Annotated in this window: 33 protein-coding genes and 1 pseudogene; 10 read left to right on the top strand and 24 right to left on the bottom strand. The window is 61.1% G+C overall.

Going from position 1 to position 41,969, the window contains the following annotated elements:
* Window positions 1-68 precede the first annotated feature (68 nt).
* The 15 genes from ACO6VD_RS04995 to ACO6VD_RS04925 all read right to left on the bottom strand — a co-directional run bounded on the left by ACO6VD_RS04995 (window position 69) and on the right by ACO6VD_RS04925 (window position 16,083).
* Window positions 69-398, bottom strand: coding sequence for a hypothetical protein (locus tag ACO6VD_RS04995; RefSeq protein WP_422417438.1), 330 nt, complete (start codon window positions 396-398; stop codon window positions 69-71).
* The gene (locus ACO6VD_RS04990) at window positions 395-1,318 is read right to left on the bottom strand and encodes an alpha/beta hydrolase (protein WP_422417436.1); all 924 of its coding nucleotides are present in this window, start codon (window positions 1,316-1,318) and stop codon (window positions 395-397) included. The genes ACO6VD_RS04995 and ACO6VD_RS04990 overlap by 4 nt, the downstream gene beginning before the upstream one ends.
* On the bottom strand, window positions 1,290-2,567 hold the full coding sequence (locus ACO6VD_RS04985; RefSeq protein ID WP_038614088.1) for a flavohemoglobin expression-modulating QEGLA motif protein: 1,278 nt from the start codon (window positions 2,565-2,567) through the stop codon (window positions 1,290-1,292). The genes ACO6VD_RS04990 and ACO6VD_RS04985 overlap by 29 nt, the downstream gene beginning before the upstream one ends.
* A 24-nt stretch (window positions 2,568-2,591) precedes the next feature.
* Window positions 2,592-3,137, bottom strand: coding sequence for a hypothetical protein (locus ACO6VD_RS04980; protein ID WP_422417434.1), 546 nt, complete (start codon window positions 3,135-3,137; stop codon window positions 2,592-2,594).
* A 28-nt stretch (window positions 3,138-3,165) separates the two neighbouring features.
* Complete coding sequence (locus tag ACO6VD_RS04975; protein ID WP_400170521.1) at window positions 3,166-3,870, bottom strand: TetR/AcrR family transcriptional regulator; 705 nt, start codon at window positions 3,868-3,870, stop codon at window positions 3,166-3,168.
* Between the two features lie 100 nt (window positions 3,871-3,970).
* On the bottom strand, window positions 3,971-5,473 hold the full coding sequence (gene lysS, locus ACO6VD_RS04970) for a lysine--tRNA ligase (RefSeq protein ID WP_274294379.1): 1,503 nt from the start codon (window positions 5,471-5,473) through the stop codon (window positions 3,971-3,973).
* Between the two features lie 71 nt (window positions 5,474-5,544).
* Window positions 5,545-6,640, bottom strand: a protein-coding gene (prfB, locus tag ACO6VD_RS04965; RefSeq protein WP_400170522.1) for a peptide chain release factor 2 whose coding sequence is annotated in 2 segments (ribosomal slippage) — window positions 5,545-6,567 and window positions 6,569-6,640 — 1,095 coding nt in all. Because the reading frame shifts where the segments join, the coding sequence is not laid out codon by codon here.
* A 143-nt stretch (window positions 6,641-6,783) separates the two neighbouring features.
* Window positions 6,784-7,788, bottom strand: a complete 1,005-nt coding sequence (locus tag ACO6VD_RS04960) for a diguanylate cyclase (RefSeq protein WP_422417432.1) — start codon at window positions 7,786-7,788, stop codon at window positions 6,784-6,786.
* Between the two features lie 51 nt (window positions 7,789-7,839).
* On the bottom strand, window positions 7,840-8,853 hold the full coding sequence (locus ACO6VD_RS04955) for a chemotaxis response regulator protein-glutamate methylesterase (protein ID WP_422417430.1): 1,014 nt from the start codon (window positions 8,851-8,853) through the stop codon (window positions 7,840-7,842).
* Window positions 8,850-11,135: a hybrid sensor histidine kinase/response regulator gene (locus ACO6VD_RS04950; RefSeq protein ID WP_422417428.1), complete on the bottom strand. Its 2,286-nt coding sequence runs from the start codon at window positions 11,133-11,135 to the stop codon at window positions 8,850-8,852. Before ACO6VD_RS04950 ends, ACO6VD_RS04955 begins: the two co-directional genes overlap by 4 nt.
* Window positions 11,132-11,794 carry a chemotaxis protein CheW gene (locus tag ACO6VD_RS04945; protein WP_422417427.1) on the bottom strand — a complete coding sequence of 221 codons (663 nt, stop codon included), beginning with the start codon at window positions 11,792-11,794 and terminating at the stop codon, window positions 11,132-11,134. The genes ACO6VD_RS04950 and ACO6VD_RS04945 overlap by 4 nt, the downstream gene beginning before the upstream one ends.
* The gene (locus ACO6VD_RS04940; protein ID WP_422417425.1) at window positions 11,791-13,062 is read right to left on the bottom strand and encodes a CheR family methyltransferase; all 1,272 of its coding nucleotides are present in this window, start codon (window positions 13,060-13,062) and stop codon (window positions 11,791-11,793) included. Before ACO6VD_RS04940 ends, ACO6VD_RS04945 begins: the two co-directional genes overlap by 4 nt.
* Window positions 13,059-13,595, bottom strand: a complete 537-nt coding sequence (locus ACO6VD_RS04935) for a chemotaxis protein CheW (protein ID WP_422417424.1) — start codon at window positions 13,593-13,595, stop codon at window positions 13,059-13,061. The genes ACO6VD_RS04940 and ACO6VD_RS04935 overlap by 4 nt, the downstream gene beginning before the upstream one ends.
* Window positions 13,596-13,602: 7 nt before the next feature.
* Window positions 13,603-15,225 (bottom strand): methyl-accepting chemotaxis protein, encoded by a 1,623-nt coding sequence (locus ACO6VD_RS04930; protein ID WP_400170530.1) that lies wholly within the window; start codon window positions 15,223-15,225, stop codon window positions 13,603-13,605.
* Between the two features lie 129 nt (window positions 15,226-15,354).
* The gene (locus ACO6VD_RS04925; protein WP_422417422.1) at window positions 15,355-16,083 is read right to left on the bottom strand and encodes a tellurite resistance TerB family protein; all 729 of its coding nucleotides are present in this window, start codon (window positions 16,081-16,083) and stop codon (window positions 15,355-15,357) included.
* A gap of 216 nt (window positions 16,084-16,299) precedes the next feature.
* Here ACO6VD_RS04925 and ydcS point away from each other — a divergent pair, with 216 nt between their 5' ends.
* From ydcS to ACO6VD_RS04895, 6 genes and pseudogenes are all read left to right on the top strand, one after another.
* Entirely contained in the window at window positions 16,300-17,451 is a 1,152-nt protein-coding gene (gene ydcS / locus ACO6VD_RS04920; protein WP_422417420.1) for a putative ABC transporter substrate-binding protein YdcS, read from the top strand.
* 85 nt (window positions 17,452-17,536) lie between these two features.
* Window positions 17,537-18,577: an ABC transporter ATP-binding protein gene (locus tag ACO6VD_RS04915; protein WP_422417418.1), complete on the top strand. Its 1,041-nt coding sequence runs from the start codon at window positions 17,537-17,539 to the stop codon at window positions 18,575-18,577.
* 1 nt (window position 18,578) lies between these two features.
* On the top strand, window positions 18,579-19,493 hold the full coding sequence (locus ACO6VD_RS04910) for an ABC transporter permease (RefSeq protein WP_422417416.1): 915 nt from the start codon (window positions 18,579-18,581) through the stop codon (window positions 19,491-19,493).
* The gene (locus ACO6VD_RS04905) at window positions 19,483-20,289 is read left to right on the top strand and encodes an ABC transporter permease (protein WP_400170535.1); all 807 of its coding nucleotides are present in this window, start codon (window positions 19,483-19,485) and stop codon (window positions 20,287-20,289) included. The genes ACO6VD_RS04910 and ACO6VD_RS04905 overlap by 11 nt, the downstream gene beginning before the upstream one ends.
* Before the next feature lie 19 nt (window positions 20,290-20,308).
* Window positions 20,309-21,733, top strand: a complete 1,425-nt coding sequence (locus ACO6VD_RS04900; protein WP_422417413.1) for a gamma-aminobutyraldehyde dehydrogenase — start codon at window positions 20,309-20,311, stop codon at window positions 21,731-21,733.
* A 13-nt stretch (window positions 21,734-21,746) separates the two neighbouring features.
* Window positions 21,747-23,603, top strand: a pseudogene (locus ACO6VD_RS04895) (NAD(P)-binding protein); the annotation flags it as partial.
* Window positions 23,604-23,716: 113 nt separating this feature from the next.
* Here the strand turns inward: ACO6VD_RS04895 and ACO6VD_RS04890 are convergent.
* The 3 genes from ACO6VD_RS04890 to ACO6VD_RS04880 all read right to left on the bottom strand — a co-directional run bounded on the left by ACO6VD_RS04890 (window position 23,717) and on the right by ACO6VD_RS04880 (window position 27,309).
* On the bottom strand, window positions 23,717-24,823 hold the full coding sequence (locus ACO6VD_RS04890; protein ID WP_422417411.1) for an NADH:flavin oxidoreductase/NADH oxidase: 1,107 nt from the start codon (window positions 24,821-24,823) through the stop codon (window positions 23,717-23,719).
* A 117-nt stretch (window positions 24,824-24,940) separates the two neighbouring features.
* Window positions 24,941-26,650 (bottom strand): single-stranded-DNA-specific exonuclease RecJ, encoded by a 1,710-nt coding sequence (recJ, locus tag ACO6VD_RS04885; RefSeq protein ID WP_422417408.1) that lies wholly within the window; start codon window positions 26,648-26,650, stop codon window positions 24,941-24,943.
* 116 nt (window positions 26,651-26,766) lie between these two features.
* The gene (locus ACO6VD_RS04880; RefSeq protein WP_400170540.1) at window positions 26,767-27,309 is read right to left on the bottom strand and encodes a YaeQ family protein; all 543 of its coding nucleotides are present in this window, start codon (window positions 27,307-27,309) and stop codon (window positions 26,767-26,769) included.
* Window positions 27,310-27,439: 130 nt separating this feature from the next.
* Here ACO6VD_RS04880 and ACO6VD_RS04875 point away from each other — a divergent pair, with 130 nt between their 5' ends.
* The 3 genes from ACO6VD_RS04875 to ACO6VD_RS04865 all read left to right on the top strand — a co-directional run bounded on the left by ACO6VD_RS04875 (window position 27,440) and on the right by ACO6VD_RS04865 (window position 30,432).
* Window positions 27,440-28,639, top strand: coding sequence for a CaiB/BaiF CoA transferase family protein (locus tag ACO6VD_RS04875; protein WP_422417406.1), 1,200 nt, complete (start codon window positions 27,440-27,442; stop codon window positions 28,637-28,639).
* 47 nt (window positions 28,640-28,686) lie between these two features.
* Complete coding sequence (locus tag ACO6VD_RS04870; RefSeq protein WP_422417404.1) at window positions 28,687-29,574, top strand: TIGR02285 family protein; 888 nt, start codon at window positions 28,687-28,689, stop codon at window positions 29,572-29,574.
* A 195-nt stretch (window positions 29,575-29,769) separates the two neighbouring features.
* Window positions 29,770-30,432: a response regulator gene (locus ACO6VD_RS04865; protein WP_422417402.1), complete on the top strand. Its 663-nt coding sequence runs from the start codon at window positions 29,770-29,772 to the stop codon at window positions 30,430-30,432.
* Window positions 30,433-30,439: 7 nt separating this feature from the next.
* Here the strand turns inward: ACO6VD_RS04865 and ACO6VD_RS04860 are convergent, their stop codons facing one another.
* The 6 genes from ACO6VD_RS04860 to xerD all read right to left on the bottom strand — a co-directional run bounded on the left by ACO6VD_RS04860 (window position 30,440) and on the right by xerD (window position 40,032).
* The gene (locus ACO6VD_RS04860) at window positions 30,440-31,597 is read right to left on the bottom strand and encodes an EAL domain-containing response regulator (RefSeq protein WP_422417400.1); all 1,158 of its coding nucleotides are present in this window, start codon (window positions 31,595-31,597) and stop codon (window positions 30,440-30,442) included.
* Between the two features lie 147 nt (window positions 31,598-31,744).
* Window positions 31,745-35,347: an ATP-binding protein gene (locus tag ACO6VD_RS04855; protein ID WP_422417398.1), complete on the bottom strand. Its 3,603-nt coding sequence runs from the start codon at window positions 35,345-35,347 to the stop codon at window positions 31,745-31,747.
* A gap of 89 nt (window positions 35,348-35,436) precedes the next feature.
* Entirely contained in the window at window positions 35,437-36,846 is a 1,410-nt protein-coding gene (gene thrC, locus ACO6VD_RS04850; RefSeq protein WP_422417396.1) for a threonine synthase, read from the bottom strand.
* Window positions 36,847-36,873: 27 nt separating this feature from the next.
* A complete protein-coding gene (locus tag ACO6VD_RS04845; RefSeq protein ID WP_400170547.1) occupies window positions 36,874-38,178 on the bottom strand; it encodes a homoserine dehydrogenase in 1,305 nt (434 codons plus the stop codon).
* Between the two features lie 77 nt (window positions 38,179-38,255).
* Window positions 38,256-38,990, bottom strand: a complete 735-nt coding sequence (gene dsbC, locus ACO6VD_RS04840; protein WP_422417394.1) for a bifunctional protein-disulfide isomerase/oxidoreductase DsbC — start codon at window positions 38,988-38,990, stop codon at window positions 38,256-38,258.
* A 145-nt stretch (window positions 38,991-39,135) separates the two neighbouring features.
* Window positions 39,136-40,032, bottom strand: coding sequence for a site-specific tyrosine recombinase XerD (gene xerD / locus ACO6VD_RS04835; RefSeq protein ID WP_422417392.1), 897 nt, complete (start codon window positions 40,030-40,032; stop codon window positions 39,136-39,138).
* Window positions 40,033-40,108: 76 nt separating this feature from the next.
* On the opposite strand from xerD, the gene ACO6VD_RS04830 reads away from it, so the two are divergent.
* Window positions 40,109-41,911, top strand: coding sequence for a cation:proton antiporter (locus tag ACO6VD_RS04830; RefSeq protein ID WP_422417389.1), 1,803 nt, complete (start codon window positions 40,109-40,111; stop codon window positions 41,909-41,911).
* Window positions 41,912-41,969: the final 58 nt, after the last annotated feature.

The following is a 41,969-nucleotide window of genomic DNA, read 5'->3' as shown; positions in this document are numbered from 1 at the left end:
GACCACTCACTCCGCCCACCCCCCCCCCAACACAGGTTCTTCCCCCCCCCCCCCCCCCCCCGATGCTGTTACTCCTGAACCTGCTGCGGTGTCTCTTCACCCAGGCAGCGAACGGCCTGCTTCTTGTTGTCCACCAGCACCCCGGTCAGGCCTTTCTGCGAGGTATCGAACAGCACCAGGACGCCATCGACACATTGGGCCACCTGGTTCGCCGGCTTCAGCGAGATCTTGTAATCCTCCCCCGGTATGGTCTTGAGCATGGTGAAATCAGACAGCAGCAGCGCATCTTCGGGTTTGGCAAAATGCAGATAGCCGTAATACCAGAGGGCGCCGACCGTACCGATGATGCTGCAGATACCGGTAATGATCAGCGGAATAGCGTTACGTTCTTCACTCATTGTGACGTCTCGTCAGGGTAATTGGGGACTTCGGCCAAACGCCGCAATCCATTGAAATGTTCCGGATCCTCGAGAAAGCGCAGCATCACCTGGCGCCAGGTGCGGTCGGCGAAAGTCTGCACATGGCCACCACGGGTCAGCTGCAACACCCTCGGTGGCGGTGCCGCCTGGTACAGCTGAATGCCGTTACTCAGCGGCACGATCGGGTCGTCGATACTGTGGAAAAACAACTTCGGCGTGGTTTTGAGTTGCGCAATCGAATTGATCGCGCTGTCACCATCGGGCACCAGCCACGACAGCGGTACCTGCAATGGCCAGGTCACCCACTGGTTGCTGAGGGCAAAGCGCCCGACCTGACGGTAGCTGGCCGGTACACCATCGAAGACCATGGCCTTGAAGCGCTTGGCCTGCTGCGGGTGTTGAGCCAGGTAGTGAATGGCCATGGCGCCACCCAGACTTTGCCCGAGCAGCACTTGCGGCTTGCCCTGCACTTCGGGCGCCTGGTCCAGCCAGTCCAGCGCTGCGGCAATGTCCTGATAGACCTCTGGCAATGCCGGTTTTCCCTGGGACAAGCCATAGCCCCGGTAGTCCAGCAACAGCACCTGATACCCCTGTTCAGGCAACCACCAGCTGCCGCCCAGATGCCAGGCCAGGTTGCCGCCGTTGCCATGCAGGTGCAGTACCGTGCCCTTCACATCTACACCAGCCTTGGCGGGCAACCACCAGCCGTGCAAGCGCGTGCCATCCGCCGCGGTGAGTGTTACATCACGGTACTCAAGCTTGGCCTTCTGCGGGGTGAACGGCTGCCCTGGCTCGGGGTAGAACAGCAGCGAACTGCAACCGCCCAGACTCAGCAACACCAGCAGCAGGCCAAGAAACCTGCGCCCTGCGTCAGAGAATATTCGAATAGTCGGCTTCAATCCGGTCCAGGCTCAGGTGGTTGAGGAAGTTGGAGAAACACATCCAGGCCGATAGCGCGTTGAGGTCGCGAAACTGCTCCGGCAGGTACTTGGGTGGTTCTACCAGGCCTTCATCGACCAGTTGGCGCAAGGTGCGCATGTCCTCAAGGGTGGTCTTGCCGCAGAACAGCAAGGGGATCTGTTCGAGCTTGCCCTTGCGCACGGCCAACTGAATATAGTTGTAAACCATGATGAAGCCCTTGAGGTAGGACAAGTCCTTGGTAAATGGCAAACCGTTGGGTACCGAACCACGGAACACCCGACTGGCATTGCCATAGCTCTCCGGCATGCCGAAGCCCTGGGCGCGGAAGAACTCATAGACCTGCATGAAGTCGGCGCCCTCCTCGACCATGTGAATGGCCCGGGTGCGGTTGGTCAGCTTGCGCAGGCGACTCGGGTAGGAGGCGAAAGCGATGACCTCCATGAGGATCGCCAGGCCTTCCTGGGTCACTGTCGACGAGGGTGGTCCCTTGGCCAGGAAGGTGCAGATCGGCTGGTTCAGGCCGTTGAGGGTGGTGCCCACATGCACCAGCCCCTCATGCACCTCCAGCGCCCGCACGTCGCGGCTGTTGAACATGGCGTCGGCGCGAATCTTGATGTAGTCGGCGCCCGCCGCCGCATCGGCGACAATGCCATCGGACTCGAACACCCGAATGGTGTCCTCGGCTTCGTTGAAGACCTTGTTCAGGCGGCCCTGAAGCATCTCCACGGCCTGCTTGGCGGTGAGGTTCTTCGGTTCGTCCTTGAGGTCACCACGGCCGTCGATGTTATTAAGATAATCGGAAAGCATCAGGCCCAGGTCGGCCAGGGTCGGATCACCGGCATGGAAGGCATCGGACGCCGCGCCGTACAGTTCCTGGGAGATCAGGCCAAAATCCTCGGTGCCGCGCGCCTCGAGCATGCGCACCACCATGCGATATTCCTTGCACATGCGCCGCATGATCTGCCCGACCGGGTTGAACTGGCCCAGCTGGCGGGTGATGTCGCGCTCGATATTCTGGAACTCGAGCTTCACCGCTCCGGAGTCGAACGACAACGGCCGACCCTGGTAGTAAGCACGATCAACCGCTGGTGGTTCCTTGCCCTTGGCCTTGAGAAAACCCTGGCGGATGCTGTCGTCCCACTTCACCGCATCGAGCACGCGAATGGGCGTTTGCGCCAGGACAATGCGATCAGACAGGGCACGTATCGTCTGCTGGTACTCGTCCACCCTACACTCCTTGAATTGACTCTATTACTTGCCGACCCGCTGGAACCGCGCCACTTCGATGAACAGGTCAGAGTTGGCCGGATCGTCCAGATAAGCCAGGACACGCTCGGCCGGGCTGTCGATCAGCACGCCGTCGCCGTGGTCCTGCGAGACCTCATAGGTGCGCCCGCTGAGCTCTTTCTTGTCCACGGCCTGGCTGACCTGTTCGACGTCGAGGTTGTACACCACCAGTTCCTTGCGATCGATGATTTCGAAGCCACCGATCAGGAAGTTGCCACCCAGGCGCTTGGGCACACCGGCCGAGAGATACCAGCGGTTGCCGTGCCGGGACACGGTGAAGACGTACTCATCGCGTTTTTTGTCCTTGCCGATGGCCACCGCCTTATACGCGTCACCGCCGCTACGGCTGATTTGCAGGGTCAGCGGTTCACCCCAGGCGTCCTTGCTGGTCCATTTGCCTAGCAGGGCCTTGGGCGCCGCCTCATTGGCCGGCATCGGCTCATTGAAGGTAACCAGACAACCGCCAAGCAGCAAGAACGACAGCGCCAACAGCAGACTTCTGGCTTTCATCGGGTTCTCCTTGAAATAGGGTCGCGTCTCACGCGGCGGCCAGTACCAGATGCAGGTACCGGGTAAGGATAGCGAGCATCTGCGCTTGCGCATCGGCGCGTGAGCCGTCGAGCAGGCCCTGATATTCCATCTGCTCGATAATCGCCGTCAACACCAGCGCATCCTGTTGTGGTTGGCGCGAGCCCACGACCTGGAGCAACTGGCAGGTGCCGCGCAACAGAATCTGCTCATGCAGCTTGACCAGTTCGGCCAGGCGGGGGCACAACAGCGCCTCCTGGCGAAAGGCCTGCTCGGCCATGAGAAAGTCACGCCGGTTATGCAACTGGCGCTGCACATAGTCGGCGGTCATCTTCGCCACCTCATCGGCCAGTCGTGCCCGCCACTGCGGGCTGCCATCGCCCTGGGAAAGCAGTTGGCGCAGTACCACCTCGGTGTGTTCCCAGAGTTTGGCCATGTAGGCCGCGCTGCGCTCCACGTACTGGGCGAAGGTATCGGTGAGCAGGTCTTCGATGTCTTTGAAGTAGTACGTGGTCGCCGACAGCGGCACTCCGGCTTCGGCCGCTACGGCGCGGTGTCGCACACCACGAACCCCCTCGCGAACGACAATGCGCATGGCAGCATCGAGAATGTCCTGGCGTCGCTGTTCGCTGCCCTGGCGGCTGGCCTTGCGGCCTTGATACTGAACGCTTTCGGCAACCGACGTGGCAACGCCAGCGGCACCTTGTTGAGCCATTGCAGGAGTCACTGCTGATCTACCCCATGAGTTGCAACCGATGGATGAATTTTCGCCAGGCATGAAAAAGCCGCCCCGGAAGGCGGCTTGTTCAGAACACTCAGGCCTGTGGACGCATGTGCGGGAACAGGATCACATCGCGAATCGATGGCGAGTTGGTCAGCAACATCACCAGACGGTCGATGCCGATACCTTCACCGGCGGTTGGCGGCATGCCGTATTCCAGCGCGCGAACGAAGTCGGCGTCGTAGTGCATGGCTTCGTCGTCGCCGGCGTCCTTGTCAGCCACCTGGGCCATGAAACGCTCGGCCTGGTCTTCTGCGTCATTGAGCTCGGAGTAGGCGTTGGCAATCTCGCGGCCACCGATGAACAGCTCGAAGCGGTCGGTGACGTTCGGGTTGTCGTCGTTGCGACGGGCCAGCGGCGAAACTTCGAACGGGTACTGGGTAATGAAGTGCGGCTGTTCCAGTTTGTGCTCGACCAGCTCTTCGAAAATCATCACCTGCAGCTTGCCCAGGCCTTCGAAACCGAGGACCTTGGCACCGGCTTTCTTGGCAATGGCGCGCGCCTTGTCGATGTCGTTGAGGTCGTCGGCAGTCAACTCAGGGTTGTACTTGAGGATCGAGTCGAATACCGACAGACGTACGAACGGCTCGCCGAAGTGGAACACCTTGTCGCCGTACGGCACGTCGGTGCTGCCCAGCACCAGCTGCGCCAGCTCGCGGAACAGTTCTTCGGTGAGGTCCATGTTGTCTTCGTAGTCAGCGTAGGCCTGGTAGAACTCGAGCATGGTGAACTCGGGGTTGTGCCGGGTCGAAACGCCTTCGTTACGGAAGTTGCGGTTGATCTCGAAGACTTTCTCGAAGCCACCTACAACCAGACGCTTGAGGTACAGCTCCGGCGCGATGCGCAGGAACATGGCCATGTCCAGGGCGTTGTGGTGGGTTTCGAACGGCTTGGCTGCGGCACCACCGGGGATGGTCTGCAGCATCGGCGTTTCCACTTCGAGGAAGTCACGCTTGATCAGGAAGTTGCGAATATGGTTGATCACCTGCGAACGCACGCGGAAGGTGTCGCGTACTTCTTCGTTGACCATCAGGTCGACGTAACGCTGGCGATAGCGCTGTTCGGTGTCGGTCAGGCCGTGGTGCTTGTCTGGCAGCGGGCGCAGCGACTTGGTCAGCAGGCGCACGTTGGTCATCTCGACGTACAGGTCACCCTTGCCGGAACGCGCCAGGGTACCTTCGGCGGCGATGATGTCGCCCAGGTCCCAGGTCTTGACCGCGGCCAGGGTTTCTTCCGGCAGGGTCTTGCGGTTGACGTAGACCTGGATGCGCCCGGTCATGTCCTGGATCACCATGAACGAGCCACGGTTGAGCATGATGCGCCCGGCAACCTTGACCGGAATCGCTGCAGCTTCCAGCTCTTCCTTGGTCTTGTCGACATACTGTTTCTGCAGGTCGTTGCAGTAGCTGTCACGGCGGAAGTCGTTGGGGAAGGCATTACCCTTGGCACGCTCGGCAGCAAGCTTTTCCTTGCGCAGCGCGATCAGGGTGTTTTCTTCCTGTTGCAGGTCTTGCGGGTCGAGTTTGAGGTCGCTCATGTCGTTACATTTTCCATCTGGGGTTCATTGCCCCCGCCCGCGGGCGAGGGTCTTGTAGCGGATCGGGAAACTTACAGCCCCTGCTTGAGGCTGGCTTCCAGGTATTCGTCGATATCGCCGTCGAGCACCTTGTCGCAGTCGCTGCGTTCAATGTTGGTGCGCAGGTCCTTGATCCGCGAAGCATCGAGCACGTACGAACGGATCTGGTGCCCCCAGCCGATGTCGGACTTGCTGTCTTCCAGGGCCTGGGACGCCGCGTTGCGCTTCTGCATTTCCAGCTCGTACAACTTGGCCCGCAGCATTTTCATCGCGGTGTCTTTGTTGGCGTGCTGGGAGCGTTCGTTCTGGCAGCTGACCACGGTGTTGGTGGGCACGTGAGTGATACGCACCGCCGAGTCGGTGGTGTTTACGTGCTGACCACCGGCGCCCGAGGAGCGGTAGGTGTCGATACGCAGGTCCGACGGGTTGATCTCGATTTCCACTTTGTCATCGATCTCGGGGGACACGAACACCGCCGAGAACGAGGTGTGGCGGCGGGCGCCGGAGTCGAACGGACTCTTGCGCACCAGGCGGTGCACGCCGATCTCGGTGCGCAGCCAGCCAAAGGCGTACTCGCCCTTGATGTGCACGGTCGCACCTTTGATACCGGCAACTTCGCCTTCGGACAGCTCCATGATGGTGGCGTCGAAGCCACGCTTGGCCGCCCAGCGCAGGTACATGCGCAGCAGGATGTTGGCCCAGTCCTGGGCTTCGGTACCACCAGAACCGGCCTGGATATCCAGGTAGGCGTTGTTCATGTCCATCTCGCCGCTGAACATGCGGCGGAATTCGAGCTTGGCCAGTGATTCTTCCAGGCCTTCGAGCATCTCGATGACATCGTTGACGGCGCTTTCGTCGCCCTCTTCAACGGCCATGTCGAGCAGCTCACGCGAATCGGCCAGACCACTGGACATTTCGTCCAGGGTCTCGACGATCTGTGCCAGCGCCGAGCGCTCACGGCCCAGTTCCTGGGCGTATTCAGGCTTGTTCCAGACGTTCGGGTCTTCGAGTTCGCGGTTTACTTCGATCAGGCGCTCATGCTTTTGATCGTAGTCAAAGATACCCCCGAATGGACTCGGAGCGCTCGGTCAGGTCCTTGATGGTGTTCAGGATCGGTTGGATTTCCATGGGCGGGCAGCTCTCGTGCGTAATCGGTAGAAAAGCCGGAGAGTATAACCGAGTCTGGAACCTGACGGCAGTCCGTCGGGCAGTTGTTGTAGGGAGCTTTTACCTGTGGGAGCGACGTTGCGACGACTCCCACAGGGCTTGTCTCAGTCCACGCCGACCTGGTTACGACCGTTGTTCTTCGCCAGATACAGGCCTTTGTCCGCCGCCGAGATCAGCTGCCGGCAATGACTGCCGATGCCCGGTGTCAGGGTGGCCAGGCCGATGCTCACGGTCAGACTGGAATTGGGCTGTGGCATATCGTGGGCAATGTTCATCGCCGCCACGCTCTGGCGCAGTTTTTCTGCCACCAGGCGTGCACCACCCGGCGAGGTGTTGGGCAGTACCAGGGCGAATTCCTCACCGCCGTAACGGGCCGGCAAGTCGCTGGGGCGGGCACAGGAGCCACGAATGGCCTCGGCGACCTTGCGCAACGCTTCATCGCCGGCCAGGTGACCGAAGGTGTCGTTGAACGCCTTGAAGTAATCGACATCGATCATCAACAGCGACAACTGCGCCTGCTCGCGCATTGCCCGGCGCCACTCCAGTTCCAGGTATTCATCGAAATGGCGGCGGTTCGACAACCCGGTCAGGCCATCGGAATTCATCAGGCGCTGCAGCACCAAATTGGTGTCGAGCAACTGCTGCTGGCTGACGCGCAAGGCACGGTAGGCCTCGTCGCGCTGCAACAGGGTCAGGTAGGAGCGCGAGTGATAGCGAATGCGCGCCACCAGCTCGATGTTGTCGGGCAGCTTGACCAGGTAGTCGTTGGCCCCCGCCGCAAAGGCTGCGCTCTTGACCAGCGGGTCTTCCTTGGTCGACAGGACGATGATCGGGATGTCCTGGGTCGCCGGGTTGTTGCGGTATTCACGCACCAGGGTCAGGCCGTCGAGCCCGGGCATGATCAGGTCCTGGAGGATCACCGTCGGTTTGATCCGCATCGCCTGCGCCACGGCCTGGTGAGGGTCGGCACAGAAGTGAAAATCGATGTTCTCTTCGTGCGCCAGCCCCCGACGCACCGCTTCGCCGATCATTGCCTGATCGTCGACCAGCAAGACCATGGCCGAATTTTCATTGGTGGCCGGGAAACCGCCGAGAGGTAAATCATTCATGCGCTGTCACCTGGTCACTGCCGGATAGCCGGCGTGGCACAATACATATCGTCATTTTGGAAAAATTTCCATCAATCGTGCAGCGATCCGCTCCAGGGGGCGAATCTCCATCGCGGCGTCTATTGCCGCCGCAGCCTTGGGCATACCGTACACGGCGCTGCTGTGTTGGTCCTGAGCAATGGTCAGGAAATTCTGCTGGCGCATCAATTTCAGGCCCTGGGCGCCATCGCGGCCCATGCCGGTCAGCAGTACGCCGACCGCGTCACCGCGCCAGTAGCGCGCCACGCTTTCAAAAAATACGTCAATCGAAGGTCGGTAGATTTCGTTTACCGGTTCGGCGGTGTACGCCAAGGTGCCATTCTTGAGCAAGCGGATGTGGTGGTTGGTACCGGCCAGCAACACCTGCCCTGGCTGCGGCGGCTCACCCTCGCAGGCCAGGCGCACGGGCAAGCCCGACGCGCTGCTGAGCCATTCAGCCATACCGGCCGCAAACACCTGGTCTACGTGCTGGACCAGGACAATGGCGGCGGGAAACGCCTGAGGCAAGCCCTTGAGCAGTATTTCCAGGGCAGCAGGACCACCAGCCGAGGAGCCGATGGCTACCAGACCCTGACGCTGTGCCGCTTCACGCAACGGTGCAGCCATCGGCCGCGGGGTATTATTGCGCTGCTGGCCAATCAACCAGCCGATGTTGAGGATCTTGCGCAGCAGCGGTGCGGCCGCTTCCTTGGGATCGCCAGCCCCCAGGGCCGGGGTATCGACCACGTCCAGCGCCCCATAGCCCATTGCCTCGAACACGCGATGGACGTTCTGCTGGCGGTCCACGGTGACAATCACGATGGCGCAGGGTGTCTCGGCCATGATCCGCCGGGTCGCCTCGACGCCATCCATGACCGGCATGATCAGATCCATCAGGATCAGGTCCGGGGTATTCCCGGCGCAAAATTTGACGGCCTCGGCACCGTTGCTGGCTACCCAGATCACCTGGTGTAGCGGTTCGAACGCCAACGCCCGGCGCAACGCCTCCACGGCCATAGGCATGTCGTTGACGATAGCGATCTTCATCCCTGGGCTCCCCCGATCAACTCGACCACGGCATCTAACAAGGCATCATCATGAAAACTGGCCTTTGCCAAATAGTAGTCGGCTCCAGCGTCCAGTCCACGACGGCGATCTTCTTCACGGTCCTTGTAGGAGACCACCATGACTGGCAACGATTGCAGACGGTTATCCCGTCGCAACAAGGTAACCAGCTCAATGCCGTCCATACGCGGCATGTCGATGTCAGTAATCAGCAAGTCGAAATCCTCGCTGCGCAAGGCGTTCCAACCATCCATGCCATCGACTGCAACAGCCACTTCATAACCACGATTGCTCAGCAGCTTGCGCTGCAGCTCGCGCACCGTCAGCGAGTCATCTACCACCAGGATGCGCTTGCGCGCCGCCTCGCGGGTGTTGCGCTGGCCGCGCTCGATTCGCTCCAGGCGTCCGGTACTCAACAGCTTGTCGACTGATCGCAGCAAGTCTTCAACGTCGATGATCAGTACCACGCTGCCATCATCAAGCAAAGCACCGGAAGAAATATCCTGGACCTTGCCCAGTCGAGCATCGAGCGGCATTACTACCAGCACACGTTCGCCGATCAGGCGCTCGACCGCGACACCGTAGAGCATGTCGCGCTCGCGGATGACGACCACCTTGATGGTGTGCGCATCCGTCTGGCTTGGCGGTCGATTGAGCAACTGGCTGGCCGCGACCAGGCCGATGTGCCGGCCTTCATGCCAGAAATGCTGACGGCCTTCGATCTGCACAATGGCTTCGGTCGGCAGCTCCAGGGTGCGTTCGATATGCGCCAGCGGGAAGGCATAGGCTTCGGCACCGACCTCGACAACCAGGCTGCGTACCACCGAAAGTGTCAGCGGCACTTCCAGATGAAAACAGCTGCCCTGCCCGCTGGTCTGGGTCAGCACGATGGATCCGCGCAGCTGGCGGACCATGTGCTGCACGGCGTCCAGGCCGACACCGCGCCCGGAAACCTCGGTGACCTCGTCGCGCAGACTGAAGCCGGGTAAAAACAGGAATGTCAGCAGCTCCGCTTCGCTCATCTGCGCCACGGTTTCAGCCGGTGACAGTTGGCGCTCGATAATGCTCTGGCGCAAACGCTGCAGATCAACGCCACCGCCATCATCGCTAAGTTCCAGCACCAGCAGCCCCGCTTGATGCGATGCACGTAAACGGATCTGCCCTTCCAGCGGCTTGCCAGCCAGCAACCTGCGCTCTGGCAACTCGATGCCATGGTCAACGGCGTTGCGTAACAAGTGGGTCAAAGGGGCTTCGAGCTTTTCCAGAACGTCACGATCGACCTGGGTCTTCTCGCCTTCGATCTCCAGGCGCACCTGCTTGCCCAGCGAGCGCCCCAGGTCACGCACCATCCGGCTCTGCCCGGTGAGTACATCGGCAAAAGGACGCATGCGACAGGCCAGGGCCGTGTCATACAGCAATTGCGCGCGTTGACTGGCCTGCCAGCCGAACTCATCAAGATCAGCGGCCTGTTGCAGGAGGATCTGCTGGGTTTCTGCCATCAACTGCTGGGCCTGAGCCAGGGACTCCTGGACTTCCAGGCTCTGGCCGCTGGCTTCCAGCTGGCTCTTGAGCCCGTCAAGGGCACGAATGCTTTGGCTGTGCATGCGCTTGAGGCGCTGCAAGGTGGCCAGGTAAGGCTTGAGCCGCTGGGTTTCAACCATCGACTTGCTCGACAGATCGAGCAGACTGTTCAAGCGCTCGGCGGTGACTCGCAAGATCCGCTCGCCGCCCTCAGCGGTGCGTTTTCCCTTGCGTTGTACCGGGGCCTCGGGTTCAGCATCAAGGAGTGTCGGCTCGATCACAGGCTCTGCCATCGACAGCAAAGGCTCAGATGGCACCATCGGTGTAACGGGTACGGCCGTCCTCGGCATGGCTGCCGGGTCCAGCAGACCGGCCATTTGCAGCAGAAACGCCTGCACCGCAGGTTCCAGCGACGCATCGCCAGGCGTGGCAATGCGCATCAGCAGGTCAGTACCTTGCAGCAAGGCGTCGATATGCTCGGCACGCAACAGCAGCCGCCCCTCCTGGGCACCGACCAGGCAATCTTCCATGACATGGGCGACGCTGACCCCGGCATCTACCCCGACAATCCGCGCGGCACCTTTAAGCGAGTGTGCTGCACGCATGCAGGCTTCAAGTTGGTCAGCCTGGGTTGGATTGCGCTCCAGCGCCAGCAGGCCGGCGCTCAACACCTGAGTCTGGGCTTCTGCCTCCAGACCGAACAATTCGAGCAACGACGCATCCCGCATTTGCTCTGGGGTCATGAAAGGCTCCGGTTCACAGCAGAAAGCACTTGTTCTTCATCCAACACCCGCACACTGCGTTCGCGCCATTGCAGCACCGCCGCGGTAAAGCGCGTCTCGCCCTGTTCGTGGACCAGACGCTCAGGGTCCAGACCGTGGATGCCGTCGACTTCATCCACACGCACCACCACCGAACCACCGGCGGCGGCAAGGATCAGCATGCGTGGCATGATCCGCGCCGAGGTGCTGCCATTGCCGGGCATTTCCAGGCCAAGCAGATCGGCCAGCGACAGACACGGCACCAGAGCCCCACGCACATTGGCGACGCCTTGCAGTACCCGCGAGCGCTGGTGCGGCAACGAGTGCACCGGCTGCAACGGTGCGACTTCGACCAGGCAGCGGGTCGCCAGCGCCAACCATTCCTCGCCCAGCCGGAACAGCAACATTGAGCGAGTAGCCCGCTGCTCTTGCACCTGCGCCTGTTCGTGAGCGTCCTGGGACAATGAATAACGGTCCAGCAAGCGCGTTGCGGCACTCGCATAAACAGCGCAATTGCGGCAATGAACATGTTCGGCCAGTAATGGGCAACTTTTATCACCGCGTACCCCGATACGGTTCCAGCAATCGTCGATGGCCGCAGCATCAGCAGCAACGACTTGCACGATTTCGCCTGAGATCATTGTTCAGACTCCCGTCCGGCTTGCCGTGCGGCGCGCTCCTGCAGGCGTCGGGCACCGGCAATATCGCCCTGGGACGCCAGCAATGCCGCCAGATGGGCCAAGGCTTCAGTGTGCTGTGGATCGAGATACAACGCCTTGCGGTAATGACTGAGCGCCTCGCCGGCATCGCCGGCGATATCACTGAGCAGCCCCAGCCAGTAGAACACCTGGGCGTGCGGCGGGTACTGTTGCAAGTAGCGCGTACAGGCCGCCTGGGCCTCGGCGCTGCTGCCGGCATTGGCCAGCCGGGCAATTTGCGCCAGCAAATCGGCACTGCTGTCTGGCGCCGGTGACTGAGCCGCGGCTGGCGGTGCAACAACCTTGAGTGTGCGTGCAGGCACGGGCGGCGGACGCGGCACAGTGCTGACAGGCGGCAAGATCGGCGTCGTTACCAGCGGTTTGCTGGTGTACATCGGTGCGGCTTCAACGGTTTCAGCCTGGCGCATATAGGCAAAGGACTGGGCGATACCCAGTGGGCGCATGCCCATCCGTGCCAGCAGGCTGCCTTCGGCCGGGCCGATGAACAACACGCCCTGCTCGTGGATCAGGCTCTTGAGCACTTCGAAAACCCGTTTCTGGGTCGGCACGTCGAAATAGATCAACAGATTGCGACAGAACACGAAGTCATAACTGCCCTGCCGGGCGCTCAATGCCGGATCGAGAACGTTGCCGACCTGGAGCTTGACCTGCTGGCGCACACGCTCATGCAATGCATGACCGTTGCCGGCCTCGTCGAAATGCCGCTGGCGGAACTCCAGCTGCGATCCGCGAAACGAATTGCGCCCATACAGCCCTTGCTCGGCACGGCTTATCGAGAGCGGGCTGATGTCCATACCGTCGACGCGAAACGCGTGTGCGCCAATACCGGCATCGAGCAGCGTCATGGCGATGGAGTAAGGCTCCTCACCGGTGGAGCACGGCAAACTGAGGATGCGCAACGGACGTGCGCCCGCCAGCTCTGCCAGACGCTTGCTGGCAAGACTGGCCAGCGCCGTGAAGGACTCCGGATAGCGAAAGAACCAGGTCTCGGGAACGATTACCGCCTCGATCAGCGCCTGTTGTTCGTCACTCGACTGCTGCAAGCGCAGCCAGTAGTCATCCAGGTCACAGGCATCCACGGCGGCGCAGCGCTGGCGTAATGCACGCTCGACCATCGGTGCGCCGACCGAGGCGACATCCAGACCGATGCGCTCCTGCAGGAAGCGGAAAAACCGCAGTTCGATACTCATCGCGGCGCTCCGTACTCACCCGACTGTTCCTCAGGCAAGGGATAGAGCAATGTGCGTACCGCGTCGCTGAGCAGGTCTTGCACACTGATACGCTGCACCAAACCCTGGGCATCTTCGCGCACAGGCCCCAGGTACGGCGCCTGCTGGTTGTCCAGTCCATAGGGCTGGAACTCCTCGGGCAGGCAGCGCAAGGTATCGGTGGCCTGTTCAAGAATCAGACCGAGTAGCAGCTCTGGCCGCAGCGGATCGGCCCGGTAGTGCACCAGCACCAGACGCGTACTGGTGCGCACCGGGGCGGCCATATCGAAACTCAAGGCACCGACGTCAATCACCGGCACCAACGCACCGCGATGCGCCAGGACCCCGGCAACCCAGGCCGGGGTATGGGCGATGGGTTTGAGGGGCAGACGCGGCAACACTTCGGCAACTTCGTGAGCGTCGAGGGCAAAGCGTTGCTCACCCATTCTGAACAACAGGTACAAGGTCCCGTGGGCGACCGTATTCTGGCTACGGTGAGGCTGAAGGTCGTTCATCGGCGGGTCAGACTTTGAACCGCGATACACCGCCACGCAGGCCGGTCGCTACCTGGCTCAACTCATCGATGGCAAAACTGGCCTGGCGCAGCGATTCCACGGTCTGGCTGCTGGCATCGCCCAGCTGCGCCAAGGCGTGATTGATCTGCTCGGCACCGGTGGCCTGGGCCTGCATCCCCTCATTGACCATCAGCACCCGCGGCGCCAGGGCCTGGACCTGATGGATGATCTGGCTCAGTTGCTCACCCACCTGCTGCACTTCGAACATGCCGCGGCGTACTTCTTCGGAGAACTTGTCCATCCCCATTACCCCGGCAGACACCGCCGACTGAATCTCGCGAACCATCTGCTCAATGTCATAGGTGGCCACAGCGGTCTGGTCAGCCAGGCGACGTACTTCGGTGGCGACCACGGCAAAACCGCGACCGTATTCACCGGCCTTTTCCGCCTCGATCGCGGCGTTGAGGGAAAGCAGGTTGGTCTGGTCGGCAACCTTGACGATGGTTACCACCACCTGATTGATGTTGCCCGCCTTCTCGTTGAGGATCGCCAGCTTGTTGTTGACCAGGTCGGCAGCGCCCATTACCTGGTGCATGGTTTCTTCCATACGCGCCAGACCTTGCTGGCCGGAACCGGCGAGGATCGAAGCCTGGTCGGCGGCCGAGGTCACTTCGGTCATGGTGCGCACCAGGTCTCGGGAGGTGGCTGCGATTTCTCGTGAAGTCGCGCCGATTTCCGTGGTGGTGGCTGCGGTTTCGGTGGCGGTGGCCTGCTGCTGCTTGGAGGTCGCAGCGATTTCGGTTACCGAGGTGGTCACTTGCACCGAAGAGCGCTGGGCCTGGGAAACCAGGTTGGTCAGCTCGCCCATCATCTCGTTGAAGCCGGTTTCCACGGCGCCGAACTCATCCTTGCGGTCCAGGTTCATGCGCACGCTGAGGTCGCCGCTGCTGAGCTTGTCCAGGGCATGGACGATACGTTGCATGGGCGCGGTGATGGCGCGCATCAGCAGCAGACCGCAAATGGTTGCGGCAATGATTGCCAGGACCAGGGAAACGATCATGCTGAATTTGGCCGTGACCACTGCACCCACGATCGATTCGGCGGCTTCATTGGCTGATTGCCGATTGCGCTCGATCACGCTGTTCAGGTGGTTGCGCCCCGCGCTCCAGGCCGGCGTCAGCACCTCGTTGATCAGCCGCTCGGCTTCGCTGTAGTTCTTGTCACGGTAGGCCTCGAGGACAGTGTCGATAGCCTTCATGTAGCCGTCTTCAAAACGCTCGAATTCAGCAAAACTGGCCCGATCCTGTGGATCCTGAATGGTGCCCAGATAACTGGCCATGTGCTGTTTCAGGCGCGCTTCGAAGCTTTTGTACAGCTCCATATCCGCAGCGCTGAGCTCACGATTGCCGCTCAAGCCCACCAGTTGCTGGGTCAACACGTAACTGTCGACCCAGGCACTGCGGATCATCGAGCTGTAGTAGACCCCGGGGATGCTGTCGGTGCGCACCGCTTCTTCGCCGGACTCGATCGTTACCAGCCGTGAATAGGCGGCCACCACCATCAACAGCATGATGGCGATAATCACGGCGAAGCTCGCCAGAATCCGTTGGCGCAAGGTCCAGTTTTTCACAGTCAGCCCTCAAGTGTTCTACGCGAGCAGAAAAATGGGCAGAGTATAGCCTAGGCACCCTGGGCTTTTGCGGCTGACTTCAAGGCTGGATCAGGCCAATCGGCCAGCACACTGGCCACTGGCCCGCAATCATTGGCCGATAGCTTGTTTCACCTGGCTCTCCAGCTCGATTTTCAACGCTGGATCGAGTTTCAGCTGACGGGCCAGCTCGTCAAGATAGGCACGCTCCATGAAATGCTCTTCGTCGACCAGCATGACACTGGCGATGTACATCTCGGCGGCCATTTCCGGTGTTTTCGCGGCCCGCGCAACATCGGCCGGATCCAGGGGCTTGTTGAGTTCGGCGTGTAGCCAGTGCTGCAGTTCCTGGTCATTGGAGAGTTTGACGAATTCGCCCTCGATCAGCGCCCGCTCGCGGTCGTCGACATGTCCATCGGACTTGGCTGCGGCGACCAGGGCCTTGAGGATGGCTTGACTGTGCTGCTCGACCTGGGCGGGTGGCAGGCGGTCGAGAGTCTGCGGTTCGCCCTGCGCCGTGGCGCCCTGCTTGGCTTGCCAATTGCCGTAGGCCTTGTACGCCAGTACGCCAAGCGCCGCCAGACCACCATAGGTCAGGGCTTTACCGCCGTATTTGCGCGCCTTTTTGCTGCCCATCAGCAGGCCCATGGCACCTGCAGCCAGAGCGCCGCCCCCGGCCCCCGAGAGCAGGCTACCCAGGCCACCACCGCCTTTGCCACCCAGCAGGTCGCCAAGTCCGCCGGTGGTGCCGGACTTACCGGCAACATTTTTGCCAGCCTGGTTCTGCAGCAGGTCCTGACCGGATTTGAGCAGTTGATCGAGCAAGCCACGGGTGTTCATCGGGCGCCTCCAAGGACGGGAAATAAACCCCAAGAGTACTGCCGCAAGCTGAAATCAAGCTGAATGCATTTGCTTCCAGATGTTGCCCGCACGATGCGAAAAACGACATCAGTGAGCGCCCCACTGGAATAGACCCGAATTTCAGCACTACGCTTAAAGCGATATGCCACCGCTTTCATGACTGCCCCGATCATAATTTGAACAAGAGGGAACACCATGTTCGTGAACAAAACCGCGTTGCTCAGCACCGTGAGTTGCGCCTTGCTGGCCAGCGCCAGCTTGCAGGCCGCTGAACCGCTGAAAGCCGTAGGTGCCGGCGAAGGCCAACTGGATATCGTCGCCTGGCCCGGCTACATCGAGCGCGGCGAAAGTGACAAAGCCTACGATTGGGTCAGCGGCTTCGAGAAAGAAACCGGCTGCAAAGTCAGCGTCAAGACCGCTGCCACCTCCGATGAGATGGTCAGTTTGATGACCAAGGGCGGTTATGACCTGGTCACGGCCTCCGGCGACGCCTCGCTGCGTTTGATCGCCGGCAAACGGATTCAACCGATCAACACTGCACTTATCCCCAACTGGAAGAACCTTGATCCACGGCTCAAGGACGGTGCCTGGTATGTGGTGAACAGCCAGGTGTACGGCACCCCCTACCAGTGGGGCCCCAACGTGTTGCTGTACAACACTGACGTGTTCAAGGAAGCGCCGACCAGCTGGGGCGTGGTCTTCGAAGCGCAAAACCTGCCGGACGGCAAGCCAAACAAAGGCCGGGTGCAGGCCTACGACGGACCGATCTACATCGCCGACGCGGCGTTGTACCTGAAGTCGGCCAAGCCTGAGCTGGGCATTCAGAACCCTTATGAACTCAATGAGACCCAGTACAAGGCCGTGCTCGAGCTGCTGCGTCAGCAACAGCCGCTGATCCATCGCTACTGGCATGACGCAACCGTGCAGATGAGCGACGTGAAGAACGAGGGCGTAGTCGCCTCCAGTTCCTGGGGCTATATGGTCAACACCCTGAAAGCCGACAAGCAGCCGGTGTCCTCGACCATTCCCAAGGAAGGCGCCACCGGCTGGGCCGATACCACCATGCTGCACGCCGAGGCCAAGCACCCCAACTGTGCCTACAAGTGGATGGACTGGTCGCTGCAACCCAAGGTCCAGGGTGACGTGGCCGCCTGGTTCGGCTCGCTGCCTGCGGTACCCGCAGCCTGCAGCGGCAATGAGTTGCTCGGAGCCGAGGGCTGCAAGACCAATGGCTTCGACAACTTCGACAAGATCGCCTTCTGGAAAACCCCGCAGGCCGAGGGTGGCAAGTTCGTGCCATATAGCCGCTGGACTCAGGACTACATTGCAATCATGGGTGGGCGTTAGGGCACTTATCGCGGGGCAAGCCCGCTCCCACACTGTAGGAGCGGGCTTGCCCCGCGATCCAGTCTAGAGACTCGGAGCACCGCACATGACCCTTGCAGTCCAGTTCACCGACGTTTCCCGCAGCTTTGGCGAGGTCAAGGCCGTTGACCGGGTGTCCATCGACATCCATGACGGCGAATTCTTTTCGATGCTCGGCCCTTCGGGGTCCGGCAAGACCACCTGTCTGCGCCTGATTGCCGGCTTCGAGCAACCCAGCGCCGGCTCCATTCGTATCCACGGTGCCGAAGCGGCCGGGTTGCCGCCCTATCAGCGCGACGTCAACACGGTATTCCAGGATTACGCCCTGTTCCCGCACATGAATGTGCGCGACAACGTCGCCTATGGCCTGAAGGTCAAGGGCGTCGGCAAGCAGGAACGTCTGACCCGTGCCGACGAGGCCTTGGCCATGGTCGCTCTGGAGGGCTACGGGCAGCGCAAGCCCGTGCAGCTTTCCGGTGGCCAGCGCCAACGCGTGGCCCTTGCCCGCGCGCTGGTCAACCGCCCACGCGTATTGCTGCTCGATGAGCCCCTGGGGGCGCTGGATCTGAAGCTGCGCGAGCAGATGCAGAGCGAACTCAAAAAACTGCAGCGCCAACTGGGCATCACCTTCATTTTCGTCACCCATGATCAGACCGAGGCGCTGTCGATGTCCGACCGGGTTGCGGTATTCAACCGCGGCCGTATCGAACAGGTCGATACCCCACGCAATCTGTACATGAAGCCGGCAACCACCTTTGTCGCCGAGTTCGTCGGCACCTCCAATGTGCTGCGCGGTGAACTGGCGGCGCAGTTGAACGGCAGCCAGCTGCCCTTCTCGATTCGCCCGGAACACATTCGCCTGGGCGAGCAACCCGCCGCCAGCCATGAGATCCAGATCAGCGGCCTGCTGCACGACATCCAGTACCAGGGCAGCGCCACCCGTTACGAGCTGAAACTGGACAACGGTCAACTGCTCTGTGTCAGCCAGGCCAATAACCAATGGCAGGAACAGGCCACACCCTGGCAGACCGGCCAGCGTGTGCAGGCGCGCTGGGCGCGGGAAGCGATGACCTCGCTGCAGGAAACCGTATTGAGCGAGGGCCAGTAAGATGAGCCTCGCCCTGCGAAGCTTCTCCAACCTGCTGTACCGGCGACCCAACCTGTACCTGGCACTGTTGTTGATACCGCCGCTGATCTGGTTCGGGGCCATCTACCTCGGTTCTTTGCTCAGCCTGCTTTGGCAGGGCTTCTATACGTTCGACGACTTCACCATGGCGGTCACCCCGACGCTGACCCTGGCCAACTTCGCGGCACTGTTCAATCCTGCGAACTTCGACATCATCTTGCGCACCCTGGGCATGGCCATTGCCGTGTCTATCGCCAGCGCCACCCTGGCCTTTCCGATCGCCTACTACATGGCCCGCTACACCACTGGCAAAACCAAGGCGTTCTTCTACATCGCGGTGATGATGCCGATGTGGGCCAGCTACATCGTCAAAGCCTATGCCTGGACCTTGCTGCTGGCCAAAGGCGGCGTAGCGCAGTGGTTCGTCCAGCAGCTCAATCTGGAACCCTTGCTGCAGTTCATCCTGGGCATTCCCGGGGTCGGCGGCAGCACCCTGTCGACCTCGCACCTGGGGCGTTTTATGGTGTTTGTCTACATCTGGCTGCCGTTCATGATCCTGCCCATCCAGGCCTCGCTGGAGCGCCTGCCGCCCTCGCTGCTGCAAGCCTCGGCAGACCTCGGCGCCAAGCCCCGGCAAACCTTCATGCAGGTCATCCTGCCGCTATCGGTGCCGGGCATCGCCGCCGGCTCCATCTTCACCTTCTCGCTGACCCTGGGCGACTTCATCGTGCCGCAACTGGTCGGCCCGCCCGGCTACTTCATCGGCAGCATGGTCTACGCCCAGCAAGGCGCCATTGGCAACATGCCGATGGCTGCCGCTTTCACCCTGGTGCCTATCGTGCTGATCGCCATCTACCTGTCGATTGTCAAACGCCTGGGGGCTTTCGATGCACTCTGAGCAAGCGTCATGGGCCCTGCGCCTGGCCGCGTGGGGCGGGTTGGTGTTCCTGCACTTCCCGATCCTGATCATCTTTCTGTATGCCTTCAACACCCAGGATGCGGCGTTCAGCTTCCCGCCTCAGGGCTTTACCCTGAAGTGGTTCAGCGTGGCCTTTTCCCGGCCCGACGTGCTGGAGTCGATCAAGCTGTCACTGCAGGTTGCCTGCCTGGCCACGCTGATCGCCCTGGTGCTGGGGACCCTGGCTTCAGCGGCGCTGTACCGGCGTAGCTTCTTTGGCAAAGAAAGCATCTCGCTGATGCTGATCCTGCCGATTGCGTTGCCCGGGATAATTACCGGTATCGCCCTGCTGTCGGCATTCAAGACCCTGGGTATCGAGCCGGGAATCTTCACCATCGTCGTCGGCCACGCAACGTTCTGTGTGGTGATCGTCTACAACAACGTCATCGCCCGCCTGCGCCGCACATCCCACAGCCTGATCGAAGCGTCAATGGACCTGGGCGCCGATGGCTGGCAAACCTTCCGCTACATCATCCTGCCCAACCTGGGCTCGGCCCTGTTGGCAGGCGGCATGCTGGCCTTTGCCCTGTCGTTCGATGAAATCATCGTTACGACGTTTACGGCCGGTCACGAACGCACCTTGCCGATCTGGCTGCTCAACCAGCTCAGCCGACCTCGGGACGTCCCTGTGACCAATGTGGTTGCCATGCTGGTGATGCTGGTGACCATGCTGCCGATCCTGGGCGCCTATTACCTTACCCGCGGCGGCGAAAGCGTTGCCGGCAGCGGAAAATAACCTTGGGAGGACTTAAATCATGCAAACCCGACTGCTGATCAATGGCCAACTGATTGCTGGCGAAGGTGAGCCTCTGGCGGTACTCAACCCGGCCTTGGGCAGCGTGCTGGTGGAGATCAATGAAGCAAGCGAGGCGCAGGTCGATGCCGCCGTACGTGCCGCCGACCAGGCTTTCGAAAGCTGGTCGCAGACCACGCCCAAGGAGCGCTCGTTGCTGTTGCTGAAACTGGCAGACACCCTGGAAGCGCATGGCGAAGAATTGGCCCGGCTGGAATCGGACAACTGCGGCAAACCCTATGCCGCGGCTCTCAACGACGAGATTCCGGCGATTGCCGATGTGTTCCGCTTCTTCGCCGGCGCCAGCCGTTGCCTGGGTGGCTCGGCTGCAGGCGAATACTTGCCAGGGCATACCTCGATGATCCGCCGCGACCCGCTCGGCGTGGTCGCCTCGATCGCGCCGTGGAACTACCCGCTGATGATGGTCGCCTGGAAAATCGCCCCGGCCCTGGCCGCTGGCAATACCGTGGTGCTCAAGCCTTCGGAGCAGACGCCGCTCACGGCGTTGCGCCTGGCGCAGCTGGCCGCCGATATCTTTCCCGCTGGCGTGCTCAATATCCTCTTCGGCCGTGGCCCCAGTGTCGGTACGCCGCTGGTCACTCACCCAAAAGTGCGCATGGTGTCGCTGACCGGCTCGATTGCCACGGGCGCCAACATCATTGGCAGCACTGCGCAAAGCGTAAAGCGCATGCACATGGAGCTGGGCGGCAAGGCCCCGGTGATCATCTTCGACGACGCCGACATCGACGCCGCCGTCGAAGGCATACGCACCTTTGGCTTCTATAACGCTGGCCAGGATTGCACCGCCGCGTGCCGTATCTATGCCCAGAGCGGTATTTACGAACAATTCGTGGAAAAACTCGGCAAGGCCGTGGCCAGCATCAAACACGGACTGCAAAACAACCCACAAACCGAACTCGGGCCGCTGATCACCGCCCAGCACCGTGACCGCGTCGCGGCGCTTGTCGAGCGTGCCGTTGCCCAGCCACATATCCGCTTGGTCACCGGCGGCAAGGCCGTGCCTGGCGACGGCTTCTTTTTTGAGCCCACGGTACTGGCCGATGCCCAGCAAGATGACGAGATCGTCCGCCGCGAAGTGTTCGGCCCGGTGGTTTCAGTCACCCGCTTCGACGACGAAGCTCAAGCCCTGACCTGGGCCAATGACTCGGACTACGGCCTGGCCTCTTCGCTTTGGACCAGCGATGTCGGGCGTGCCCACCGCGTCTCGGCCCGTCTGCAATACGGTTGTACCTGGGTCAACACGCACTTTATGCTGGTCAGCGAAATGCCCCACGGCGGTCAGAAACTGTCTGGGTATGGCAAGGATATGTCCATGTACGGACTGGAGGACTACACCTGCATCCGGCATGTGATGTTCAAACACTAAGGTAAGGAAACCCATGGAAATTACCCGACGCGACTTCATCAATGGCGTCGCTATCGGCATTGCAGCAGGCCTGACGCCACTGCAACTGCTGCAGGCTGCCGAAAACGCACGCTATTACCCACCGGCATTGACCGGATTGCGTGGCAGCCACGTCGGTGCTTTTGAGGTCGCCCACCAGATGGGCTGGGAGAAGAAAAGCTTCGCCACCGATGCCCTGCCGGTCAGCGAGGAGTACGACCTGATAGTCGTCGGTGGCGGAATCAGCGGCCTCTCGGCGGCATTTTTCTACCGAGAGAAACACCCCGCAGCGAAAATCCTCATCCTCGAAAACCACGACGATTTCGGCGGTCATGCCAAGCGCAACGAGTTCAGTGCCGGTGGGCGGATGATTATCGGCTACGGCGGCAGCGAAGCCTTCCAGTCCCCCAACCACCTGTACAGCGCCGAAGTCAACGGGCTGCTGAAAAAGCTCGGGGTAGACATCAAGCGTTTCGAAACCGCCTTTGATCGCAGCTTCTATCCAGATCTGGGCTTGTCCCGCGGGGTGTTTTTCGACAAGGAAAATTTCGGCGAAGACAAACTGGTCACTGGCGACCCGACCCCGATGGTCGCCGACGATATCGCCCCCGAGCAGCTCAACGCCCGCTCGGTACGCGACTTCATCAACGATTTCCCCCTGCCTGAAAGCGACCGCAAGGCCTTGATCGACCTGCACGAGGCGCCCAAAGATTACCTTGCCGGCAAGTCACTGGAAGACAAGACCGCCTACCTGGAACGCACCAGCTACCAGGATTTTCTGCTCAAGGATGTCGGCCTTTCTACGACGGCGGTGAAGTACTTTCAGGGCCGTACCAACGACTTCATGGCCCTGAGCATCGATACTGTGGCCGCTGCTGACGCTTACTACGTCGGTTTCCCCGGTTTTGCCGCGATGAACCTGGAGCCGATCAGCGAGGAAGCCCAGGCAGAGATGGAAGAGCCCTACATCTACCATTTCCCCGACGGCAATGCGTCGCTGGCGCGTTTGCTGGTACGCAGCCTGATTCCGGCCGTCGCGCCAGGCAAGGACATGGAAGACATTGTTCTGGCCAACTTCGACTACAGCCAGCTCGACCGTGCCGGACAACCGGTACGCCTGCGCCTGAACAGTACGGCGGTCAGTGTGCGCAATCACGATGGCGCGGTGAATGTCGGCTACAGCCGCGGCGGTAAACTGGCCCAGGTACGCGGCAAGCATTGCGTCCTGGCCTGCTACAACATGATGATCCCGTACCTGCTGCGCGACCTGTCGGCCGAACAGGCTCACGCCCTGAGTCAGAACGTGAAGTTCCCGCTGGTGTACACCAAGGTCATCGTGCGCAACTGGCAGGCATTCCAGAAGCTTGGTGTGCATGAAATCTACGCTGCCACACAACCCTATAGCCGGATCAAACTGGACTACCCGGTGAGCATGGGTGGCTACGAACACCCACGCGACCCGGCGCAGCCCATTGGCCTGCACATGGTCTACGTACCGACCAGCCCTGACAGCGGCATGAACAGCCGCGACCAGGCGCGCGCCGGGCGTGGGCGGTTATACGGCACACCGTTTGAAGCCCTGGAAAGCCAGTTGCGCGAGCAATTGCAGCGCATGCTTGGCCCGGGTGGCTTCGACCACAGCCAGGACATCCTGGCGATCACCGTCAATCGCTGGCCACACGGCTATGCCTGCTTTACCAATACCCTCTACGACGATCCTGAACAGACCGAACAGTGGATGGAACTGGCACGTAAACCTGTGGGCAAGGTCAGTATTGCCAACTCGGATGCGGCCTGGAGTGCGTATGCCCATGCGGCGATTGATGAGGCATGGCGGGCCGTCGGCGAACTGAGCTGTTTCGGTTGTAGGAGCGGATTTATCCGCGATGGACTGCGCAGCAGTCCCATTTTTGGGGCCGCGTTGCGACCCATCGCGGATGAATCCGCTCCTACAGAGCAAGCGTATCAATCACGCAGATCCGATTCATGAATCGGCTGTTCACGACTGGTTGCGCGCTGGTACTGCGCCGGCCAGGTCGCCTTGTTGCCACCCAGGTCATCATCGGCATGCAACGGCCAGTACGGATCGCGCAGCAGTTCACGCGCGAGGAAGATGATATCGGCCTGCGCCGTGCGCAAGATGGTCTCCGCCTGCATCGGGTCGGTGATCATGCCGACAGTTCCCGTGGCAATCCCCGACTCCTCACGCACTTTGGCAGCAAACTGCGTCTGATACCCAGGCCCGGTGGGAATCTCGGCGTTCACCGACGTGCCACCAGAGGACACATCGATCAGGTCCACCCCCAGTTTGCGCAAACGCTTGGCCAACTCCACGGTTTCATCCGGGTTCCAGCCATCTTCGACCCAATCGGTGGCCGACAATCGCACGAACACCGGCAGCTCCTCAGGCCAGACCTCCCGCACCGCTTCCGTCACCTGCAAGGTCAGGCGAATGCGATTCTCGAAATTGCTGCCGTATTCATCACGCCGCTGGTTGCTCAACGGCGACAGAAACTGATGCAGCAGATAGCCATGCGCGGCATGCACTTCGACCACCTTGAAGCCTGCCGTCAAAGCACGCTGCGCGGCGTCGACAAAGGCCTGTATCACTTCATCGATCTGCGCTTTGCTCATCTCGACAGGCGCAGTGTGCTGCGGGTCGAAGGCAATTTTTGATGGCCCGATCGGTACCCAGCCGCCGTCTGCGGGTTTGACGCTACCCTGCTTGCCCAGCCAGGGCCGATAGGTACTGGCCTTGCGTCCGGCATGTGCCAGTTGGATGCCAGGCACGGCGCCCTGGGCTGTAATAAAGCGGGTAATACGTTGTAACGGCGGGATCTGCGCGTCGTCCCACAAGCCCAGATCCTGGGCGGTGATCCGTCCGTCGGCAGTGACCGCGGTCGCCTCGGTGAAAATCAGCCCGGCGCCGCCCACTGCGCGGCTGCCCAGGTGAACCAGGTGCCAGTCATTGGCCAGGCCGTCGACACTGGAATACTGGCACATCGGTGAAACGGCAATTCGGTTGGGCAGGGTCAAGTGGCGCAGGGTGTAGGGTGCAAGCAGCAGGCTCATGGGGCACCTCTCAAATCAAGTGGTAAGGCTCCAGATGGTTGACCGGCCGACCACAGAATCTTCCCCGCAGGTTCATCGACCAATCATTCTGAGCCTAGACCACTTTGACTCCAGGGTTCAGCGCGGCTCCATATGCGCGATCATCAACTGCACGCTTTCCTGGCCGCGGAACTCGTTGACGTCGAGCTTGTAGGCCAGCTCGACCCAGCGCACGGTCGGGTTGGGCCAGACTTCACGGTCGACGCTGAACGCGATGCCATCGAGCTTGACCGCGCCACACTCGCTTTTGAGCACGACTTTCAGATGCCGCTCGCCCACCACCCGTTGTTCGACCAACTGGAACACCCCGTGAAACAACGGCTCGGGGAAATGCTGCCCCCAAGGGCCGGCATGGCGCAGGGCTCGCGCCAGTTCCAGGTGAAACTCTTCAACAGCCAAGGTGCCATCAGAGAGCAGACGCCCGGTCAGATCCTCTTCGCGCAATTGCCGGCGCACTTCCTGGTCGAATGCCTGGGCAAAGGCCGGGAAGTTGTCGGCAGGCAACGACAGCCCGGCAGCCATGGCATGGCCGCCGAACTTGCTGATCAGCTGCGGGTTGCCTGCCGCCACGGCGTCCAGCGCATCACGGATATGGAAACCTGGCACCGAACGGGCCGAACCCTTGAGCATGCCTTCACCGGCATCGGCAAAGGCGATGGTAGGCCGGTGGTAGCGCTCCTTCAGACGCGAGGCGAGGATACCGATCACCCCCTGGTGCCAGTCCGGCTCGAACAGGCAAAGGCCAAACGGCATCGATTCCACGGGCAGGTCCTTGAGCTGCGCCAGCGCTTCACGCTGCATGCCCTGCTCGATGGACTTGCGATCCTGGTTCAGTTCATCCAGTTGCCCGGCCATTTCCCGCGCCAGGTTGGGGTCGTCGCTGAGCAGGCATTCGATGCCCAGGCTCATGTCGTCCAGGCGACCGGCGGCGTTCAGGCGGGGGCCGAGAATGAATCCCAGGTCGGTAGAGGTGATCCGCGTGTGATCACGCCGGGCAACCTCAAGGATGGCCTTGAGCCCGGGCCGTGCCCGCCCCGCTCTGATCCGCTCAAGCCCTTGATGGACCAGGATGCGGTTGTTGGCGTCCAGAGGCACGACGTCGGCAACGCTGCCCAAGGCGACCAGATCGAGCAGCTCACCGATATTCGGTTGTGGCGCATTGTCGTAATGCCCAAGGCTGCGCAAGCGTGCGCGCAAAGCCATCAGCACGTAGAAAATCACCCCGACTCCGGCCAGCGCCTTGCTCGGGAATTCGCAGCCCGGTTGGTTAGGGTTGACGATGGCATCCGCTACCGGCAACTCATGGCCTGGCAAGTGGTGATCGGTCACCAGCACCTTGAGCCCGGCAGCCTTGGCTGCGGCCACACCCTCGACGCTGGAAATACCGTTATCCACGGTGATCAACAGCTGAGGCTGGCGCTCCAGGGCAACCTGGACGATTTCCGGCGTCAGTCCGTAACCGTATTCGAAGCGATTGGGCACCAGGTAATCGACGTGCGCCGCCCCCAACAGGCGCAAGCCCAGCACACCCACGGTGCTGGCCGTCGCGCCATCGGCATCGAAGTCGCCAACGATCAGGATGCGCTGACGCTGGGCCAGCGCTTCGACCAACAGGTCCACCGCTGCATCGATGCCCTTGAGCTGCTGATAGGGCAGCAGGCGTGCCAGGCTTTTGTCCAGTTCCGTCGCACTTTGCACGCCACGGGCGGCGTACAGACGGGTCAACAGCGGCGGCAGGTCACCAAGGAAGGGCAAGGTTGCGGGCAAGGAACGCGGTTCGATACGCATGAGGCGGTCAGGTCTTCTCTAGGGGGAGTGGAGAACAGCGAATCGCGGGGCAAGCCCGCTCCCACAGGGGTATGCACGGTGGGAGCGGGCTTGCCCCGCGAAATCCAGATCAGTTGTCAGACACGCTCGCCGAGCAGCCACTGCAGCTGGACTTCATGCTGACCGCGGTCGTCGGTGACGAAGATCGTCCCTTCGCTGATCATGACGTCCCACTTGATCGCCCGTGGCATGTCCTGGGCCAAGGTTTCCAGCACCTCTTGTGGCACGGCAGCAATGTTCACGTTCTTCAGGTTCTTGACCGCCGGAACGACCTTGGTTTCCCACACGCGCAGGCTGCCATAGGCCAGCAGGCTGGTGCGCTCGGTACGGCGCGAGCACCAGGTCAGGCGGTCGGCATCAGGCTGACCCACTTCGATCCAGTGCAGCACACGGTCGTCCAGGCTTTTTTCCCACAAAGCCGGCTCATCGACGTCCGACAGGCCGCGACCAAATGCCAGTTGCTCGTTGTAGAACAGCGCATAAGCCAGCAAGCGTACCGCCATGCGTTCCTCAGTCTCCGAGGGATGACGGGCGATGGTCTGCTTGACGCTTTCGTACACACCACGATCGAGGTCGGTGAGGTTCAGTTCAAACTTATAGGTCGTGGAGGGCTGGGCCATGGCGGGTTTCTTGCGCAGAGAAAAAGTCGCCCAGTCTAACCGATCCGTGGATTCCTTGCCCCGCGACAGTATCTGAGCGCGCTCGCGTGTGATAAAAACGGGGGCTCTGACCCGCCGCCACGGACGCCACATGCCTACGCCCAGCAAACCGCTCGCCGGACTGAAAGTCATCGAACTCGGCACCTTGATCGCCGGCCCCTTTGCGTCGCGTATCTGCGCCGAATTCGGTGCTCAGGTCATCAAGGTCGAGTCGCCCGATGGCGGCGACCCCCTGCGCAAGTGGCGCAAGTTGTATGAGGGCACTTCGCTGTGGTGGTTCGTCCAGGCCCGTAACAAGCAGTCGCTGACGCTCAACCTCAAGCATGCCGAAGGGATCGAGATTCTCAAAAAGCTGCTCGCCGATGCCGATATCCTTATCGAGAACTTTCGTCCCGGCGTGCTGGAAAAGCTCGGTCTGGGCTGGGACACCCTCCACGCCCTGAACCCGAAGCTGGTCATGGTGCGTCTGCCTGGCTTCGGCCAGACCGGTCCGATGAAAGACCAGCCAGGTTTTGGCGCAGTCGGTGAGTCGATGGGCGGGCTGCGCTACATCACCGGCTTCGAAGACCGCCCACCGGTGCGTACCGGCATTTCCATCGGCGACTCCATTGCTGCGCTCTGGGGCGTGATCGGCGCCTTGATGGCCCTGCGTCATCGCGAGGTCAACGGCGGTGATGGCCAGGTGGTGGACGTCGCCTTGTACGAGGCCATCTTCGCCATGATGGAAAGTATGGTGCCGGAGTTCGACGTGTTCGGTTTTATCCGCGAACGCACGGGCAACATCATGCCAGGCATCACCCCCTCGTCGATTCACACCAGTGCCGATGGCAAGCATGTGCAGATCGGCGCCAATGGCGATGCCATCTTCAAGCGCTTCATGCAGGCCATAGGCCGCCCGGACCTTGCCGATGACCCGACGCTGGCTAGTAACGATGGCCGCGACCTGCGCCGTGACGAACTGTACGGCGTCATTGACCGCTGGGCGCGGACCCTGCCGCTGGATGAGGTCATGCAATTGCTCAACGACGCGCAGGTCCCGGCCAGCCGGATCTTCAGTGCCGAAGACATGTTCAGCGACCCGCAGTTTCTCGCCCGCGAAATGTTCCTGCAGGCCAAACTGCCCGACGGCAAGCCATTCAAGATGCCAGGGATTGTCCCCAAGTTGTCGGAAACCCCAGGCTCCAGCGAGTGGGTCGGCCCGGAACTGGGTGCCCACACCGAGCAGTTGCTGGGTGAGTTGGGCTACGACGCGCCGAGCATTGCCCGCCTGCGTGAACAGGGCGCGGTATGAAACAGCGCAGCTAATCCGGTGACCGGCCCGACGGTGGAGACTCGTACATGAGCGAACGCAGGCGACCGCGGTGCCGCATGCTGCTGGCATTGCTGCTCGGTACCCTGCTGGGTACCAGCCTACCCGGTGCTGCCTGGGCCAAGGAGCGATTGTTCTGGCTGCTGCGCGACCTGCCACCACTGACCATCTTCGAAGGCACGGGCAAAGGCCAGGGGGTCGTGGATCAACTGCTGCCCATGCTGATCGAAAAAATGCCGGAGTACGACCACAGCATCATTCGGGTCAACCGCGCACGTGGCAATCAGATGCTCCAGGAAGGCCGCTTCACCTGCGATCCCACACTGCTCTGGACACCTGAACGCGCCAAGTTCGTCCACTTTTCACAACCGAGCCTGGGTGTGCTCAGCAGTGGTCTGGTGGTGCGCCAACAGGATCAGCCGCTGCTCAAGCCTTACCTGAACAATCAAGAAGTCGACCTGCGCAGATTGCTTGAAAGTACGTCACTGAAACTGGGCGTGGTTGCCGAACGCAGCTATAGCCCGCCAGTCGACGCCTTGCTCAAGGTCCTGCCGGCCACGACCCTCAGTCGCCACTTTGGCAATGATGCCGTGACCAACCTGCTGCAGATGCAGCAACGCGAGCGCTTGCAGTTGTTGCTCGGCTATTGGCCGGAGGTCCGTTACCTGGTTCAGCAGCAAGGCTGGAAAATCGAGGATTACAGCTTCTATCCCATCGAGGGGGTGGCACGCTATCAGTTCATCCACGTCGGCTGCGCCGATACCCCACTGGGTCGTGAGGCCGTCGGCCATATCAATCAACTGCTCAAAACCTTGCGCCGCGATACCCTGCCCCACCTGTACGCGCAATGGCTGGATCCGGCGCTACGCGAGCATTACCTGGAGGACAGCCAGCAATTCTTCAGCGATCTGCCTTGAACAGGCAAAAAGAAACCCCGAACGTTGGGGAGACCGCTCGGGGTTAAACAAAAGTCCCGCAGGACTTCTCGCGACAGTTGAAGGGTATCGGAGCAAAATACCGATCAACTGCCCTTATTCATTCTGATTGCGCGCCAGGACAAAGGTTCACTTTCAGACGGTCTGAATCCCTACACTGGTCGAACGGAGCCCACGTTGAGCACCTCCCCCTTACCGCCATTGCGTGTCGTCCTGGCAGACGACCATCCAATTTTTCGTATCGGCTTACAGGCTGTGCTCGAACAGATACCCGGGGTGAAAGTCATCGCGCAAGCCGGCAGCCCGAAAGAACTGCTCAGCCACTTGCAGGCGCTGGAGTGCGATGTGCTGGTGACTGACTTCATGATGCCGGTCGAGCAGCAGAATGATGGCCTGAAACTACTCGAGCAGATTCGCCGGCAACTACCGAAATTGCCCATTCTGGTAGTGACCATGCTCAACAATGCCGGGCTGTTCAGGGCCATGCTCGGCCTCGGCGTAAACGGCCTGCTGAGCAAGGCCAGCCTGGCGGATGAACTGCCCCAGGCGATCAATTGCCTGTCACGGGGCAATGTCTACCTGGCAGCTTCAGTTCAACACCTGTTGCTTCAGGACGGTGCGGTCCGTGAGGACAAGATAGCTGTCAAGGATCCCCTGTCACCCAGGGAACTGGAGGTAACTCGCCTGCTCGCCGCTGGTCATACGGTAAGCCAGATCGCCACGCTGCTCAGCCGCAGCAAACAGACTGTCAGTACCCAGAAAGTCAGTGCCATGCGCAAACTGGGCGTCGCCAATGATGCCGCGCTGTATCTCTACTTGCAGGAACACGGGCTGTCCTGAGCCGGCCTCAGGCCATGGCCTGTTGTTTGAGGCTCGCGCCCGCTCGCAAGTCGATCCATTGCTGCAGCTCGGCCCCCGGCATTGGCCGGGCAATGAAATAGCCCTGCATCACCGGTTGCCCCAGATCTTTGAGCGCCAGCAGATCGTCAGCCGTCTCTACACCTTCGACCACCACATTAAGGCTCATGCGCCGCGCCATCATCAGCGCCCCCGCCACCACTGCAGCTTTACGGCCATCATGGGCCATGCCGCGGATAAATTCGCTAGGCAGTTTCAACTCACTGAACGGCAGCTCCAGCAAACGCTGCACGTTGGAAACCCCCATGCCAAAGTCGTCGATGGACAATTGGCAACCGAGAATCCGCAAGTGCAACAGCCCAGCGAGTTGCTGGCTGTCCAAGGTACCGCCAGCGGTTTCGACAATTTCCAGGGTCAACGCGCTGGCAGGAATAGCGTGACGCTCCAGGGCGGCCTTGACCTGGTCATGGAAGTCATGACGCGCCAGCAATTGCGGGTCAATATTCACTGCAACGGGCATTGCTTTGCCAGTGCGAGATTGGAACTGGGCGCTGAATACCAGGGCCTGCTCAAGGACATGCCAACTCAAGGTGTCGAACAAACCAGCGCGCTCGATGTGCGCAAAGAACTGCGCAGGTGACAAAACCCCCAGGGTGGGATGCTGCCAGCGTACCAGTGCTTCGACGCCCACCAACTTGCCATCGAAACAAACCTTGGGTTGATAGTGCACTACCCATTGCTCCTGGCTTTGCAACAGTTCTGCTGCCGTCAGGTTGTGCAACTCAGGATACTGCGGCGCCGCGACAGTCTGCTGCTCGGTGTGATCTTGCTCCAGGTAGCTGCGCAGCAACTGATGCAGGACGAGACTGGTGGCCGGTTTTTGCACGCAGCCCAGCACGTTCAGACCCAGTTGCCGCGCCAGATCACCCACGCTGTCGATCACACAGGGCTCGGCGCCGCTGAGAATGACCAAGGCCTTCGCCAACCCGCTTTCGGCCAGGTGGCGGATCAATGCCAGGCCGTCAGCGCCCTCCATCTGCAAGTCGCAGATGGCGATATCGACCCGCCCGCGTCGTGACAGGGTCTGACAGGCGACCTCAACGGAATCAGCCGTCAGTACATCAAACACCCCATTGGCGTTGAGCATTTGATGCAATGCCATGAGCTGAAAAGGGTGGTCCTCCAGAATCAAAACCTTGAGAGTGTGCATGCGTTTACCCCGCAGTTGCAGTCATGTGCGACAGCACAGACGCCACTCTAGGCAAATACGTCTGACCAACCTATCGGACAAGTCCTAAAGTTCGCCCGGAATTTCCTGTAGTTCTTTATCTATATCGACCTTGAGTTGAAGCATCACCCGGTCCAGCGCAACCCAGGCTGTCTGTAGCGCATTAGTCGCAGGATCGCGGCATGCCCGCGTCAACGCCGCACACGCCTGCGCCAACGGCAACGCATCAATCAGGCAGGCAACGCCTTCGAGCCGATGCAAGGACGCCCGCGCAGCTTCCAGGGCCTGGCCCGATATGGCTTCAGCGAGCAGCGACTGTTCTTCGCCAAGGTTCTTGTACAGCTCTTCGAGCATGCGCCGCATGACCCGGTCATTGGCCTGGGTCATCTGCTGCAATGTCTGCATGCGGAAGCTGTGCAGTGGCGCGTGTGCCTCGATCACTGCCGCCAAACGGTCAAGGGAAACCGGTTTGACCAGCAATTCGTCCATCCCCGCCGCCAGGCAACGCTCACGCTCCTCTTTCAGGGCATTGGCGGTACACCCAATGATCGCGGTGTCCGGTCGCAAGTGCAGGCGCTCCAGGCGACGGATGCCGCGGGCCAGGGCGTAGCCGCTCATCACCGGCATATTGCAGTCTGTCAGCACCAGATCGAAGCGTTCGGCCTGCCAGGCGTCCAACGCTGCCTGACCATTTTCCACCGCCAACACCTGATGACCGAGAAACTCCAGTTGCTGGCTGAGCACCAGGCGATTGGCGGACAGGTCATCGACTACCAGAATACGTCTCGCAGGGCCGCTCTGGCGCAGCGCAGTGACCGTCGCAGAGGCTGCCTGCGCCTGGGCAACGGGTTCCAAGGTGAGCTCAACGCGTACCTCGGTACCCTTGCCCGGCACGCTGTGCAGGCTGATAGTACCGCCCATGAGTTCCACCAGTTGCCGACAGATACTCAGGCCCAGGCCAGACCCGCCATACTCTGAGGCTGAACGCGCACTGGCCTGGGTAAACGGGGTGAACAATTCTGTCTGCTGCTGCGCACTGATGCCAATTCCGCTGTCCCGTACGCTCAACAGCAAGCCGACCGCCGATGGCGCCTGCTGCCCGGTACGGCTGACGTGGACGCTCACGTGGCCCAGGTGAGTGAACTTGAGCGCATTGCCCAGCAAGTTGACCAACACCTGGCGCAGGCGCAATGGGTCGAACCAGTACGCCCCTTGCGCGTCCTCTGCGACCTGCAACTGCAGGTCCAACCCTTGCGCCAGGGCCTGGTTGCGAAATTGACTGACAATACCTTCGACAAACGGCAGTAGCGCTGTGGCTTGTGGCGCCAGTTGCAGGCTACCCGCTTCGATTCGCGCCAGATCCAGGCTGTCACCGATCAAGGCAATCAGCTCACTGGCGGATCGATGTGCGGTCTCCAACCCGGATGACGGTGTCTGCCCCTTGGCCAGTGCAGTCTCCCGCTCAAGCTCCAGCAAACCGATGATCACCGCGATGGGCGTACGGATCTCGTGGCTCATGGTCGCCAGAAAGGCACTTTTGGCGTCATTGGCCTGTTCGGCTTGCTGACGTGCTTCCACCAGCTCGGCTTCCAGTTGCTTGCGCTCGGTGATGTCGATCCAGCCACCGAGCAACCCCTGCAATTGCCCGTCAGCTCGGTAAAACGGCACGGTCCATTGATAGGCATCGGTGCATTGGCCGTCGATCTCGATGCGACGGTCGACGAACAACGGTTTCGGGTCCTGGAGCAAACTCAGGTAGTCCGCGTGCAACTGAGCAGCCAACTCCGGCGGAATGATGCTGATGTCGGTCAAACGATGCCCTCTGGCATCCTCCAGACGCAACGAAAACGCCTGTTCGTAGCTTTTGTTACAGGTGATCAGCCGGCCTTGCAGATCTCGAACATAAATCGGGTTGGGAATACCGTCGAGCAACGCACGCTTGAATGCCAGCTGGTCGTTCAGGGCCTCCTCGGCCTTCTCCCGCTGGCTGATCTGGGCGCGCAGGCGACTGCTCCAGACCAGCGAAACCAGGCCAAACAGCACAGCCGCAGCCACAGCCCAATAGACCCATGGCGCAATCCGTTGCCAGGCTGGCGCCGGCGGGGACTGCGCGCCCAGCCACCTCATCCTCAGGGCACGAAACTCGGCGACCGGGAAAGCTTCCAGAGCCTTGTTCAGAATAGTCTCAAGCTCCGGTGCACTGCTTCGCACAGAGAACAGATCGGGCGCCCACATACCTTCGACGCTACGCCCCACCTTGAGTGTCGGATCATTGCTCAGTACACCGTAGGCACCCACTTCGCTGTCGATGGTTGCCACCGCCTCGCCACTGCGCACCATTTCTCGTGCCTGCTCAAGCGAGTCCACCAACAACAGGCGGATGCCAGGATGAGACTGGCGAATGCTGCTTTCCAGTACATGCTGGGCAGGTAGTGTCAGTGTCTTCCCGTTCAACTCCTCCAGTGACGCCAGCCCCAACTGTGGCTGGCGAACAATGAATACCCAGTTCTGCCCGCCAAAGGAATGGGTGAAGTTGAGGAACTCCCGTCGCTCCGGCGAATCGCTCAGGGTAGTGCTCATGTCCGCCTGGCCAGTTTTGAGCAGCTCCAGGCTGTGGACAATAGAGGTGGCCGGTGTATAGACAAACTGCAGGCCGGTCAGCTGCGCAACCGTGGCCAGGACATCACTGTTAAGGCCTACCCAGTCACCTTGGCGATTACGAAACAAGTACGGCGGGTACTGGCTGCCGACTACGGTCACGGTCGGATTGCGGGCAATCCATTCACGCTCCTGAGCGCTCAGCGCCACCCGGTGATGGGACACATCCGAACCAAGCCCGGACGTCCAGCGCCTGAGAATTTCACTGCGTACCGAATCATCAAGGCTGGCCAATGCCCGGTCGAACAGTGCTTGCAATGGCCGATCCCGGGCACGCATGGCAAAGGCGAAACCTATAGGCGGCAGAGCGCTGGGACCGACAACCTGCAGCCCCAGATAAGGACGCAGGGTGTTGTAGGCACGGATGATGATTTCATTGCCGACGAACGCATCCACCTCGCCCTGATTCACCGCCTCCAGCGCACTGCTAAGGTTAGGCGCCAGAATCACCGAGCTTTGCGGATAGACCCGCTGCATCACCTGAATATCGGCATAGCCGTCGAGCAGTACAATCTTCTTCCCGGCCAGAGACTCATGGGGAACCGCTGCGCCACCGCGCACCACCACCATGGAGCGGTCCGGAATGTAGTCTTCGGTAAACACCAGGTCTGGCACGCTGCGCTCAAATCCGTTGGCACTGGTAAGCACATCGATCTTGCCCTGATGCAGCGCCTCGATGGCTTCCTCGCGTTTGGCGAAGGCCTGTACCTGCGTGCGCACACCCAGGCGGCGCGCGACCAGACTCAGGTAGTCGGCACTGATGCCCAGGTAGCGGTTTCGGTCGATGGTGATATCCACCGGCTCATAATCGGCAAAGGAAATACCCACCCGTATCACCCGTGAAGGGCCGAGCCACTGCTGTTCCGCCTGGCTCAACGGCATTGGCTCAAGGTCGATGAACGGTGGTACCAGGGTAAAGGGCAGTTGCGCAGCCAGCGCCCAGGTCCCTGTGCAGATCCACAGCAGACAGGACAGCACGAATGCTGCTGATCGTCGGTGTCCTTTGCTCATTGATGCTCCATCGATGTGCCCTGACGCTGGCCAGGGCAGAAACAGAAAAGCCCGTCAGAGACGGGCTTTTCTGTCAGCCTATCGTACGATCAAAGCGGCTTGCCGCGATTGCCATGCTGACCAACGAAAGCCTGTACCGCCTTCAGATCATTGGCCAGAACCGTGCAACGCTCTTCGCGCTCGAACAGATCGCTCAGGTGCGCAGGCAACTCAAGGGCTTTGCCGACGCCAGCCTTCTCCACTGCTTCGGGGAACTTGACCGGGTGTGCAGTACCCAGCACCACCATTGGCGTGTCCAGGCTACGGCGGCATTCGCGCGCGGCCTTGACCCCGATGGCGGTGTGCGGATCGAGCACTTCGCCGGTCTGGGCAAAGACTTCGGCAATGGTTTCGCAGGTTTGCGCGTCATCGACGGCCAGCGAATCAAACAGCTTGCGCGCTTCGGTCCAGCGATCCTGCTCGACGCTGAAACCACCACCCTGCTTGAAGTTTTCCATCAACCCGGCAATGGCAGCACCGTTGCGACCGTGCAGGTCGAACAGCAAACGCTCGAAGTTGGACGAAACCATGATGTCCATCGACGGCGACAGGGTCGCGTGCAGGGTTTCCTTGACGTACTGGTTGCCGCTCATGAAGCGGTGCAGGATGTCATTGCGGTTGGTGGCGACGATCAGCTGGCTGATCGGCAGGCCCATGTTGCGTGCCAGGTAACCGGCGAAGATATCGCCGAAGTTACCGGTCGGTACCGAGAATGCCACCGAACGCGCCGGGCCACCCAACTGCAGGGCGGCGTGGAAGTAGTAGACGATCTGGGCCATGATCCGCGCCCAGTTGATCGAGTTGACTGCCACCAGACGAGTGCCTTTGAGGAAGCTCTGATCAGCGAAGCTGGCCTTGACCATTTCCTGGCAGTCGTCGAAGTTGCCTTCGATGGCGATGTTGTGGATGTTGTCGCCGAAGATGGTCGTCATCTGCCGGCGCTGAACTTCCGATACACGCTGGTGCGGGTGCAGGATGAAGATATCGACGTTGTCGCAACGACGGCAGCCTTCGATGGCCGCAGAGCCGGTGTCACCACTGGTAGCGCCGATGATCACGACGCGCTCGTTACGCTTGGCCAGTACGTGGTCAAGCAGACGCCCCAGCAGTTGCAGGGCAAAGTCCTTGAACGCCAGGGTCGGGCCGTGGAACAGCTCCAGCACCCATTCATTGCTGCCCAGCTGACGCAGCGGTGCGACGGCGGCGTGAGCGAACTCGCCGTAGGTTTCTTCGAGAATCTTTTTGAAGTCGGCATCGGCAATGCTGCCGGTGACGAACGGGCGCATCACCCGGAAAGCCAGCTCGTGGTACGGAAGACCGGCCCAGGAGGCAATTTCTTCCTGGGTGAAACGTGGCAGGTTTTCCGGTACGTACAGACCGCCATCGCTGGCCAGGCCAGCCAGCAGGACGTCTTCAAAATTCAGGGCCGGTGCCTGCCCGCGGGTACTGATATAACGCATGACCTAATCCTCTAACGCAAAGACTGCTCAGTTCAGTTGTTCGACGCGGATACGCACGACGTTGCCAACCACATCCTGCAAAGCTTCCAGGGCGGTAATGGCATCATTCATGCGTTGTTCGAGCACACTGTGGGTGAGCAGGATCATTGGCACCAGGCCGTCTTGTTCCTCGACTTCCTTCTGCATGATCGATTCGATGTTGATACCGCGCTCCGACAGGATGCTGGCAACCTGGGCCAGTACACCCGGGTGATCCTTCGCCTGGATACGCAGGTAGTAGGCAGATTCGCAGGCTTCGATCGGCAGGATCGGGTGCGCCGACAGCGAGTCTGGCTGGAAGGCCAGGTGCGGCACACGGTTTTCCGGATCGGAAGTCATGGCACGAACCACATCAACCAGGTCGGCAACGACCGAGGATGCGGTCGGTTCCATACCGGCGCCAGCGCCGTAGAACAGGGTGGAGCCCGCGGCATCGCCGTTGACCATGACCGCGTTCATCACACCGTTGACGTTGGCGATCAGGCGATCGGCCGGAATCAACGTCGGGTGTACGCGCAGCTCGATACCATTGGCGGTGCTGCGGGCCACGCCCAAGTGCTTGATGCGGTAGCCGAGGGCTTCGGCATAGTTCACGTCAGCGGTGGTCAGCTGCGTGATGCCTTCGGTGTAAGCCTTGTCGAACTGCAGCGGGATACCAAAGGCAATGGAGGCCAGGATGGTCAGCTTGTGCGCAGCATCGATACCTTCGACGTCGAAGGTCGGATCGGCTTCGGCATACCCCAGGGCCTGGGCTTCGGCCAGCACGTCAGGGAAGGCACGGCCTTTCTCGCGCATTTCGGTGAGGATGAAGTTGCCGGTGCCGTTGATGATCCCGGCCACCCAGTTGATGCGGTTGGCCGACAACCCTTCACGGATGGCCTTGATCACCGGAATGCCGCCTGCCACTGCTGCTTCGAAGGCAACGATAACGCCCTTCTCGCGCGCCTTGGCGAAAATCTCGTTGCCGTGCACGGCGATCAGCGCCTTGTTGGCGGTCACCACGTGCTTGCCATTCTCGATAGCCTTGAGCACCAGCTCGCGGGCCAGGGTGTAGCCGCCGATCAGCTCAATGACAATGTCGATTTCCGGGTTCGTTGCGACCTCGAATACATCAGCGGTAATGGGGGTACCGGTAATCTGGCAATTCGGGTTTGGCGAACGCATGGCAATCTGCGCCACTTCGATACCACGCCCGGCACGGCGGGCGATTTCCTCGGCGTTACGCTGAAGTACATTGAAGGTACCGCCACCGACGGTCCCCAACCCACAGATGCCTACTTTGACCGGTTTCACTGTGAACTCCCCATTGAACGACGCGAAGCCGTTCGTGATATCAGCCGTCTCCCCATGGTGACGGCTCGCTTGTTGAATTATTTACCGCCGGCCAACGCCAGCTTGGCCACCTGCGGTGCCGGTTGATAACCCGGAATTACCTGACCGTCTTCAAGAACGATGGCCGGGGTACCGTTGACACCAATCGACTGGCCCAGCTGGAATTGCTTGCTGACCGGGTTGGCGCATTTGGCAGCCTTGATTTCTTTGCCGTCGATCATCTTGTCCAGCGCGGCCTTGCGGTCGCTGGAACACCAGACAGCTTGCAGTTGTTCATCGCCCGGGGAGCCGAGGCCCTGGCGCGGGAAGGCTACGTAGCGCACTTCGATACCGCGACGGTTGAGCTCAGGAACTTCGGCGTGCAGCTTGTGGCAGTACGGGCAGGTTGTGTCGGTAAACACAGTGATGTGCGATTTGGTTTCGCCCTTGGCAGGATAAACCACCATCTCTGCGGCTGGAATAGCATTGATGCTCTTGGCGATGGCCTGACGCTCGGTTTTTTCCGTCAGGTTGACCGGCTTGCCGTCCTGGATCTGGAACAGATAGCCCTGCACCACGAACTGGCCGTCGGCGCTGGCGTAAAGTACACGGCCGCCTTCAAGCTTGACTTCATACAGACCGTTCAACGGGCTTGAGGCAACGCTTTCGACCGGCACACCGATTTCCAGGGATTGCAGGGTCTTGCGGATCGCCTGCTCGGCGTTGTCAGTGGCAGCGGCAAAAGTGCTGACCAGCGCCAGGGCGGCGGTGGCGATAATCTGGGTCACGCGCATGGGAACTCCTGAAGGCGGGCAAAGGGCCAGTCGAGCAACACCTGCCTTGAAATGACGGCGGTCGGACGGCCCTTGGTGCAAACCGCCCAAGCCTACCACATCACGCCCGCACAGACCGCCCCCTGGCGATACACGCGCGCTGCGATCAACCACGTGGGTGATGGCGAGCGTGCAGCTCCTGCAAGCGTGCGCGGGCGACATGGGTGTAGATCTGGGTGGTCGACAGGTCGCTGTGGCCCAGCAGCATCTGCACCACGCGCAAATCGGCGCCGTGGTTGAGCAAGTGCGTGGCGAAGGCGTGGCGCAAGGTGTGCGGCGACAGGCTCTTGCTGATGCCCGCAACCTGGGCCTGATGCTTGATGCGATGCCAGAAGGTCTGCCGCGTCATCTGCTCGCCGCGCAGGCTGGGGAACAGCACATCGCTCGGCCGTCCGCCGAGCAGCTCGTTGCGACCGTCACGCACGTAGCGCTCGATCCACACCACGGCCTCTTCGCCCATGGGCACCAGGCGTTCCTTGCTGCCTTTACCCATCACGCGCAATACGCCCTGGCGCAGATTGACCTGGTCCAGGGTCAGGCTGACCAGCTCGGTGACGCGTAAACCGCAGGCATAGAGGACTTCCAGCATGGCCCGATCGCGCTGACCAATTGGCTCGCTGAGGTCCGGCGCCCGCAACAACGCCTCCACATCTTCTTCGGACAGCGACTTGGGTAGCGGCCGCCCCAACTGCGGCATCTCGACTTGCAGGGTGGGATCGACCCCAATCAGCTTTTCCCGCAGCAGATAACGATAGAAGCCACGCACACCGGAGAGAAAGCGTGCAGTCGATCGCGGTTTGTAGCCCTGATCCAGGCGCCAGGCCAGGTGATCGAGAATCAGCTCGCGCCCGGCATCGGGCAAGGCCACGCCATGCTCCTGCAGCCAGCCATTGAACAGTGCCAGATCGCTGCGGTAGGACTCACGGGTATTGTCGGCCAGGCCTTTTTCCAGCCACAAGGCATCGAGGAACTGGTCAATCAGGGGATGCTCTAGTGCAGGCATGACAACTCAACGGCAAAAGACAAAAACAAGGAATTGCCGCTAGTCTTCCACAACACGGTCGGCATAGGGAAATGGCATGAGCGAACAACAGATATTGCTGACCTTCGGTGGCATTGGTGGCGCCGCCCTCGCCTGCCAGTGGCTGGCCTGGCGCCTGAAGCTGCCGGCCATCCTCTTTCTGCTGCTCAGCGGCATTGTCGCCGGGCCGATTCTCGGCTGGCTTGATCCACAAGAGATGTTCGGCCCGCTGCTGATGCCCCTGGTGTCGCTGGCGGTGGCACTGATTCTGTTCGAAGGCAGCCTGACCCTGCACCTGTCGCAATGGCGCGAGATCGGTACCGTTGTCCGGCGCATGGTCACCCTTGGCGCGTTGTCTACCTGGCTGATCATCACCCTGGCCACCCACTGGTTGCTCGGCTTTGACTGGATGCTGGCGACCTTGTTCGGCACCTTGACCCTGGTCACCGGCCCTACCGTCATCGTGCCGATGTTGCGCGTGGTACGACCGAAATCGACCATCGCCAACATCCTGCGTTGGGAAGGCATCGTCATCGATCCGATCGGCGCGCTGTTGGCGGTGGTGGTGTACAGCTTCATTATCGCCAGCGCCGCAGGCGACGGCCTGAGCCACAGCCTGATGACCTTTGCCGGTGTGATCCTCTGCGGCAGCGCCTTTGGCGTCGCCGGGGGCTGGATCCTCGGCCAGGTCATGCGCGAACAGTGGCTACCCGAATACCTGCACAACCTGGCATCCCTGGCCGCCGTGCTGGGCATCTTCATTGCGTCCAACCAGGTCATGCACGAATCCGGCTTGCTGGCGGTGACCATCATGGGCATGTGGCTGGCCAACATGAAAGGCGTGGATGTCCGGCAGATCCTGCACTTCAAGGAGAACCTGAGCGTCCTGCTGATTTCCGGGCTGTTCATTCTCCTCGCCGCTCGCCTGGACCTGAATGCGCTGATCGGTCTTGGACCGGCAGTGCTGGCGCTGCTGTTGATCATTCAGCTGCTCGCACGGCCGCTGAATGTCGCACTGTCGACCTGGGGCTCGCAATTGAACTGGCGCGAACGCGCCTTGCTGAGCTGGATTGCCCCGCGCGGGATTGTCGCAGCAGCGGTTTCGGCGATCTTCGCCATTCGCCTGCATGAGGCTGGCCATGAAGGCGCCTTGCTTCTGGTACCGCTGACCTTTGCCGTGATCATCGGCACGGTGGTGCTGCAAAGTGCCACGGCGCGTCCACTCGCGCGTATGTTGAAGGTCGCCGAGCCGGCCCCCAGTGGTTTTCTGATTGTCGGTGCCAACCCGCCAGCCCGGACCATCGCCAAGGCCTTGCAGCAACTGGACTGCCGGGTGCTGCTGACCGATTCGAGCTGGGAAAACATCCGTGCGGCGCGCATGGAGGGACTACCCACCTACTTTGGCAACCCGGCTTCCCAGCATGCCGACGCCCACCTGGACCTGGTCGGCCTCGGCCACCTGCTCGGGCTTTCGCCGTCCGGTGAGCTGAACACCCTGGCCTGCGCGCGCTTTCGTCATGACTTCGGCCACGCGCGGCTGTTCGTCCTCGCCAGTGGCCTGGAGGCACGACGCAGCGACAAACACCGCGCCAGCGAAGAACATCGCGGACACGTCCTGGGCACCCAAGCCCTGACCTACGTGCAACTGGCCAACCAGTTACATCAGGGCGCCGAGCTGTACAGCACCCACCTGACCGACACCTTTGGCTGGGAGGACTATCAGGCACTGCATGGCGAACGCGCGACCCTGCTGTTTGCCCGAGACGGCAGTGGCTGGGTGCATGTGTTCGGTCCAGACAGCGTGCTCAAGCCGGGGGCTGGGTGGACGGTGGTGGCGCTGATTCAGCCGGAGCAAAGCTGATCGCGGGGGGGGGGAACTACCCCCCCGAGAGGAGAGTTGTCCCGCCAAAGACCCGGAA

The organism is Pseudomonas sp. GZD-222 (genome assembly GCF_049310525.1).
GTDB lineage: Bacteria > Pseudomonadota > Gammaproteobacteria > Pseudomonadales > Pseudomonadaceae > Aquipseudomonas.
The sequence above is the reverse complement of the archived record's forward strand: the minus strand, read 5'-3'. Positions and strand labels throughout refer to the sequence as shown.

What these genes read in the sequence shown, in the direction of transcription:
- ACO6VD_RS04870 (WP_422417404.1), top strand. Translation starts at nt 28,687, where the DNA reads ATGAGCGAACGCAGGCGACCGCGGTGCCGCATGCTGCTGGCATTGCTG.
- recJ (WP_422417408.1), bottom strand. Translation starts at nt 26,650, where the DNA reads ATGCGTATCGAACCGCGTTCCTTGCCCGCAACCTTGCCCTTCCTTGGT.
- ACO6VD_RS04900 (WP_422417413.1), top strand. Translation starts at nt 20,309, where the DNA reads ATGCAAACCCGACTGCTGATCAATGGCCAACTGATTGCTGGCGAAGGT.
- ACO6VD_RS04935 (WP_422417424.1), bottom strand. Translation starts at nt 13,595, where the DNA reads ATGAACGACCTTCAGCCTCACCGTAGCCAGAATACGGTCGCCCACGGG.
- ACO6VD_RS04910 (WP_422417416.1), top strand. Translation starts at nt 18,579, where the DNA reads ATGAGCCTCGCCCTGCGAAGCTTCTCCAACCTGCTGTACCGGCGACCC.
- ACO6VD_RS04855 (WP_422417398.1), bottom strand. Translation starts at nt 35,347, where the DNA reads ATGAGCAAAGGACACCGACGATCAGCAGCATTCGTGCTGTCCTGTCTG.
- ACO6VD_RS04955 (WP_422417430.1), bottom strand. Translation starts at nt 8,853, where the DNA reads ATGAAGATCGCTATCGTCAACGACATGCCTATGGCCGTGGAGGCGTTG.
- xerD (WP_422417392.1), bottom strand. Translation starts at nt 40,032, where the DNA reads ATGCCTGCACTAGAGCATCCCCTGATTGACCAGTTCCTCGATGCCTTG.
- ACO6VD_RS04940 (WP_422417425.1), bottom strand. Translation starts at nt 13,062, where the DNA reads ATGAGTATCGAACTGCGGTTTTTCCGCTTCCTGCAGGAGCGCATCGGT.
- ACO6VD_RS04880 (WP_400170540.1), bottom strand. Translation starts at nt 27,309, where the DNA reads ATGGCCCAGCCCTCCACGACCTATAAGTTTGAACTGAACCTCACCGAC.
- ACO6VD_RS04905 (WP_400170535.1), top strand. Translation starts at nt 19,483, where the DNA reads ATGCACTCTGAGCAAGCGTCATGGGCCCTGCGCCTGGCCGCGTGGGGC.
- ACO6VD_RS04860 (WP_422417400.1), bottom strand. Translation starts at nt 31,597, where the DNA reads ATGCTCAACGCCAATGGGGTGTTTGATGTACTGACGGCTGATTCCGTT.
- ACO6VD_RS04915 (WP_422417418.1), top strand. Translation starts at nt 17,537, where the DNA reads ATGACCCTTGCAGTCCAGTTCACCGACGTTTCCCGCAGCTTTGGCGAG.
- ACO6VD_RS04945 (WP_422417427.1), bottom strand. Translation starts at nt 11,794, where the DNA reads ATGATCTCAGGCGAAATCGTGCAAGTCGTTGCTGCTGATGCTGCGGCC.
- ACO6VD_RS04980 (WP_422417434.1), bottom strand. Translation starts at nt 3,137, where the DNA reads ATGAAAGCCAGAAGTCTGCTGTTGGCGCTGTCGTTCTTGCTGCTTGGC.
- ACO6VD_RS04960 (WP_422417432.1), bottom strand. Translation starts at nt 7,788, where the DNA reads ATGAATGATTTACCTCTCGGCGGTTTCCCGGCCACCAATGAAAATTCG.
- ACO6VD_RS04950 (WP_422417428.1), bottom strand. Translation starts at nt 11,135, where the DNA reads ATGACCCCAGAGCAAATGCGGGATGCGTCGTTGCTCGAATTGTTCGGT.
- thrC (WP_422417396.1), bottom strand. Translation starts at nt 36,846, where the DNA reads ATGCGTTATATCAGTACCCGCGGGCAGGCACCGGCCCTGAATTTTGAA.
- lysS (WP_274294379.1), bottom strand. Translation starts at nt 5,473, where the DNA reads ATGAGCGACCTCAAACTCGACCCGCAAGACCTGCAACAGGAAGAAAAC.
- ACO6VD_RS04830 (WP_422417389.1), top strand. Translation starts at nt 40,109, where the DNA reads ATGAGCGAACAACAGATATTGCTGACCTTCGGTGGCATTGGTGGCGCC.
- ACO6VD_RS04875 (WP_422417406.1), top strand. Translation starts at nt 27,440, where the DNA reads ATGCCTACGCCCAGCAAACCGCTCGCCGGACTGAAAGTCATCGAACTC.
- ACO6VD_RS04890 (WP_422417411.1), bottom strand. Translation starts at nt 24,823, where the DNA reads ATGAGCCTGCTGCTTGCACCCTACACCCTGCGCCACTTGACCCTGCCC.
- ACO6VD_RS04925 (WP_422417422.1), bottom strand. Translation starts at nt 16,083, where the DNA reads ATGAACACCCGTGGCTTGCTCGATCAACTGCTCAAATCCGGTCAGGAC.
- ACO6VD_RS04975 (WP_400170521.1), bottom strand. Translation starts at nt 3,870, where the DNA reads ATGGCTCAACAAGGTGCCGCTGGCGTTGCCACGTCGGTTGCCGAAAGC.
- ydcS (WP_422417420.1), top strand. Translation starts at nt 16,300, where the DNA reads ATGTTCGTGAACAAAACCGCGTTGCTCAGCACCGTGAGTTGCGCCTTG.
- ACO6VD_RS04995 (WP_422417438.1), bottom strand. Translation starts at nt 398, where the DNA reads ATGAGTGAAGAACGTAACGCTATTCCGCTGATCATTACCGGTATCTGC.
- dsbC (WP_422417394.1), bottom strand. Translation starts at nt 38,990, where the DNA reads ATGCGCGTGACCCAGATTATCGCCACCGCCGCCCTGGCGCTGGTCAGC.